Source organism: Pseudomonas sp. FH1 (assembly GCF_000510895.2).
GTDB classification, from domain to species: domain Bacteria; phylum Pseudomonadota; class Gammaproteobacteria; order Pseudomonadales; family Pseudomonadaceae; genus Aquipseudomonas; species Aquipseudomonas azotoformans_A.
The window spans coordinates 56,503-111,941 of record NZ_AOHM01000009.1 but is presented as its reverse complement, the minus strand read 5'-3'; the positions used below and the strand labels follow the sequence as shown (position 1 = coordinate 111,941).

Genomic DNA, 55,439 nt, shown 5'->3' with positions numbered 1-55,439 from the left:
GGCAAATTTAGCGCCGTCGAAGGGGATGCGCCCACGCAGCATGCCGCCCAGGTCTTCGCCGGTCTTGAGCATCTGTTTGAAGATCGCCTTGCGCTGGCCCAGCGGAGAATTGGGATCTACGCCGCCACAGGCGGACAGCGTCAGGCAGGCCAGCAATACAACGGTCAGTCTTTTAAAAGTCATGGTGGCTTCGAGGTCACGGGAAACGGCGGCCAGTATCCTCGCCCCGCCCGTAAAGACCAATAGCCCTATTAATAATAAGGGTTGCCCAATAGCGCTGTGGCGTGGGTAATCGCTTCAGGAATTGTTTGTATGCATATCACGTTTAAACCCTGGAGCCGCCGCCTGGCATGGGCTCTACCGATGATCGCGCTGCTGGCCGGCTGCGACGCGGGCAAAGAAACAGCCAAAGATGAAACTTCGAAGCCCCATGCTGTGGCCACCTATGTCAGCGCACCGTGGGAAGCCCTGCCGGTGGTGTCCGACAGCGACCTGCTGGCCGGCTTTGAATCCTGGCGCAGTGCTTGCCAGCGCCTCAAGGCCGACCCGATCTGGGGAGCTACTTGTGCAGCCGCCGCGACCGTGCCCACGAATGCTACGGCGGTGCGTGGCTTCCTCAAGGAGCGCCTGGATGTATTCGGCCTGCGCTCTGCCGACAACACGCCCAACGGCTTGATCACCGGCTATTACGAGCCGGTCTACCCCGGCAGCCTGACCAAAACCGCCAAAGCCAACGTGCCGGTATACGGCGTGCCGGACGACCTGATCATCGTCAACCTGGAAAGCATCTACCCCGAACTCAAGGGCAAGCGCCTGCGCGGTCGCCTGGAAGGTCGCGTGCTCAAGCCTTACGACGATGCCAGCGCCATCAACGGCCAGGGCTCCACGGCCAAACCGATTGCCTGGCTGACGGACCCGATGGACCTGCAGTTCCTGCAAATCCAGGGCTCGGGCCGCATCCAACTGGCTGGCGGGCGCCAACTGCGCGTCGGTTATGGCGACCAGAACGGCTATCCCTACCGCCCGATCGGCCGCTGGCTGGTTGAACAAGGCGAGTTGAAGAAAGAAGACGTGACCATGGGCGCCATCAGCGCCTGGGCCAAGGCGCACCCGCAGCGCATACCGGAACTGCTGGCGAGCAACCCGAGCTATGTGTTCTTCAGCGCGCGCCCCGACAGCAATGAAGGCCCGCGCGGCTCCTTGAATGTGCCATTGACCGCTGGCTACAGCGTGGCGGTGGATCGCAAAGTGATTCCGTTGGGCAGTTTGTTATGGCTGTCGACCACCAAGCCGGATGGTTCGCCGATCGCACGGCCCGTCGCTGCACAGGACACTGGCGGCGCAATCACGGGTGAAGTGCGCGCGGATCTGTTCTGGGGCACCGGCGATGCGGCGGGTGAACTGGCGGGCAATATGAAGCAGCAGGGGCAGATCTGGATGTTGTGGCCAAAGGGTGCGGCGTTGCCACAGGTGCCGGATGCACCTGCGGGGAGCTGAAGACGCTCTGCCCAACTCAATGTATTGGGGTGAGCGGGCTTACTGTAGTGAGCGGGCTTGCCCCGCGCTGGGTGGCGAAGCCGCCCCAAAACCATACGCCTCGGCGCGCCTGGAGCAATGTGGTGAGGCTGATAGAGGCTGCTGCGCAGCCCCGCGCGGGGCAAGCCCGCTCACCACAGCAAGCCCGCTCATCACACAAGCCAGCTCCCACAATGGCTATGCATCAACCGTCAGATCGAGACAAAGAAGAAGCTCGCAATCAACGCCATCCCCACGAACCACACAAGCGAACGCAGCATCGCCCAATCCGCCAGGTAGCAGATGATGTACAGCAGGCGGCTGGTGATAAACAGCACAGCCAGCACATTGATGGTCACCAATTCGGCCGTACCCGCCAGGTGCGCGATGATCACTGCCGCCGCGAAGGCCGGGGTGACTTCAAAACTGTTGAGCTGGGCACTGTGGGCACGCTTGGCAAACCCTTCAAGGGTGTCCAGGAAAGCGCGAGGGTCGTGGTTCTGCCGTGGGCCGAACTTGCCGCCGCTGAACTTGGCCACTCCTGTGCACAGGTAAGGTAGAAAAATTGCGATCAACACACACCAGAAAGCGACCGTCATCACACATTCCTTTTGTAGTTTTAAACAGCGATTAGAGTTTTAGCACTAAAAATACCAAACCGCACTCACCCGCTATGAGCCCTGGCTGGCCCAAAGGTTCTATGGCGTTTTATCCAATGCCTTGCAACATCGTGCCACTGGCGCGGTCCATCCACCCAACCCTGCACTGCCACCCAACCTCCAAGGACCCCGGATGCTTGAACTTGTCGCCGCCTTTATTTGCCTCACCACCCTGCTCACCTATGTGAATTTCCGTTTTATCGGCCTGCCGCCCACCATCGGTGTGATGGTCACGGCCCTGGTGTTTTCGCTGATCCTGCAAGGCTTGAGCGTGCTCGGCTACCCAGGCCTGGAAGAGCGTATCCAGCAATTGATCGGCCAGATCGACTTCGGCGATTTGCTGATGAACTGGATGCTGTCGTTCCTGCTGTTCGCCGGCGCCCTGCACGTGAACCTGAACGACCTGCGCAGCTACCGCTGGCCCATCGGCCTGCTGGCGACCTTCGGCGTATTGATCGCGACCGTGGTGATCGGCAGCTTGGCGTATTACATCTTCGCCCTGTTTGGCTGGCACGTGAGCTTCCTTTACTGCCTGCTATTTGGTGCGCTGATTTCACCCACCGACCCGATTGCGGTACTGGGCGTGCTGCGTACCGCCAATGCCTCGAAACCGCTGAAAACCACCATCGTGGGCGAGTCACTGTTCAACGACGGTACCGCTGTCGTGGTCTTCACCGTGCTGCTGGGCATCGCACAGCTGGGCGAAACCCCGACCGTCGGCGCCACCGCCCTGCTGTTCGCCCATGAAGCCATCGGCGGCGTGGTATTCGGCGGTCTGATCGGCTACTTGGTCTACCTGATGATCAAGAGCATCGAGCAGCACCAGATCGAAGTGATGCTGACCCTCGCCCTGGTGATCGGCGGCTCGGCGATGGCCACCGAGCTGCACGTCTCGGCACCGATTGCGATGGTGGTAGCCGGTCTGATCATCGGCAACCTGGGCCGCAAGCTGGCGATGAATGACATGACCCGTCGCTACCTCGATGGCTTCTGGGAGCTGCTCGACGACATGCTCAATGCGCTGCTGTTCGCCCTGATCGGCATGGAACTGCTGCTCTTGCCGTTCAACTGGTTGCACGTATTCGCCGCCAGCCTGCTGGCCGTGGCAATCCTGCTGTCGCGCCTGTTGACGGTGGCCCCGGCGATCCTGCTGCTACGGCGCTGGCGCACGGTGCCACGCGGCACCATCCGCATCCTCACTTGGGGCGGTTTGCGTGGTGGTGTATCGGTAGCGTTGGCCCTGGCACTGCCGCTGGGCCCGGAGCGTGACCTGCTGCTGAGCATCACGTACATCGTGGTGCTGTCGTCGATCCTGTTGCAGGGCTTGAGCATCGGCAAGCTGGTCAAGCGCGTGACCCGGGATGAGCCCCAGGCCGCACCTGACACTCACTGATCCTTGTCGATCCGCTGCGGATGCCTGGGGTCCGCAGCCTTCTTGCCTGGCAGGCTGCTTTCGCTGCGAATCTGCGCGTGGCTGATCAGCGCAAAGATAAAGCTGCCGCCAATGATATTGCCCGCCAGCGTCGGCCCGGCGAACACCAGCCAGAAGTCCTTCCACGCCAGTTCGCCGGCAAACACCAGGTATGACACCTCCGCCGAACCCACCACGATATGGGTAAAGTCCCCCAGCGCCATCAGGTAAGTGATCAGGATGATGATGAACATCTTGGCGCTTTCCATCGACGGGATCATCCACACCATGGTCGCGATCATCCAGCCGGAGATGATGCCTTTGGCGAACATCTGGCTGGCGTCGTTTTCCATGATCTTGCGCCCGATTTCGAGGAAGGCCTGGTCAGTCCGGGTATCGAAGATCGGCAAGTGCAACATCACATAAGCCACCAGCAGGGTGCCGCACAGGTTGCCGACCAGTACCACCGTCCATAATCGCAACAGTCGCCCGGCGTTGCCCAGGGTGGGCTTGCTCATCACCGGCAGCACCGCCGTCAGGGTGTTTTCGGTGAACAACTGCTGACGCGCGAGGATCACCGCCAGGAAGCCTGCGCAGTAACCGAAGCTGGCGATCACCTTGAAGGCTTCGCCATCCGGCAGGCGCGAGTTGAGCAACCCCATCGCCATCAGCGACAGTCCCATGGTCAACCCGGCGGCCAACGCCGACCACCACAAGGCGGCGACGCTGCGCTCCAACTCCTGGTCGCCCTGGGTACGGATGATTTCATGCAATACCGCCGCGCGGGGTGGCTGGTTTTTGTCGACGTCCTGCTGCTCTTCCTGCGACAGGTTGGGGGTTTTGCCTGATTCGTCGGTGGCCATGATCATCCGGAGTCCAAGGGGTGCCTGTAGCTACGACACGCCGCCGCGATGGCTGTTCAGTGGCCAGGCAACTAAACCTTTAGCTTCCAGGCCTTGGCCATCTCCACGGTGGTAGAACTGGAGGCCTTGTCCCAGGGCTTGTTGCGCGCCTTGTAACTGTCCACGAGGGTGTCGAGTACCCGGTTGAATTCGGTGGCCGTGGTGGACCATGCCAAGTCTTGGGCCGCACGGTGCAACAGTTCAACGTTAGACTCGGGCTGGCCGGGTCGGAACAGCGACGGGTAGATCACCTCACGCGTGAAGTTTTCAGCTTTCGTCGCAATATCACGCACGCTCATCTCAGCGACAGCACGGCCAATGACCTTGGACATCGGCAATGCACCGCCTGCGATCTGCTTGGCCGCCGCTTGCAACAACTGCTGAAAATTGGGCTGACGGGCGACATTGAGGCGCCGCCCCAACCAATCGATGTGCTCCGGACGCTGGGCAAGGACATCGAGATTGCGCAGAGCCGATAAGATTTTCGGCGTGAACACCAACGCGCCTTGCGCCTGGTTCGCCTCGGTAATCGCAGAATCCAGGACTTGCAACGCCTGTTTTGCGCTATCCCGAAACATCAGCACATCCGAGGCGGCGGGGTCTTTTTGCAGCGTCGGTTGCACGCTGGCGAGCATTGAATCATCCATGGCCAACACGGCGTCATCCAGCGATTGGAAAGCGTGGTGCTCAAGTGCGGTGGTGCGACGCTCCAAATGCGCGTCTACCGCCTGGCGCGCCTTCGCTTGCAGGTGTTGCTTCTGCTCATCCTGCATCGTGAAGTTGACCGTGCCCGTGAGCAGGCCTCGAAAATCGCCTTTTTCAGTCTTGAGGGGCAATGTCACGATCTGCTCGGCGAACGCTTCGAGCTTTTTGTCCTGGAAGGCACCAGCAGCCGAATGCGCAACGCCCGTGATGCGATCTGCCAAGTGGCTCAAAAAACTGCCACTGCGCGCTCGCTCACCAGAGGCATCTGACTCGAACTTGACGATCAACGCCTCGGACTTGGCCAGGGGGCTCTCGGGAAACGCCCGATCCACCACACCTGGCGCCGGGGTATTGAGCAGCAGGCCACCATCCTTGAATGCGGTGCTTTCAGCTGACGCCTGAAAGCCATGACCTTGTTCCACGGGGCTCTTGAACACCAGCGGCAACGCGCCGGAAATATGCGCCGCCCTGGCGATGTCCATCTGCGGCGTCAGGCTCGCATTGAACACCACCAGCTGTGGACGGTCGGCAAACATGCCGGTGCCGGTGATGTTGAGTTGCTTGATCGCAGGTACATCCCGACTCAGCACCTCAAGATCACCAAACGTAGGAGCGCCTCCGGCACTCAACCTGTCAGCAATGCGCATGATTTGCGCCGAGCGGGTTTCCCGAGGGGTTTGCGCGATATGACCCAGAATCGACTGGCGCGACTCATTGCGAATCAGTTCTTCAAGGGGAAGTGCCTCGGTCTGCAGGCGCGGCAGCAAGGTCATCAACAATTGCGAGGTACTGCCGACGGCGCCGGGCAAGCGCCCGACCAGCTTGCCCAGTGTCGTACTGGCATCCTGCATCCAGGCCGTCACGGCGTCTTGGCTATTGAGCAGGCTTGGCAAATCGATACCATCCGACAACTTGTCGAACGCTTCAGCCCCCATGCCACTGGCAATCAGTGCTGCTGAAATAGCACCGGCAGATGAGCCGGAAATCGATTGGATACCTTGCAGCTTCTGGGCGTCCTCAAGTGCCCGCACCACCCCCGAGAAAGCAATGCCCTTGGCGCCACCGCCACTGAGTACCAGGCTGGTAACAGGGGGGGCCGATAAAAACACGTCCACCCGTCCCTGCTGATCACGCATGAGTGTCACATTGCGCGTGCCCACCCCCTCCACCAGCGGCGTCTCCACCGCTTGCTGGGTCGGGGCATACGCCTCTTCAGTCACTGAGGGTTGAATCTTGGTGATCGAGTTAAACACTTTCATCCATGGGCTCTCTCTACAGGGTGTGGTCCTGAGTGATGAGAGCGCCTGGGAAAGATCCGTGCGGAATGATTTGGTAAAGCAAATCACAGCGCAGCAGGGTTACTCGGGAAGGCTATCGTCCTTGAACTGGTCCTTCACGTACCGGATCTCGGTGCGGCCGTGGGGCGCGGGCAGACCATCTTCGCCGAGGTTGACGAAGACCATTTTCTCTACCGTGAGGATACTTTTTCGGGTGATCTTGTTGCGCACTTCACAGGTCAAGGTGATGGAGGTGCGACCAAATTCGGTAGCGGTAATGCCCAGTTCGATGATGTCGCCCTGGCGCGAAGCGCTGACGAAGTTGATTTCGGAGATGTACTTGGTTACCACGCGCTGGTTGCCCAGTTGGACGATGGCGTAGATCGCCGCCTCTTCGTCGATCCAGCGCAGCAGGCTGCCGCCGAACAGGGTGCCGTTGGGGTTGAGGTCTTCGGGTTTTACCCATTTGCGGGTGTGGAAGTTCATGGTCACTCCAAAGCGTCTTGCCGAATGATGGGCAACATCATGGCAGAGCCTGGGCCCAAGCTCTACGCACCATTGCCTATCAACCCCATCAGCGATCTTCATATGGCCGACGGAAAGGCTTGGGAAGTCTGGCGCACACGGCTATAATCGGCGCCGTTTCAAAACGGTCATCTCTAGTTGATACCGTTCTCCCGCCACCTGTCCGAGGGGCGCTGCAGCAGGTTCAACCTGTCAGGCTCGGATGGGGCGTTGTCCGGCCTGGTTAGCCAGCTGGATACTAAACGCACAACGGCGCCCATTCGCACACTACGAATGGAGGCTCTTCATGAGCGCAGTAAACACGCCTGCAGATTTCAACGACTACAAAGTCGCCGACATGTCCCTCGCCGCCTGGGGCCGTCGCGAAACCTTTATCGCCGAATCCGAAATGCCTGCCCTGATGGGTCTGCGCCGCAAGTACGCCGCTGAGCAGCCGCTCAAAGGCGCGAAGATCCTCGGCTGCATCCACATGACCATCCAGACTGCCGTGCTGATCGAAACCCTGGTTGCCCTGGGTGCCGAAGTGCGTTGGTCCTCTTGCAACATCTTCTCGACTCAAGACCAGGCCGCTGCCGCTATCGCCGCTGCCGGTATCGCTGTATTCGCCTGGAAAGGCGAGACCGAAGAAGAGTACGAGTGGTGCCTGGAGCAAACCATCCTCAAGGATGGCGCGCCATGGGATGCCAACATGATCCTCGACGACGGCGGCGACCTGACCGAGCTGCTGCACAAGAAGTACCCGCAGATCCTGGACCGCGTCCACGGTGTGACCGAAGAAACCACCACCGGCGTGCACCGCCTGTTGGACATGCTGGCCAAGGGCGAGCTGAAAATCCCGGCCATCAACGTCAACGACTCGGTGACCAAGAGCAAGAACGACAACAAGTACGGCTGCCGTCACAGCCTGAACGATGCCATCAAGCGCGGTACCGACCACCTGCTGTCGGGCAAGCAAGCCCTGGTGATCGGCTACGGTGACGTGGGCAAGGGTTCGTCCCAGTCCCTGCGTCAGGAAGGCATGATCGTAAAAGTCTCCGAAGTTGACCCGATCTGCGCCATGCAAGCCTGCATGGACGGTTTCGAAGTGGTTTCGCCGTTCATCAACGGCCAGAACGACGGCACTGAAGCCAGCATCGACAAGGCCCTGCTGGGCAAGATCGACCTGATCGTGACCACCACCGGTAACGTGAATGTCTGCGACGCGAACATGCTCAAGGCCCTGAAGAAGCGCGCTGTTGTCTGCAACATCGGCCACTTCGACAACGAAATCGACACGGCTTTCATGCGTAAAAACTGGGCATGGGAAGAAGTGAAGCCACAGGTACACAAGGTTCACCGTACCGGTGCAGGCGATTTCGACCCGCAGAACGACGACTACCTGATCCTGCTGGCTGAAGGCCGCCTGGTTAACCTCGGCAACGCCACTGGCCACCCAAGCCGCATCATGGACGGCTCGTTCGCCAACCAGGTACTGGCGCAGATCTTCCTGTTCGGCCAGAAGTACGCCGACCTGTCGCCTGCCCAGAAAGCCGAGCGCCTGACCGTGGAAGTATTGCCGAAGAAACTCGACGAAGAAGTGGCCCTGGAAATGGTCCGCGGCTTTGGCGGCGTAGTGACTCAACTGACCAAGACCCAGGCCGACTACATCGGCGTGACCGTCGAAGGTCCGTTCAAGCCGCACGCTTATCGGTACTAAGCAGCTGCAAGCTTTCAGCTACAAGCGGCAAGTAAAAGCGCTTGTGGTACAGGGCTTGCTACCTCATTGCTCTTTGAGCAGCTGAGAGATGTGAGCTTCAAGCGACAAGATCAGGCGCACCGCCGCTCTTGCCGCTTGAAGCTTGCAACTTGCAGCTGGAGACCTCCCCCATGTCCCAAGACCGTCGCTACAGCTTCGAGTTCTTCCCGACCAAGACCGATGCTGGGCATGAAAAACTGATGGCGACTGCTACGCAGTTGGCCAGCTACAACCCCGACTTCTTTTCCTGCACTTACGGCGCCGGCGGCTCGACCCGTGACCGCACGATCAACACCGTGTTACAGCTGGAAAGCCAAGTCAAAGTTCCCGCCGCTCCGCACTTGTCGTGCGTGGGCGACAGCAAGGCCGACTTGCGCGGCCTGCTGACCCAATACAAGAGCGCTGGCATCAAGCGCATCGTCGCCCTGCGCGGCGACCTTCCGTCCGGCATGGGCATGGCCAGCGGTGAGCTGCGCCACGCCAATGACTTGGTGAGCTTTATCCGTGAAGAGACCGGCGATCACTTCCACATCGAAGTGGCGGCTTACCCGGAGATGCACCCCCAGGCACACAGTTTCGAAGACGATCTGCAGAACTTCGTGCGCAAGGCCAACGCCGGCGCCGACAGCGCGATCACCCAGTACTTCTTCAACGCCGACAGCTACTTCTACTTCGTCGAGCGTGTACGGGCCATGGGTGTGAACATCCCCATCGTACCGGGCATCATGCCGATCACCAACTACAGCAAGCTGGCGCGCTTCTCCGACGCCTGCGGTGCCGAGATCCCACGCTGGGTGCGCAAGCAATTGGAAGCCTATGGCGACGACGTCAAGAGCATCCAAGCGTTTGGCGAACAGGTCATCACAAATATGTGTGAAGATTTGTTGAACGGTGGTGCACCGGGGCTACATTTCTATACCCTTAACCAGGCCGAACCGAGCCTTGCGATCTGGAACAACCTCAAGCTGCCGCGCTGAGGTTGTTCAAGCAGTACCCAGGCCCTCGTTTATACGGGGGCTTTTTTGTTCACACACTCCCGGAATGGAAGCCAGCAGTAAATGAATACAGCGTCCCCGACCCCTCGCCCACAGCTGGTTTACCTGGTATTTGGCGCCGAGACCTACCATCAGGAAGCGGTATTCAGCATCGCCAGCGCACTCGCGCATCTGGGCGGTACGCAGAACATGCCGTTGGACATCCAGGTGTTCAGCGATAACCCAACGCCCTACGCGGGACTGCCGGTGCAGGTCCACACACTGGACGACGCCACGCGCCAACGCTGGAGCGAGCCCCACGGCTACCATTTCCGCACCAAACATGTGCTGTTGCGCCAAGTCCTCGAAACCTCGGAACGCGCGCTGCTGATCGACACGGACACGTTTTTCCACGACTCGCCCATGGCACTGTTCGAACGCGTCGCCCCCGGCACCTTGCTGTGCAATGCGTTCCACGCCAAGTACGGCGATAACCGCGAAAGCCCGCTGTACGGTTCCCTGGCGAAGGTATTGGCAGAAAAAGGCTTGGCCGATGACGACATGCCTCTGCTCAATTCCGGCGTCATGGGCCTGGCCCGAGAGGACGCGCACCTGCTGGATCACTCCATCAAACTGATGGACGAGCTGTTTTTACTGGCGGGCGGTGCCTATACCCTTGAGGAGTTCTGCCTGTCGGTAGTTGCCTACCGCACGGTCAACGTGCGCCAGTGCCCGGACCTGATCCACCACTATTGGAGCCGCAAGCAGCTGTTCCGCGCCAAGGTCAAGGCGTGGATCACCAAGCACGCCGCCGCCCCCATCAACGCCGAGGCGTTGGCCGACACACGCAAAGTCTCCGCCCACCTGCCGCGCCCACCGCGCCTGCAGCGCCAGATGTACAAGCTGATCACCCTGGCATTGCCCAAGCGCAAGCAGCAGTTCATCCGCGAGATTCTCTACGGCTGCTACGAACACGAAAACGAATTCGACCAGGCCTGTGGCCCGGTTTGGTGGGACAAAGCCCGGCAGAACCAGGAAGAACGCCAGAAATGCCCGGTGGATGCGCACCAATTGGAACACTGGTTCGCCAACCCCTTGGTACGCCTGATTCTCGGCGAGCGGCGCGCAGCCATCCATGACCACCTGATGAGCTCAGAGGCAAAATAGCATCGCCCGCAGATGCGTGTGCCAGAGCTTCTCTTTAAGGCAGGAGCGTCGTAACCTCAGGGCATGCCCATCATTTTGAAGCTTGTGACCGCTGCCCTTTTGACTTGCCTGAGCCTGGCCGCTTACGGCGAGAAACTGCGCATTGTCACCGAGCCCTGGGCGCCCTATGTGTATGAAGAACAGGGCACCATGCAGGGGCTGGACTACGAAACCACGGTGATCGTGTTCCAACGCCTGGGCGTGGATGTGCAATGGCAGTTCCTGCCCTGGAAGCGCTGCCTGGCCATGCTCGACCAGGGCCATGCCGACGGGGCGCTGGATATTTTCCACAGCCATGAGCGCGATGCCTTGCTGCTGTACCCCAGCGAACCGCTGTCGGAGGTGGAATTCGTGCTGTTCTACGCCAATGAGCGCCCCCATCCCGTTCAAAGCCTCGAAGAGGTGCGCGGCCTGACTGTCGGTACGTCGCCGGGATATCTGTACGGCGCGGCATTCAGCGATTCCCCCCTGTTCAACCGTGAGCCCGCCCCCAGCCATGAAGCCAACTTCGGCAAGTTGATGCTCGGGCGTATCGACCTGGTGATCACCGACCGCCGCGTAGGCCAGCATGTGATCAATACGCTGGGCCTGGAAGGCAAGGTCAGCCAGGCGCCGGTGGTGGTCAGCCGCCAGCAACAGTTCCTCGCGGTACGCCGTGGCGCGGGCATGGACCTGTTGGTGCAACGCTTTGCCGCCGAGCTCAAACGCTTCAAACAAGAGCCGGCCTATAGCGCCTTGAGCGCTAAATATGGTGGAATCCAAGCGATTACGGGCCCTGGACGCACCGTTGAGCAGCAGGAAAGCGGCGCGCCGTGATTGCTCTGTTATACTCCGGCCTTTCCGCCAGGCTCACGCCCGGCCGCTGAGGTCTTGAAAAAGGCACCCAACCCCGCTACAGCGCAGCTTCCAGCCCGCGCGAGCCGGTGGAGTGCCCGCCAGACGCAGCAGGACCGGACGGGATAACGCTCCCCTAAGCGTCATTCACGCCCGGCAAGATTATCCCTTTGGGCCAAGCCCTAACTAAAACAGGATTACTCATGTCCTTTGCTTCCCTCGGTCTCTCCGAGGCTTTAGTCCGCGCCATCGAGGCAGCGGGCTATACCGAGCCTACTCCGGTGCAACAGCGGGCCATTCCCGCCGTGTTGCAAGGTCGCGACCTGATGGTCGCGGCTCAGACAGGTACTGGTAAAACCGGCGGCTTCGCCCTCCCGATTCTGGAGCGGTTGTTTCCCAATGGTCACCCGGACAAATCCCAGCGTCACGGCCCGCGCCAACCGCGCGTACTGGTCCTGACCCCCACCCGCGAACTCGCCGCCCAAGTGCACGACAGCTTCAAGCTGTATGCCCGCGACTTGAAGTTCGTCAGCGCCTGCATCTTCGGCGGCGTCGGCATGAACCCACAGGTTCAGGCCATGTCCCGTGGTGTGGACGTACTGGTCGCCTGCCCGGGTCGCTTGCTCGACCTGTGCGGCCAAGGCAGCGTCGATTTGTCCCACGTGGAAATCCTCGTGCTGGACGAAGCCGACCGCATGCTCGACATGGGCTTTGTCCATGACGTGAAAAAGGTCCTCGCGCGCCTGCCGGCCAAACGCCAGAACCTGCTGTTCTCGGCCACGTTCTCCCAGGACATCACGGCCCTGGCTGGCAAGCTGCTGCACAACCCGGAGCGCATCGAAGTCACGCCGCCGAACACCACGGTCGAGCGTATCGAGCAACGTGTGTTCCGCCTGCCTGCCAGCCACAAGCGTGCGCTGCTGGCCCACCTGATCACCGCCGGCGCGTGGGAACAGGTGCTGGTCTTCACCCGCACTAAGCATGGCGCCAACCGCCTGGCCGAGTACCTGGACAAGCACGGCCTCACCGCCGTCGCCATTCATGGCAACAAGAGCCAGAACGCGCGCACCAAGGCCCTGGCTGACTTCAAGGCCGGCACCGTACGCATCCTGGTCGCCACCGATATCGCCGCCCGCGGCCTGGATATCGACCAGTTGCCACACGTGGTCAACTTCGAGCTGCCGAACGTCGATGAAGACTACGTGCACCGTATCGGCCGTACTGGCCGTGCCGGTCGCTCGGGTGAAGCCATCTCCCTGGTGGCGCCGGACGAAGAAAAACTGCTGAAAAGCATCGAACGCATGACCAAGCAGAAAATCGCCGACGGCGACCTGATGGGCTTCGATGCCAGCACCGTGGAGGCCGAGAAGCCTGAAGCGCGCGAGCGTCCAGACGTGCGTAATCCGCGCAACCCACGCGGTCCGAAGGGTGATGGCCCGAACGGCGGCGGTGGTGGCGGTGGTCGTCGCGACAAGGGCAAAGATAAAGGCAAGGAAAAATCTGCGACCAGCGGCCGTGGCGAACGCCCAGCCCGTGAGCAGAAACCCCGTGAAGGTACCCCGGCCCGCGAACAGCGCCAGCCGAGCCAACCGCCACGCGCCGCTGCCGACCGTGCGCCGGACGAATTCCTCGACGACGACGTGGATAACTTCGGTAACCGCGTCGACTACGTGCCACAGGCCAAACCGGCCCAAGGCCGTGGCCGTCGTCCAGGTGCCCCGGCACAGGGTGCAGGCGCAGGCGCTCCACGTGGCGGCCAGCCACAAGGCGGCCGTCAGAATGGCCCCCGCAACAGCAGCGGTGGCACCACGGGTACGCCACCTGCCAAGCGCAACGGCCCGCGCAACGGTGCCCCCCGTGACGGCCAGGCTCGCCGCGAAGACTCGCGCAGCAACAACCGTCGCCCAGCCCGTGACGACCAGCCTCGCTCGTCCGAGCCGGCCGTGCAGAACCCACGCGGTGGCCCTGCACCAAAGATCATCCACAAGGAGTCGAAAGCAGATCGCTTCCCGACACCCGAGCAGTTGGATCAGTTGCCAGGCCGTCCTCGTGGTGAAAAGCCAGCGTTGCTGACCCGCAACCGCTGAGTTTTGTAGCCCAATAAAAAATGCCCCGCATCTTTCGATGCGGGGCATTTTTTTGTGCAGGCAGAAATTACTTCTGCTTAACACCTTCCAGCGAGATGTCCAGGTCCACAGTCTGCGAGGACGGGCCTGGGCCTTTGATGCCGAAGTCGTTCAGGTTGACGGTGGTCTTGGCGTTGAAGCCGGCACGCTCGCCGCCCCACGGGTCTTTGCCCTCACCGTTGAAGGTGGCCTTGAAGGTCACCGGTTTGGTCACGCCGTGGAAGGTCAGGTCGCCGGTCACGTCAGCGGTTTTTTCGCCGGTGGACTTGACGGCAGTGGAGACAAACTTGGCGTCAGCGAACTTGGCAACGTCCAGGAAGTCTTTGCTGGCGATGTGCTTGTCACGTTCTGCGTGGTTGGACCACAGGCTGGCGGTTTTCACGTCGACCGCGATTTTGCTGGACTCAGGCTTGGCGGCGTCCCAGCTGAAGGTGCCATCCCAGTCCTTGAAAGTACCGTGGATGAAGCTGTAGCCCAGGTGGCTGATTTTCCAGTCGATGAAGGCGTGCTGGCCTTCCTTGTCGATCTTGTAGTCAGCAGCCATCACCTGACCTGCAGGCAGCAGGGCAGTACCGATTGCCAGAGCGGCGAGGGTCTTTTTCAACATGCGTTCTATTCCTTGTGAGTCGAGGTTGAACATCAGGCTTTGCGGCCCAGCATACGAAGCAGGGTCACATCACGGTCAATGAAGTGGTGTTTCAACGCAGCCACGCCGTGCAAGCCGGCGAAGACCACCAACACCCAAGCGAGGTACAGATGCACCAGGCCGGCGTTATCTGCCTGGTCCGGTAGTCCGGAAACCACGGCAGGAATCTCAAACAGGCCAAACACCGGGATACCGACACCGTCTGCGGTGGAAATCAGGTAACCAGCGATCATCACGGCAAACAACCCGAGATACAGGAACCCGTGGCCAAAGGCAGCGCCGATACGGGTCATGCGGCTGTAGCTGGCCAGCGGTGGCGGCGGCGGGCTCACCAGACGCCAGACAATACGCACCAGCATGATGGCGAACAGCGTGATGCCAATGCTCTTATGCAGGTCCGGCGCGTCTTTACGCCAGGCGCTGTAGTAGTCGAGACCGACCATCCACAGGCCCAGGGCGAACAAGCCAAACACCACCAGGGCCACGCCCCAGTGCAAAACCATGCTGACCCAGCCATAGCGGGCCGGTGAATTACGTAACTGCATGTACTTAATCCCGTAGTAGTGCGCCCAAGACTAGCGATTTACCTATCGAATTAAAGCGGAAAATTTCGCTTTGAAATATCGAGAAATACGATCAAGAGCCTATGCATAATAAATTAACAAGGGATTAAGGCTATTCCTAAGAAACGTGACAGACCGTCCTGCCTTTACCGTCAATTCACGTGTAATGCCTTGTGACATAGCCGTCCATTGCATAGGCTTGCGCGATTGTTTTACCTGCGCCCGCCGCAGGACCGCTTCGAGGAGATCACCGATGGGCTTGAACAACCAGTGGATGCAACGCGACCTGGCGGTGCTGTGGCATCCCTGCACCCAGATGAAAGACCACCAGCAACTGCCGCTGATCCCGATCAAGCGCGGTGAAGGCGTATGGCTGGAAGACTTCGAAGGCAAGCGCTACCTCGATGCCGTCAGTTCCTGGTGGGTCAACGTGTTTGGCCACGCCAACCCGCGCATCAACCAACGCATCAAGGACCAGGTCGACCAGCTGGAACATGTGATCCTCGCCGGCTTCAGCCACCAGCCGGTGATCGAGCTGTCCGAGCGCCTGGTGCAGATGACGCCCGAGGGCCTGACCCGCTGCTTCTATGCCGACAACGGCTCGTCCTGCATCGAAGTCGCGTTGAAGATGAGCTTCCACTATTGGCTCAACCGCGGCCTGCCGAACAAGAAGCGCTTCGTCACCCTGACCAACAGCTACCACGGCGAAACCATCGCTGCGATGTCGGTGGGCGACGTGCCGCTGTTCACCGAGACCTACAAGGCGTTGCTGCTCGACACGATCAAAGTGCCAAGCCCCGATTGCTACCTGCGCCCCGAAGGCGTGAGCTGGGAAGACCACTCGCGCACGATGGCCCAGGTAATGGAGCAGACCCTCGCCGAGCACCACGACACCGTTGCCGCCGTGATCATCGAACCGCTGATCCAGGGCGCCGGCGGCATGCGCATGTACCACCCGGTGTACCTCAAGTTGCTGCGCGAAGCCTGCGATCGCTACGGCGTGCATTTGATCCACGACGAAATCGCCGTAGGCTTCGGTCGCACCGGCAGCATGTTTGCCTGTGAGCAGGCCGGCATCCGCCCGGACTTCCTGTGCCTGTCCAAGGCCCTCACCGGTGGTTACCTGCCGTTGGCCGCCGTGGTCACCACCGATGACGTGTACGACGCGTTCTACGACGACTACCCGACCCTGCGCGCCTTCCTGCATTCCCACAGCTACACCGGCAACCCGCTGGCGTGCGCGGCAGCGTTGGCGACCCTGGATATCTTCGAAGAAGACAACGTCATCGAAAACAACAAGGCCCTGGCCCAGCGGATGGCTAGCGCCACCGCGCATCTGGTGGACCATCCACATGTGTCGGAAGTGCGCCAGACCGGCATGGTGCTGGCCATCGAGATGGTCCAGGACAAAGCCACCAAGACCGCCTACCCCTGGCAGGAACGCCGTGGCCTGAAGGTGTTCGAGCATGCCCTGGAACGCGGCGCGTTGTTGCGGCCACTGGGCAGCGTGGTGTATTTCCTGCCGCCCTATGTGATTACGCCGGAACAGATCGACTTCCTCGCCGAAGTGGCCAGCGAAGGCATCGACATCGCCACCCACAGCAGCGTCAGTGTTGCCGTGCCGAAAGATTTCCACCCAGGCTTCCGTGATCCGGGCTGATGGCCTGCACCCTTTTTTCAGAGAACCGAAATGAGACTGTCCCGTTTTTTCACCGACACCCCACTGAGCCTTGGCGATCACGAACTGCCGGAAGCCCAGGCGCACTACATCAGCCGTGTGCTGCGCATGGGCGAAGGTGACGCCGTGCAATTGTTCGACGGTTCCGGCCAGGAGTTCCGGGGCAGCCTGCTGGAAGTCGGCAAGAAACGCGTTAGCGTGCAACTCGTCGAAAGCTTTGCCGGCCAAGCTGAATCGCCGCTGCACATCCACCTGGGCCAGGGCTTGTCCCGGGGCGAGCGCATGGATTGGGCCATTCAGAAAGCCACCGAACTGGGCGTCAACGCCATCACGCCGATTTTCAGCGAGCGCTGCGAAGTGCGGCTCAAGGACGAACGCGCCGACAAACGCCTGCTGCACTGGCGCCAGGTGGCGATCAGCGCCTGCGAGCAATGCGGGCGCTCCACGGTGCCGGTGATTCACCCACCACTGCTGCTGGCGGACTGGTTGAAACAGACCGAAGCGGATTTGAAGCTGGTGCTGCACCCGGTGGCCGAGCCGATGGTCAGTCACGCCAAGCCTTCCAGCCTGGCCTTTCTGATCGGCCCTGAAGGTGGGCTGACCGACAATGAAGTCGACACCGCCCAAGCTGCCGGCTACCACGCCGCCCGCCTCGGCCCGCGTGTATTGCGTACCGAGACGGCGCCGGTGGTGGCGTTGGCGGTCGCCCAACAGTTGTGGGGCGACTTCTAACGCCTTCTTTTGCAACCCGATCAAATCAGCGCTGGCTCAAGGCCCTGCATATCAATGGAAGGGGCGCGCTGGCTGATCAGCTCGGCCAGCAGTTGGGCGCTACCGCAGGCCAATGTAAAACCCAGCGCGCCGTGGCCAAGGTTTAGCCACAGGTTGCTGCAGGTACTGCCGCCAATCAGCGGTACGCCGGTCGGCGTCGCCGGACGCATACCGGCCCACTCCACCGCATGGGTGTAATCGCCCGCCAGTGGAAAGGTCTCCATGGCCTGGCGTTTCATCAGCGCAAGGCGCTTGGGTTCAAGGCGGGCGTCGAAGCCAACGATATCCACCATCGCTGCGACCCGCAGTTGCTCACCAATACGCGCGTAGACGATCTTGCGGTCGTAGTCGGTGATACTCACATTCGGCGCCTGGTGTTGAGCACCAATCGGTACGCTGAGGCTGTAACCCTTGAGCGGGTACAGCGGCAACGGCACACCCAACTCGGCGCTACGATATCCGGCCGCCAGCAGCAGATGCTCAACGGGCATCACCTCATCCCCTAACTCGATGGCCTGCACTGTGCCCGCGGCATGGCGAATGCCGGTGACCTTGCGGCCCAGCAAAAACCGGCAACGTCCCGACGCTTCCAGCCGCGCCGCCAACTGCTGGCAGAAGGCATGACAATCAGCGACTTCTTCATTCGGCGTGTAGATCCCGCCGACAAAACCACCGTCCGCCAGCGCGGGTTCGAGGCGTGCGCAATCGGCGGCTGAGACCACTTGCTGTTGCAGGATATCGGTGACCTTGCTGCGCGCCTTTTCAAAGGAAGCGCCACTGCGAAAGGTCACCAGCTTGCCGTTGCGTCGCCAGTCAAAGCCGTCCAGGCGATCATCCTCGCGCCATTGCTGCAAGGTGTCTTGGCTCAGCGAAGCCAGGCGCAGCAGATGCGCGGCATTGCGCTTGTTTACCGAGCCCCGACAGGCACCGAGAAACGCCGCCATCCAGCGCCACTGCTGCGGGTCGAGGCGCGGGCGCAGCTTCAAGGGAGAGTCACCGCGCAACAGCCAACCGATGGCTTGCAGCGGCACACCCGCATCGGCCAGTGGCGCCACGTAGCGATAGGACAGTTGACCGCCGTTGGCGAAGCTGGTCTCGCTGCCCAGGGTCTCGCGCGCGTCGATCACCGTCACCTCATGACCGGCACGCACCAACGCATAGGCGCTGGCCAAGCCAATCACCCCACCCCCGATAATGCACACCATTTGCGCCGTCCGCCGTTGAATCCAGAGGTCTCAAGCCTAGGGGCAGGTGACAGGCCGCTGACAATGAATAAAGATGGCTCACCTATAAACAAAGGTTATGGACGTGCCATGCGCTTGCGTCATATCGAAATCTTCCAGGCCATCCGCCAGACCGGCTCCGTCAGCGCCGCCGCGCAGTTGTTGCATGTATCGCAACCGGCGGTGACCAAGGTGCTGCAACACGCTGAATTGCAGCTGGGCTTCCCGCTGTTCCTGCGAGTGCGCGGCAAATTGCAGCCCACCCCGGAAGCCCTGGCGCTGGAAAGCGAAGTGGAGAAAGTCACCGAAAGCCTGCAAGGCGTGCGACGCCTGGCCAAGAGTCTGCGCCGTGCACCAGGCCAGAGCGTACGCATCGGTGCGATCCCGGCGCTGGCCTTGTCACTGCTGCCGCCGGCGATTCTGCAATGGAAGCGCGACTACCCGGACATGGCCTGCGAACTGTCCAGCGACCATAGCCGCGAGCTGGTGCAGAAGCTGCTGATGCGTGAGATCGACCTGGCGCTGACGCTCAACTTCTCCGGCCATCCGGGGTTGACCACGCAGGTGCTGGCCAACGGCGTGCTGGTGGCGCTGGCGTCCAAAGGCTATTGGTCCGACGCCGAGCTGAGCCAGCCATTGCCCCTGGCGAATCTGGCAGGCACGCCGCTGATTGGCCTGTCCAGCGCCGACCCGCTGGCCGCGAAACTCGACAGCTACCTGGAAAACGTCGACCCACCGCCACGGGTGACAATCGCCGTGCAAACCTACTCCCTGGCCCGTGCCATGGTGGAGTCCGGCGCCGGCCTCACAGTCATCGACCCCTTTACGGCCCTGGGTGCCTCGACGGCCACCACGTGCATCCGCCCGCTCACGCCACCGCTGCCGATTACCCTGTACGCCCTCACCCGCGCCGATGAACCGCCGCCGCACATGCTGGCCAATCTGCTGCAGATCTTTGGCCAGCGTGCCCGTGAGCTTCTGGAGCGTTTATAGGACGTAATGCATGATCGCCACGAAGTGCAGCAAACTCCCGCCGATCACAAATAAATGCCAGATTCCATGGGAGTGGCGCAGGCGATCCTCCAAGGCAAAAAAGATGATGCCGACGGTGTATAAAACGCCGCCCGACGCCAGCCAGATAAACCCCGCCGTGCCCAATGCGGCAAGCAGCGGCTTGACCGCCACCAGCACAATCCAGCCCATCACCGCGTAAATCACGATCGACAGGATGCGCGCCTCGGAGCGCGGCTTGATCTCCTGCAGAATGCCGATCACCGCCAGCCCCCACACGATGCCAAACAGCGTCCAGCCCCACGGCCCTCTCAAGGTCACCAGGCAAAACGGCGTGTAGCTGCCGGCGATCAGCAGGTAGATCGAAAAGTGATCGACCTTCTGCATGATCTCTTTTCGCCGCCCCTTCACGCTGTGGTACACGGTCGAGGCGCTGTACAACACCATCAGGGTAAAGCCATAGATCGCCACGCTGACAATCTTCCAGGGGCTGCCGTCCAGGCTCGCCACCACCAACATCCACACCGCGCCGATACAGGCCGCAACCGCCCCAAGCAAATGGCTCCAGGCGTTGAATCGTTCCCCGTGATACATGTGTCACTCACCTCGAATAACCGTTATCACCTTGAGCATTCTGACGCCACCCACTCACTATCAGGTAACACCCTTTCTTCATTTGCACGAACACTACCGCCCATTGGATGATTCACAGCGGCGCCTACAGGGGGCGCATCCGCCCCAATCATTGGTGTTGACCATGCTCGAGTTTGAACCCGACGCGCCGCAACCCAGCCTATGGCAGCTGTTTTACAACTTTGCCATGGTCGGCCTGTTCGGCTTTGGCGGCGTGATGCCCTGGGCGCGGCAGATGATGGTCGACCGCAGGCGCTGGGTCAGCGAACAGGCGTTCAATGAGCTGCTGACCACCGGCCAGTTTTTCCCCGGTCCCAATATCGCCAACGTCGGCATCATCTACGGCCGTCGCCTGCATGGCCTGCCCGGTGCGGTTGTGACCGTGTGCGGGCTGTACCTGTTCCCTTCGCTGATCACCGTGCTTGCCGGATTCGCCTATACACAGTGGTGGAGCCATGAGGTGGTGCAGCAGATTTTCGGCGCGGTCATGCCGATTGCCACCGGCCTGATTCTGGGCACCACCCTGCGCCTGCTCAAGGCCATGCCCAGGACGGTCGCCAACTACGTCGCGTTCCTGATGACCTTTGTGTTGATGGCGATCCTGGTGCTGCCGCTGTGGATGGTGCTGTTGATCTGCATCCCCAGTTCGCTGGCGCTGGGCTTCATCGATACACGCAAGGGAGCCCACTGATGCAAGGCACGCTCCTGCACTTGATGATCCAATGCGCGCTATGGTCGTTGATGTCGATCGGCGGCAACATGGTTGCCATCGGCGATATCCATCGCTACTCAGTCAACGACATGAATTGGCTGACCGACGCACAGTTCGTCGCGTTCTTCGCCCTATCCCAGGCGTTGCCCGGCCCCAATGGCATGCTGTTGGTGTTTATCGGCCAGCAAGCCGCCGGCCTGCCCGGCGCCATCGTGGCCTTGCTGGCCAAGCTGGTGCCGTGCTCGGTGCTCACCTACCTCGGCGCCGGCTGGCTGGAGCGCCATACCGATACGCCGTGGGTGCAGCGGGTCAAGCGCAGCCTGCTGCCGATTTCCATCGGCCTGATCCTCGCCGCCAGCTACATCCTCATGAACAGCCTGGAAAGCAACGCCACCAGCCTGGTGCTGACCCTGGCCAGCGCCGCCGTGGTGTATTACACGCGGCTGAATGCGATCTGGCTGATCCTCCTCGGCGTGCTATTGGGCCTGTGCAGTGCATGGCTGGGAGCGGACTGGTTTTAGGGGCACAATCGACGGCATTCGAACCAGAGCCACGGCCATGCTGATCGACGAAGAATTCACCCTCAAAAAGCTCGAGATCTTCCTGGCGTTCATGCGCACCGGCAACCTGGCCCGCGCTGCCGCCGAGCTGCAAACCAGCAACGTCAGTGTGCACCGCGCCATCCACTCCCTGGAAAACGCCCTGCGCTGCCCGCTGTTCAAACACGAAGGGCGCAACCTCACGCCGCTGGAAAGCGCCTACGTCCTGGAAGAGCGCGCGCAGAAACTGGTGGCCGATGTGGTCGACAGCGTGCGCCTCACCCGTGAAGCCGCCGGGTTCTCCGCTGAACGCTTCAAGCTCGGCTCGCTGTATTCGCTGACGGTGAAGACCGTGCCGCAACTGATCATGGGCCTGAAGATCCGCCGCAGCGAACTCAACATCGACCTGATCCTGGGCTCCAACTTCGACCTGCTCTACAAGCTCAAGAACATGGAAGTGGACGCGATCCTCATCTCCCTCGACGAGCACGCCAACGACCCGGACTGCGAACAGATCGCGCTGTTCTCCGACGATATCTTCCTCGCCACCCCGGCGGATTCACCGTTCGACCGCGATCAACAGATCGACCTGGCGGATGTGCGCGACGCAACCTTCATCACCCTCACCCAAGGCTTCGCCACGCACCAGGATGGCAATCGCGTGTTCAAGCAGGCGGGGTTCGAGCCGAAGGTGGCGATGCAGGTCAATGACATCTTCACGCTGTTGAGCATGGTCAGTTCAGGCGTGGGTTATGCGCTGCTGCCGGGCAGGATTGCGGCGGTGTATGAGAACCGTGTGAAGTTGATACCGCTGCAACCCCGGTATCGGTTGCAGCAGCATATTGGCGTGGTGTTCCTGAAGGCCAAGGAGCGTGATCCAAACTTGTTGGCGTTGTTGGCGGAGTGTCGGATGTATGCCAATCGGCAGGTTTGACCCAACCTTGTAGGAGCCCGGCTTGCCGGCGATGGCGATTTCAAGGACGCCATCGCCGGCAAGCCGGGCTCCTACAAGGAACTAACCGACCAAGCCGCGCACGATGAAATAGAGCAACGAAGGCCCGAGCAAGCAACCCAACCCGGTATGGAACGTCGCCGTCAGCGCGCCATACGGCACCAGCCGCCGATCTGTCGCAGCCAAGCCAGCGGTCACGCCGCTCACCGTGCCGGCCAACCCACCAAACACCATCGCCGAACGTGGGTTATCCAAGCCCATCCAGCGCGCCGCCACAGGCGTACCCACCATCACCAGAATCGCCTTGATCAACCCGGTGGCAATCGACAGCGCCATCACATCCGACGTCGCGCCAATCGCCGCACCGGTCACCGGGCCGACGATATAGGTCACGGCACCCGCGCCAATGGTGGTCATGCTGATCGCATCGCGATAACCAAAGGCCCAGGCCATGCTCGCGCCGACGATAAACGGCAGGATCGTGCCCAGCAGCAACGCGATCACACCGATCATCCCGGCCTTGCGCGCCTCGGTGGCTTGCACTTCAAACGCGGTGGCGACGATGGCGAAGTCGCGCAGCATCGCGCCGCCCATCAGGCCGATGCCGGAGAACAGCGCCAGGTCCGCCAGACCTTTCTGGCCGCCGGTGATCGTGCCGCCGACCCAGGCCAGGACCAGGCCGATGACAATGGCAATCGCCGAGCCATGGATGCGCCCAAAGGTCAGCCGCTTGGACAGCACCACGGAAATCCACATCACCACGCCAACAAAGGCAAACGCGGTGATCAGGCCGTTATGCTCCAAACCTTTTTCGATGAGATCCCACATATCAGCGGCCTCCCGCAGGAACAATCAGTGGTTCCTCAGCGGGCAAGGGTTCGCCCTTGTGGGTACGGCTGATCAGCGCGATGGTGCAACCACACACCACCACAGAACCAATCGCCGCGAGTACCGCCACCGGCCCACCGTGCAGGGCGGTGACCACGTTTTGTTGCGCAGCCATCGCCACCACCACGGGGATGTACATCGCGCCCCAGAAGCCCACGCCAATTTCGCAATCCTTGGTCATGCCGCCGCGTTTTTGCATCCACAGGCGGGCGCAGATCAGCAGGATCATCGCGATCCCCACCCCGCCCACATTGGATTTGACGCCCAGCAACACGCCAAGCATGTCGCCCATGATCACGCCCGCGAGCGTGCAGATCGCCAGCAATGCCACACCGTAGATAATCATTGTTGTTGTCCTCAAAGTGCTCGATCGAAATTGTTGTTGTTGTGCTTCGAAAGCCTTGGGTGCTGCTTTATCGGTGGCGGCGCTCCTCCTCTTGCAGCAGGGCCTGCAAGGTGTCCAGGCGCGCGCCTTCGCAGGCGATCACCGTGCCTTGTTCGAATACGCGGCGTGACAGACCAGTGAGCACGGCGCCGGGCGGCAGTTCGATCTGCAGGCGCACGCCACGCTCGTAGGCGCTTTGCACAGTGCCGCGCCAGTCGACGATGCGACACATGTTGAAGGCCAGGTCATCGCGCAATTGTTCGGGGTTGTGGATCGGCCGCGCACGGGTGCTGCTCAGGTAGGTGATGCGCGGTGCCTTGAGCGGCACGAAGGCTTGCGCCAAAGCCTGGGCTGGCTGCTCCAGCAACGCGCAATGGGACGGCACGCTGACGGCCAGACGCTTGGCAATGCCGTTGCCTTTGATGCGACTGGCGACAAGCTTCATGGCTTTGTCGCTGCCGGCGATCACCGTCTGGTTGTCGGCGTTGATATTGGCCAGGTACACCGGGGTTTCGGGGCTGTAGATTTCGGCCAGCAACGATTCGACGGTGGATAACTCCGGCCCGATGATCGCGGTCATGCCGTAGCCCTGTGGATAAGCGTTTTGCATCAACTCGCCGCGCAGGCTGACCAGTTTGAGCGCGTCGGCGAAATCCAGCGCACCGGCAATCACCGCTGCCGGGTAAGCACCGATGGACAGCCCTGCGACGTAATCCGGCGTGTGCTGCAGCAAGCGGGCGTGGGCCACGCCGGCGATCAGCAGGCAAAGCTGCACGGCGCGGGTACTCGCCAGGGCGTGCGCCGAATCCAAGGCGCGAACGTCTTCACCCAAGGCTTCGCTGGCGTGTTCCAACACATCGGCCGGCAACGCCTGGAGCATGCCCGGACGTTGGGCGCCCTGGCCGGGGAAGACCAAAAGGCTGCTCATGCTACGGCCTGCCAAGGGTCGAGGACGAGGTGCGCACCGTTGACCGTTTTCAACAGCACCCGCCGCGATGGACCGGCCCATTCGCGCAGGGCGATAGCGCCGAAAGGTGTTTGCAGTTGCATATCCACGGCGCACGCGGCCTTGTCCAAGGTTGCCAGCAAGTCACGTGCGTCGTTGCGATCCAGCGGCTCGGGCGTGCGCAGCATCAGGTCCAGATCGCTCTGGGCATGCAGCGCTTCAATGCCCGTGGCCAGCTCAAAACCCGCGCTGCCCGTGACGCCCCAATTCAACAGCGCCAGCAGTGGCCGCAGTTGATCGAGTGCGTGCAAAGCCGGTAAGTCCCGCGTCGAGGTAACCTCACGCAGCGCTTGCGGCGTGACTCGCCGCTGCACCGCGGCAATCGGCATCTCGGCGGCAAACCGCTGCTCGCGCAAACGCCCGCGCACGCCCACCGCAATCCAGCCCGGCGCAACGATTGCGCGACGCACCACCACCGTGCCTACCGCCTCCACCGCCCACGCCGGAGCCTCGGCAGGCAGATGCGCCGGGGTCATGCCCCAGAGCAAGTCGTGGGCGTTCACCATTGCTCCCGCAGCAGTTGGCGTACGTGGCTGGAAGCGGCGCGATTGGTCGCACCGAGGCGGCCGCTCAAGTCGGTGCTGCGAATATCCTTGATCGCACTCACCAGGCAATCGCTGACCCGCGCCACATCCTCCGGCGTGGGCTGTTCAATCTGGCTGACCGACAAGGTTTCCCACAGCAACCCCAGGCTGGCGTAACTGTCGATGTCGTAGGCCATGGGCGGCACGCTGGCGGCCAGGGCTTCCAACTCTTCAACGCTGCGCAGCGTCACGCGCGCGGCCGAGGCCTTGCCCATGGCGTGCACCATCACACCGGGATCGCGCAGGGCAATCAGGCGGTTGGCTTGATACCCATGGGCGAGAAACGCGCCGGACATCGCCTTGCCCACCAGCAGCGCGATCACCGGGTGCCCGGCCAGTCGAGCACGGGCGTAGCTGTCGGCGGCGGCGGCCAACGCCTGGTGGATACCGAGGGCTTCTTCGCGACGGCCATAGGCTTGGCTCGGTACATCGACGATGGCGATGATCGGGCGCTTGTCACCACGGGCGATGGCTTCATCGACGGCCTTCGCCAGGCCCCAGCCTTCCAGCAGGCCGACTTCGCCATTGCGTGCGCGGGGGAAGCGGTTTTGCGCGTCGGTGACCACAGCGATATAGCGCACAGGCTGCTCACCCAGCACACCATCGGCGACTTTCAGCGAGTTGGGCAAACCCTCAACGGCTGTCGCTCCGGCGCTCAATGCGTTGAACCACTGCAAACCTCTCATGAGCGATCTCCTTGAAACAGCGCGCGTACCGTCGCCGGGTCGATTTGCGGCGTGGCGTCCAGTTCGGCCAAGCGCGCCAGGTAATAGTCGGCCTGGCGGCTGCGTTGTTGGGTGGGCAGGCCTTGTTGTAGTAATGCGCTGACGGTCTGTTGAATCTCGGCCACATCGTCAGCGACATAGCGATCGGCCAAAGCGCTGTTGAAGCGTTGCTCACCGCCGGTCAGGCTCCAGATGAAAGGCCGATCGCGGGAGTCGTACTCCTCAAGCCCCGCTTCCTGTTCGATGACTTGCGGGCCATTCAAACCCAGGCGTGCTTCGCGGGTGACAACAAGGTAACTGCACAACCCAGCGGCGATGGACATGCCGCCAAAGCAACCGACACTGCCCGCCACCACGCCGATCACTGGCTGGTACTGGCGCAGATCGACAATCGCCGCGTGAATATCCGCGATGGCCGCCAGGCCCAGGTTGGCTTCCTGCAAGCGCACACCACCGGTTTCCAGCAACAAAACGGCGCGGGTCGCAATGCCCTTGCGATTGTCTTCGGCTGCCAGCTCTAGGGCGCCGGCGATTTTTGCACCGCCGACTTCACCGAGGCTGCCGCCCTGGAAGTTGCCTTCGATGGCGGCAATGACGACAGGTTTTCCATCAATGCTGCCCTTGGCGATCACCACCCCATCATCGGCCTGGGGCACCACGCCTTGGCGACTGAGCCACGGCGACATGACGCGCTGGAACGGGTCGATCAATTCACGGTAGGAACCGACGTCCAGCAACGCCTTGGCCCGCTGCCGCGCGCCCAATTCAACGAAGCTGTGTTTGGCGAGTAAGTCAGTCATGGCCGATCTCCTCGAAACCCTGCTCCAGGCGCAAACGCACCACGCCGGGGGTGGCGCCGAAATCGTGGATATCAATGTTCAAGGCCGGTGGCGTCTGTTCCTGGAAGATGCGTTCGAACAGATGTTGCCAGCGTTTTTCGGCGCCATTCACCGAGGTCTGCACCTGGATGGTCAGCGTGCCCGGCGTACCCGGTTCCAACAGCACTTCCAGGTCGCCCGAGCCAACGCAACCCACCAGCGCACGGCCTTTTGGCGGCTGCCCGGCGGGGAATTCAAAGGACAAGGTTTCCATCACAACGCTCCGTCGAGGCGGTCGATAAACAGGCAGGCGGCCAACAGGTCGGCGGCGCCGCCGGGGGAGGCATTCAGGGCCAGCAGTTGAAGGTCTAACTCATGCAATTGGCGACGCCCGGCCAGCGTTGCGCTGCCACCTGCATCGAGCACCGCTTGAGCACCCTGCTGCATCGCTAGCAGGCCTTCGGGACCGGCACGGTAAAGCACGCAGGTATCGGCCAGTTCGGTCATGATCGCCAGCAAGGCATCCAGGCGGGCGTTCTGTTCGCCCGCATTGTGCTGGCGGCTTTTATGCAGTTGCGGCAGGCCACGTTGCACCACCGAGGGAAAGCCCAGCTGGGCTTCTTCACGGGCACCGCGCGCGCCGTAGCGTTGCGCGACCTGGGCGCCATGGCTCATGGGTTGCGGCGCGTATCGGTCGTTGAGCAGGGCTAATCTGGCGGCGTTCAGGGTGATAGAGCGCGATTCCAGCGCTGCCGCTGCGGTGAGCAAACCGAGGGCCCAGATTGCGCCACGATGGGTGTTCACGCCGTGGGTGGTGACGAGCATCGCTTGCTCACCTTCACGACCAATGCGCCCAAGGGCTTCGCGCAGGGGCAAGCCGACTTCACCGAACTCAATCGCGGCTTCGGCCATTTCCTTGAACATCGGCCACAGCGACAACGCCGAGGCGTGCATCAGGCCCAAGTGCAAATCGCTATGGGCGCCGTTGCCGCGCCGGTCGACCAACGCAGGTTTTGGCGACAGATCCGCTTCATCGATAAGCGCATCGACGGCCATATCCGCCAGGCGTTCAGCGAGGGTCAGTTCATGCAGTTTGAGTGCGCGCATTTACCAGCTCCTGAATTTGGCGGGCGGGTTGTAGAGGCCACCGGACCACTCCACCAGGTCGGCGACGCTCTTGGCGGCCAACAGCTCGCGGGTAGCGTCGGTGCGACGAATCCCCAAGTCTTCGGGCAAGGCAATCAAGCCTTCGCGGCGCATGCGTGCGGTGTCCTTGGGGTTATGCCGCAGGCCGATGGCGGTCACCCCGGCGACGGCGGCGATCATCGCCTGGCGCTCCTCAAGGGAACGCGCCTTGTACAGGTAGGCAATGCCTTCTTCGGTGAGCAGGTGGGTGACGTCGTCGCCGTAGATCATGATCGGTGCCAGGGGCATGCCGCTTTTGCGCGCCACTTCCACCGCATCGAGGGTGTCGACGAAGGTCGGTTTGCCGCCTTCCTGGAAAGTCTCGACCATTTGCACGACGAGTTTTTTGCCGCGCTCCAGCAGCGCTTCCGGCGCATCGCCGTGACGCATATCGAGCCAGGCTGGTGTGCCATGGCGACGACCACGGGGGTCGTGGCCCATATTCGGCGCGCCACCAAAACCGGCAAGGCGGCCACGGGTCACGGTGGAGGAATGGCCGTCGCCGTCGACTTGCAGGGTGGCGCCGATAAACAGGTCCACCGCGTATTGGCCAGCGAGTTGGCAGAACATCCGGTTGGAGCGCATCGAGCCGTCGCGACCGGTGAAGAACACATCCGGCCGGGCGGCGATGTAGTTTTCCATGCCCAGTTCGGTGCCGAAGCAATGCACGCTTTCGACCCAACCGCTTTCGATGGCGGGGATCAGGGTGGGGTGCGGGTTGAGCGTCCAGTTGCGGCAGATCTTGCCCTTGAGGCCGAGGGATTCGCCGTAGGTGGGCAGGATTAATTCAATGGCGGCGGTATTGAAGCCGATGCCATGGTTCAGCGACTGCACATTGTGTTTTTCGTAGATGCCACGGATCGCCATCATCGCCATCAACACGTGCACCGGCTTGATATGGCGCGGGTCGCGGGTGAACAGCGGTTCGATGTAGAACGGCTTGTCGGCCACCACCACAAAATCCACCCAGCTCGCCGGGATGTCGACGCGGGGTAAGTCCGTAACATCGTCCACCAACTGGTTGACCTGCACGATCACGATGCCATCGCTGAACGCGGCGGGCTCGATCAACGCCGGGGTGTCTTCGGTGCTGGCGCCGGTGTAGATATTGCCGGCGCGGTCGGCCATAAAGCCGGCGGAAAGCACCACGTTGGGGATCAAGTCCACCACCAGCCTTGCGTAGAGTTCGATATAGGTATGGATCGCGCCGATTTCCAGCAGGCCGTCTTCGAGCAACTGACTGATACGCAGGGATTGGGTGCCGGCGAAGGAGAAATCCAGCTTGCGGGCGATGCCTTTTTCAAACAGGTCCAGGTGCTCGGAACGGCCGACGCTGGGCATGATCATGTGTAAATCGTGGAGCTTGGCGGGGTCGGTTTTAGCGAGGGAGCGCGAGAGGAAATCGGCCTGTTTCTGGTTGTTGCCTTCCAATACCACGCGGTCGCCGGGGAGGATCAGCGCCTCAAGCGCTTCGACGATCTTGTCGCATGGCAGTACCGCGCCGTCTGCAAACTGTTTGACCAGCCCGAGCCGCCGCTGCTTCTCGTCGCGCCGCCGCGTCCAGCGCGAGTCGGGGGTGATTGTTGTAGTCATGGTCGCTCCACGGGTTTGCTGTCGTGGGCTGTACCTTAGGAGTGATTGAGGCGGCCATCAATCAAGCTGGGCGGTGGATCGTTACGGTTGGGGTAATAGAACATCAGCAAATGCTGGTTTTGACCGAATGAAGATCAAAGTGTGGGAGCGGGCTTGCTCGCGAATGCGGTGTATCAGATGCAGATGTATTGGCTGACACCCTGCATTCGCGAGCAAGCCCGCTCCCACATGTGTTGGGTAGTGTTCTTTAAGGAGCGGTCCCAAGCAGGGAACGATCAGTCCCTGTTTGGGACCGTTTCAAGAGGCTGGCGATGGGCTGACTTGCTCCAACGCTCTATCAACCAACAACTGACCCAACTCTACCATTTGCTGAATCCCGAGCATGATCGCGCGCTGGGAGGTGTCCAGGTCGAAGGCGAGATTGCAGGTCAGTGCGTTGAGCGAAGACAGGGTTTCGCTGGCGTTGACCAGCAGGGTTTCGGTGTTTTCGTGCGGGTTTACGGTGAAGAGCGGCGGATTGGGGGTAGGTTTGACCATGATTTACAGCTCCGATATGTGATGGAGACTGCCCTCTTCCGCTTGCACGCGAATAAAGGTGGCAGCTGTGCGCAGGTGTGCAAGACCGGGCATATCGGACCCCGGCAGACCCCGAAGGGTCTCCCACGCACAGCCGCCATAACAAATACAGCAGGCATAAAAAACGCCCGTTGGATGGCTATGGGCGTTGGTGCGCCGATATGTAACCGGACTTGCACGTCCGTGTCACCGTTTTTTGCGATGACAGGACAAAGACTAGGCGCGCTGACGGCACGCGACAAGTTCATGCAAGGCCCAAAATCTTGCAGGAAAAATCCGAGGGCCTGCCGGCTTACAACTTCATGTCTACGCTCACAGCCCCCACCCCTTCTAGCGGGTAGCTGCGGTATTCATAAACCTCCCCACGAACAGTGACGTGGATGAGCCCAGCCACCCGGCTCACTTGGACTGCAGGCTCTTTGGTTTTCATAAAGGGATGTGCCGAAACCAGCGCTGTCAGTATCTCCCGATCACTGCCTAATTCCTTATGAACGTAGTACCTGTAGGAGAACCCCACTGTCGCACCGCCCTGGCCGTCGCGTGCTCCATAAATCGAGCTGCCGTTGCCCAAGGAATGCTTCAACACGACTTCATCCAGATCCGGCATTCCTGGGGATAGGAACCAACTGGCACCGATATAAATCAGGCAAACCACGAGTAGGCCATTACGCAGTTGAGACTTTAACGGAACGGTCATTTTCGGCTCCTTTTTGGTAGTGAGAAGCGCGGAACCTAGCCACCCCGCTTAGGCCTGAAAACCCACCAAATCCAAATGCAGAAGTCGCCTACAGCAATTACATCCAATCCTGACAAAGCTTTCAGGTTGTTGCTCGGAACCCGTTTCTCTAGCATTTTTTTTCCGAACCCCGCCACGGGCGAACGTCATGAATCCAAACACTAAGCCTGATATGACCCTGCACACCCCCCCTCACCCAGGTGAAATCCTGCTTGAAGATGTAATCCCTGCCCTGGACATTACCATCACCGAAATGGCCCGGCGCCTGGGATTCGCCCGTGAGACGTTTTCGAGGATTTTGCATGGGCGTGCGCCTGTCAGTCCTGACTTGGCGGTCCGGCTTGAGCGGGCAGGTGTGAGCACTGGGCAGTTATGGCTGTCGATGCAAAGCGCCTATGACTTGTGGCAGGCCGAGCATCGGGAGCAGCCGGTGATTGAGCGGTTTGCGCGGATTGAATAACGAGCACGATCTAGCGGGCACAGAAGATCAAATGTGGGAGCCGGCTTGCCTGCGATGGCGGTGGGTCAGCTAGCTTATGTGTGAGTGACACTCCGCTATCGCAGGCAAGCCCGCTCCCACAGTAGGTCCCGCTGAATTGGAGAATAGTGCTCAGGCCAGGCCGGATTCGACCAGCAGGGCTTCCAACCCCATCAAATCCGGCACCTTCGCCACATGCTCCCCCACCTGCACCGCCGCCAGCTCCAGCGGGCACAGCGGCACGTCGACATAACTCAACTCACTGTCGAGCTTGTACGACCGGGGAATCCCCTGGATCACCAACGCAATAAACTTCAACGTCGGCCGCCCACCCAACGCGTTCAGCACCACGATCCGCGAGCGTTCGCCGGTCACGCTGGCTTCGCCGCACACCGCTTCAAAGCTGATCAGCGGGATTTGCCGATCGCGCCAGGTTACTTGGCGCAAATACCACGGCGGTGCATCACTGGCCGGTTCGCCGCGCTGGAAGTCGATCAGTTCGGCGATGGCGACGTTGGGCAGCACCAGGTGGCGGTCGGCCAGGGGTAGCAGCAGGCCGGTGAGTTGGCTGGCGCGGTGGTCAAGCATGGGACTTGCTCCAGTAGGCGATGCTTTCGAGCAGCACCGATTCCTGGTACGGCTTGCCGAGGTAGTCATTCACGCCGATGGCCATGGCGCGGTCGCGGTGTTTCTGGCCGGTGCGCGAGGTGATCATGATGATCGGCAGGCGCATCAGTCGAGGGTCGTTGCGCACTTGGGTGGCGACTTCGAAGCCGTCCATGCGCGGCATTTCGATGTCGAGCAGCATCAGGTCCGGGGTGTGTTCTTCCAGCACGGCGAGGGCGTCGATGCCGTCTTTGGCGGTGAGCACGTTCATGCCGTTGCGTTCCAGCAGGCGGCTGGTGACTTTGCGCACGGTGACCGAGTCGTCCACCACCAGCACCAGCAACGGACGCTTTTTCAGCGGGTCGTTGAGGATCAGCGGCGCATCCACCGACTGGGCCGGCAAGGCCGGTTGGCGCGAACGGATATGCGCCAGCAAGTCGATGATTAACACCACGCGGCCGTCGCCCAGAATCGTCGCGCCCGACAGGCCCTGCACGCCGGCAAACTGCGGCCCCAGGCCCTTGACCACGATCTCTCGCGTGCCGGCCATGGCGTCCACATGGATCGCCACGCGCCGCTCATTGCATTGCACCAGCAGTACCGGCACCGGTTGATATTGGCCCAACAGTTTCGGGCGGCTGACGGTGTGCAACAGGTCGCCCAGGTAGAACAGCTCGTAACGCTGGCCGGCGTATTCATAACGCGGCGGATCCTGCTGGTAATGCCCGGCCAACTCATGGGGCAACACACGCACCAGGCCTTCGATGGTGTTGAGCGGGATCGCATATTGATCGTCCGCACATTGCACCATCAGCGCACGGTTGACGGACACGGTGAACGGCAAGCGAATACGAAAGTGCACGCCCATACCCGGCGTCGAGTCGATGAACATCGAGCCGCCCAACTGACGCACTTCTTCATGCACCACATCCATGCCCACACCACGCCCGGAAATCTGCGTGATCTTTTCCGCCGTGGAGAAGCCCGGTTGCAGGATGAACTGCAACACGTCGCGGTCGCTGATCTCTTGATTCGGATCGAGCAAACCGCGCTTGATTGCCTTGCGCCGCACCGCCTCCAGCGGCACACCCGCGCCGTCGTCGCGCATGTCGAAGACGATGTCGCCACCTTCGTGGGTCAAGTCCAGGGTGATGCGGCCTTTCTCCGGCTTACCGGCCAACAGCCGCGCATCGCGGGACTCCAGCCCATGGTCGACGGCGTTGCGCAGCATGTGTTCCAGCGGCGCGGCCATGCGTTCCAGCACGTTGCGGTCCATCTCGCCTTCGGCGTTGCCGACGATGAACTCCACGTCCTTGCCCAACTCGCCCGCCACCTGGCGCACGATGCGCTTGAGGCGCGGCAGCATGCGTTCGAACGGCACCATGCGCGTGCGCATCAGGCCTTCCTGCAACTCGGTGTTGATACGCGCCTGTTGCTGTAACAGGTCGTGGGCGTCTTCATTGCGGCGCTCAAGGGTGTCCTTGAGGTCGAGCAAGTCAGAGGCAGATTCGGACAACGCGCGCGACAGTTGCTGCAACTGCGAATGGCGGTCCATTTCCAGCGGGTCGAAGTCTTCATAGCCCAGGCGCTCGGCCTCGGCTTGCTGGCGGCTGAGGATGCGGCCCTGGGTCTCGGTGTCGAGGCGACGCAGTTGGTCGCGCATGCGTTCGATGGTGGTTTCCACTTCGGTCAGGGCGATGCGTGCGTCGTTGACTTGCTGTTCGATACGGCCACGGAAGATCGAGGTTTCACCGGCCAGGTTGACCAGGTCGTCGAGCAGCTCGGCAGAGATCTTCACCATGTCGGCCATCGGATCGACGACGGCCTCCACCTTGCCCGCCGGCAACGCCAATGGCGTCACCGGCTCATCGCTCGGGTGCACCAGGCTTTTGATGCGCTCGATGAGCTTGTCCACCGAGCCGACCGGCAAGCCGTCCGCCACCGCGTCGATCATCTGCGCCAGGCGGTCGTGGCAGCCTTGCAGCAATGCGAACAACGCCGGGGATGGCGCGAGCAAACCGGCGGACAGGCCTTCGTAGAGAAATTCCAGTTCATGGGCCAGGTCGCCGATGGGCGCGATCTCGACCATGCGCGCGCCACCCTTGAGGGTGTGCAGGTCGCGCAGCAGGGTCTCCACTTCCTGGCGATTGCCGGGCTCGGCCTGCCAGCGCGACAGTGCAGCACTGGAGCTGTCGAGGATGTCGGCGGCCTCTTCGAGGAAGATATCCAACAGCTCAGGGTCGGCACCAGACGCAGGCGGCGCGGCGGCCGGTGCCGCTGGCGCGCTGCCTTGGCGCAGTGCACGCACCCTGGCGATCAGCTCGGCGCTGTCGCTCAAAGGTTGGTGATGGTGCAGTTCTTCAAGCTGCAAGGCCAGGCGTTCATGGCTCGCCATCAGCACCTGGGACAATTCGGCAGAGTAGCTGTAGCGGCGGTCCACCAGCCCTTCGTACAGGCATTCCAACTCGTGGGCCAGGTCGCCAATCGGCTCGATTTCCGCCATGCGCGCGCCGCCCTTGAGGGTGTGCAGATCGCGTTGCAACGATGACAACGGCGCGGCGTTGTCAGGCTCCAGCAACCAGCGCTTGAGCGACTGCCCGGCGCTGTCGAGGATGTCCACGGCTTCTTCGAGGAAAATCTCGACGATCTCGTCGTCCATCGTCGTTTGCTGATCCAACTGCTGTGTGGCGGCGCCCAGTTCGGCAATGCTCAGCGCGCGGCTGCCATCGCTTTTGATCAGGCCGGTGGCGGACGGGTCGAGGGCTTCGTCCAATAACTCGCGCAAGGCTTGGACACGGGCCGGCGCCGGGCTGATTTCCTGGCCGGCGGCCAGTTGGTCGAGCATGCTGATCAGCGCTTCATGGGCCTGTTCGGCCTCATGGAAAAACCGCTCGCTGACCGCCAGGCTGCTTTCCTCAACGGCGCCGTACAGGTCGAGCAAGGCTTCGCAGAGTGCGTCGATGGCATGCAGGTCTGCGACGTGCGCGCCCTCCCCCAGCGTGGTCAATTCGTCCAGCAGCGCGGTGAGTTCCTGGCGTTCGCCGGGGTGTTGCTGCCAGCGACGTAGCAGGCTTTCGGCGTCGAGCAGAATGTCCATGCCCTGGGCCAGGAAGTTGGCGATCAACTGTGGATCGCGCTTGAAGCGCACGTCGAGCAGTGCTTCAAGCTGCTGATCCAGCAGGCTTTGGGTGCGGTTGATCAGGTCCTCTGCGCCGTTGATCGGCGCCAGGGGATCGTTGTCCAGATCGCGCAGTCCCCGCTGGAACAGGCCTTCGGCTTCCAGCAGCAACTCCACTTCGTCCAGGTCCAGCGGCAGGCGGTGGGCCTTGTATTCGCGGGTCAGGTGGTCGAGCGGGCGTGCCAGCTCGGCAATCGGCAACACGCCAGCCATGTAGGCGCTGCCCTTGAGGGTGTGCAGGGCGCGTTGCAGCTCATCGCTGACTTGCAGCGGCACATGCTCGGCGGCCTGTTGCAGGAAGTGGTTGAGGCTGTCCAGATGGCTTTGGGCTTCGTTGCGGAAAATCTCCAGCAGCATCGGGTCATGAGGCTCGGCGGTCAGCGCGGGTGTACCGCTGGCCAAGGCGTGGGCACGGGCGGCCAGGGCGTCGACTTCATCGCGTTGACGCTGGTCGTCGATGGCAAAGTCAGCGATCAACTCCGGCAGCAAGGCCACCGCTTCGTCCAGCACCTGCTGCACGTCGGGGCCAAGGTTCACGCTGCGCTCCAGCACACGGTTCAGCAGGTTTTCCACCGCCCAGGCCAGCTCGGCCAAGACCAGGGCGCGCACCATGCGGCCGCTGCCTTTGAGGGTGTGGAAGGCGCGGCGCATTTCGGCCTGGGCGGTTTTGTCCGCGCTGTTGGGCAGGTAACGGTGCAGCACCTCGAGGACTTCGTCGGTCTCCTCAAGGAAGACTTCGCGCAGTTCATCGTCGATGGGTTCTTCATCGGCCGGCGGCGGCAACAGGCTGCCGGGGCGTTGCAGGGCCGGCGGGTTCAGCCGCGACGTGGGGCTGGCGAGTGCGTCGAACTGGGATTGGCTCGGCGTAACCTCGGCCGAGAGCGCGCCATCCGGTGCAACCAGGGCCTGGCGCCAGGGTTTTTCGGCGGGCAGGTAACCCAATGCGGCCAAGCCTTGGGTGGCCAGTTCCAGCACACGCTCACCCGCCGCATCCGGATCCTGGAGCATGCGCTCCAGGTAATACTCCAGGCTGCTGATCACGTCGGCGAAATGCGCCAGTTGCCTCTCGGAGGGCGGTGCATCGTTGCCCATCAGCTGCTCGTCGACGTAATCGGTGCAGCCACGCATCAGGCTGGCCGCGCGGGGCAACGGGATCATCGCCAGGGCGCCGCGCACCTGGCTGAGCAGCTCCGGCAGGGACTCCAGGCGCTGGCGGTCCCAATCAGCTTCGATGCAGTCGATCACCAGTTCCTTGGCTTGCTTGAGGCACTGGCAGGATTCACGGATCACCAACTGGTGGATCTGGGTCAGGTCGGTGGTGGGAAGGCGGCTTTCTTCGCGGCTTTCCGGCTCGACGGTGCCGACCATGCCCGCCAACGTGGCTTCGACGTAGAGCAAGGCGCCGGCGACATCCATCAGCACGGCGTCGTTGGGTGCTCGATGGCCCTGGGCCAGGCTCAGCACCACGGCGAGTTGGTCGATGATGACTTTACGTGGCTGGCCGAAGCCCAGCACCGCCAGGGTGTCGGCGATTTGCCGCAGCGGCGCGAGCAGCGCATCAAGGTCGCTGGTGTGCTGGCGGTCGCTGCGTACGAACAAGTCGAGGCGTTCTTTGACCCGCACCAACTCTTCACACAAGGCGCCCAGCACCGAGCCCATGGCGTTGCGATCGGGCCCGGCCAGGCGTGCATCGACCACCGCGCTGTCAGGCAAGGCTTCATCCAGGCCGTAGCGCTCCTTCAGGCTTTGCATGCGCGGCGTTGGCCGGGTGACCTTGGCGACATAGAACAATAGGCTCTTGAGCAGCTCATCCGGCGCCGGCTGGTTGATGCCGCCAATGCCTTGGGCCAGCAGGCGCTTGAGTTGTTTGTCGCTGGCCTTGAGCAGGCTGCGCAGTGCCGGACTGTTGGCGATCACGCCAGTGAGCATGCCTTCGACCAGTGCCGAGGTGACTTGCCACAGCGGCAACAGCGGCGCGCCTTGGCACAGTGCTTCGAGGCGTGCGAACACCCGCGCCATGTCTTCCAGGTTGCTGGGGCCATGGTCTTCACGCAGCAGCCCCGCCAGCGCCTGCTGTAAAAGCTGGTGCCACTGGCGCAGTTGCTCTTTCAGGTCGGGTACCGCGCGTTGGGCCAGGGCCTCATCCGGCAGTGACGCGATGGTCAGCAGTTGCGGGCTGAACAGGCTGGTTTCCGACAACAGGCTTTCGCCGTGCGCGCTGCGCAGGTCATTGAGCAGTGGCAACACCACCAACGGCAGGTCGCGGCGGGCGCTGTGCACGCGGTCCAGGTACAACGGCAATTGAGTCAGGGCCTGTTGCAACAGGCGGATGCTTTCGTCGCGCTGGCTGACGCTCCCGGCTTGCAGGGCCAGCGCCAGTTCTTCGATTTCCTCAGCCAGCAGCGCCGCGCCGTAGAACTCGACCATCTGCAACGCGCCATGCACTTGGTGGACACACGCCAGGCACTCGCTGATCGCTTCGGCGTCTGTAGTCTCGACATAAGCGTCGAGCGCCGAGCGAGCCTGTTTCAGGGTTTCGGCAATGTCGCCCTTGACCCATTCGAGGGCCACGTAGTCGTGCCGATCAACCATAACTGCTCCGCGTTGAAATCATGAATGGCTGTGGGGCTGTTCATCCACCGGACGCGCCGGCGGCAAGGTGAAGCCCGACACCGACCGCCGCAACTGGCTGGCCATTTTCGCCAGGTTGCCGATGCTTTCGGCGGTGGCCGTGGAGCCCGACGAGGTCTGGGTGGTGATCTGTTGGATCACGTTCATGGTCAGGGAGATCTGCCCGGCCGATGAGGTCTGTTGCTGCGCCGCGTTGGAGATGCTCTGGATCAGCGCCGCCAGGGTCTTGGATACACCTTCGATCTCTTCCAGCGCCACCCCGGCGTCCTGGGCCAGCCGCGCGCCGCGCACCACTTCGGTGGTGGTCTGTTCCATGGAAATGACCGCTTCGTTGGTGTCGGCCTGGATCGCCCGCACCAACGTTTCAATCTGCCGGGTCGCCGCCGATGAGCGCTCGGCCAGGCGCTGCACTTCGTCAGCCACCACCGCAAAACCGCGCCCCGCATCGCCGGCCATGCTTGCCTGAATTGCCGCGTTGAGGGCGAGGATATTGGTCTGGTCGGCAATGTCGTCGATCAGGCTGACGATGTCGCCAATTTCCTGGGACGACTCGCCCAGGCGCTTGATGCGCTTGGCGGTGTCCTGGATCTGCTCGCGGATGTTGTCCATGCCGTGGATGGTGTTGTGCACCACCTCGTTGCCCTTGTTGGCGATTTCCACCGAGCGCTCTGCCACCGCCGAGGACTCGGCAGCGTTGGCCGAGACCTGGTCGATGGACTGGGCCATCTGGTTGATCGCGGTGGACGCCTCGGCGATCTGCTGGGCTTGATGCTCCGAGGCCTGGGCCAAGTGCATGGCGGTGGCCTGGGTGTCCTGCACGGCACCGGCGACTTGCCCGGCGGTAAGGTTGATGGTGGCGACCAGGTCGCGCAACTGGTCGACGGAATAGTTGATGGAGTCAGCGATGGTGCCGGTGAAGTCTTCAGTCACCGAGGCAGCCACCGTGAGGTCACCGTCGGCCAGATCTTCGATTTCATCCAGCAGGCGCATGATCGCGTTCTGGTTGCGCTCGTTCTTCTCGGCGGTTTCGTGCAGCTGGCGGTTGGTCTCGCGCACCATCACCAGGCCGATCAGGATGATCGAGGTCAGGGCGAGCAGGCCCAGGACATAGCCGCCGATGGTGTCGAAACTGCGCCCGCTGGCGAGGTTTTCGAACCCGGTGGCCAGGTGCGAGGCTTCATCGAGCAGGGTTTGCGAGAGGTTGAAGATATTGCTCGCCGAGGCTCGCACCTGGAACAGCTGCGGCGAGGTCTCGAGGATCTCATCCACGGAGCCGGAAACGAACTCGAACAGCTCGGCGATTTCCGCCAACCGCGCGCGGGCGTCGCGGTCCTCGACCTGGGTGATACGCAAACCGGGGTTGCCCTGGAGCATGCCGTTAAGCACTTGGCCGAAACGGTTGGCGTCACGACCAAAGGCGTCGGCGGCCTGCACGGCGGTTTCGTCGCCGGCCAGCACGGTGTTCACCGCGCCAAGGATACGTTCGGCCAGCAGTGATTGGCGTTGGGCCAACGCCACCTGGCTGGCCGGAGCGCCGCGTTGCAGGAGGATATCGACGACCTTTTCCGATTCCATCTGCAGTTGCGGCACAGTTTCGGCCAGGGTCGCGGCCACCTGATGCAACGACAGCACGGTCTGCTCGCTGGCGAGGATTGCGTCGGTGTTTTTCAGCAGTGCTTCCCAGTCGGTCTGCACCGCGCGCATTTCGGCACGCACTGCGCTGGGCGCGGCGGGCAGGCCGGTTTGCGGGTCACCTTTTTTCAGGAAGCCCCAGCGCTGGGCGAAGTCGTTACGCGCATCGCCCAGCAGCTTGAACGCCGCAGCCTTACCTGCAGCGGCTTCGGTGGCGTTCTTGGCGATACGCTGGGACAGCACGCGCAACTCACCGGCATGGCCGATGTACTGTTTGTCGTAGGTGGATTGGGTGTTGAGGTACGCAAAGTTGGCGAACAGCAACATGATGAACACGATCAGTGCGATGAACAGCACGATGATCTGCGAGCGGCTGCGCGAGCCGGCCTGGGGTTTGAGTGCGGTAGCGGTGGTCATGCGGCAACATCCATGAAGCCAGGGGCTTGGGCCAGAGCGAAGGGGCTGAACACCTGCCACGACGGGTCGCCGTCGAACCGGCCTTGAATAAACGCTGCGTCGGGCGCGGTGTTCGCCCGCCAGGCGTCTTGTGCGAAATGCTGCATCCCCACCACCTCGTCGACCAGCAGCCCGACAAACACGTCGTTGAACTCCACCACCAGCACCCGCCGTTGCTTGCGCGCCTTGGACAGCTCAAGGCCGAGGAACCCACCCAAATCCATCACCGGCAACAGACGCCCACGCAGGTTGGCCACGCCCTTGACCCAGGCCTTGACCCCGGGCATCAAAGTGCAACGCGGTTCGTGCAGGACTTCGGCGACTTCGCCCATGGGCGCCACATACCAGTGCTGGCCCAAGCGAAAGCCGATTCCGCTCCAGCGTTGCAGGCGGGTTTCCTGGGACGGCAGGTCAGCGGCCAGCAGGCGGCAGCGGCGGTCGATGTCCAGCAGCAGCTCGAAGGCGGTTTGCGACTCGGTCATGATGGCGAACCGTCAGCCGGCCAGCACCTTGTTCAGGGTGGCGATCAGGGTTTCTTCATCCACCGGCTTGGTCAGGTAATCCTTGGCGCCCTGGCGCGCGCCCCAGATCTTGTCGGTTTCCTGGTCCTTGGTGGTGATGATGATGATCGGGATGCCGTTGGTTTCCGGCTCCTTGGACAGCTGGCGGGTGGCCTGGAAGCCGTTGAGGCCCGGCATCACGATGTCCATCAGCACGGCGTCGGGCAATTCCTGGCGGGCCAGGGCCACGCCGTCCGCGCCGTTTTCGGCCTTGAGGACCTGGTGACCATGCTTTTCCAGCATGCCGGTCAGTTTGTACATTTCGGTCGGCGAATCGTCGACGATCAGAACACGTGCCATGGTTTTCCCCACTACATAGGTGGACGCCGGCCCTTGTGAGGCGGCGTCAGTGTGCTTGTTCTACTGCGGCGAACCCCGGCACGTAGGCCTTGATCGCGCCCAGCAGTTCTTCCTTGCTGAAAGGCTTGGTCAAAAACTGATCGACCCCCACGATGCGCCCCTTGGCCTTGTCGAACAGGCCGTCCTTGGACGACAACATGATCACCGGGATCGACTTGAACGCCGGGTTGTTCTTCACCAGCGCGCAGGTCTGATATCCATCCAGGCGCGGCATCATGATGTCGACAAAAATAATATGCGGGTGATGATCAACAATCCGGGCCAGGGCATCGAAACCGTCGATGGCCGTGATGACATCGCACCCCACGTTCTTCAACAAGGTCTCAGCGGTGCGGCGGATCGTCTTCGAATCATCGATCACCATCACTCTCAAGGCGTTGGAATGCTGTTCCATATCTGCTCTGCCATCGCCACAGCGAATCGGTTTTCGGTGTGTACTGCCTGATGTTGCACAGGATGAGCGCCGCGGGCCTTGGAATTCAAGGGCTGCTGCGCCGTGGCAGTCTTTTTAGCACAGTCTCCGGGCGCAATCTATCGAGCAACCGGCCAGGTGGTTTTTCCTTGACCCACAACAGCCGCAGCGCCACTCTGACGCCACTTTTATGCGCCCTTATTTGCTAGAGGAAATCCCCCATGAGCGTTCGCGTCGGCATTGTCATGGACCCTATCGCCAGCATTTCCTATAAAAAGGACAGCTCGCTGGCTATGCTCTTGGCCGCCCAGGCCCGCGGCTGGACCCTGTTCTATATGGAGCAGCGCGATCTTTACCAGGGCGACGGCGAGGCCCGTGCACGCATGCGCCCGCTGCAGGTGTTTGCCAACCCGGAAAAGTGGTTCGAACTGCAAGATGAAATCGACAGCCCGCTGAGCGATCTGGACGTGATCCTGATGCGCAAGGACCCGCCGTTCGACATGGAGTTCGTCTACTCCACTTACCTGCTGGAGCAGGCCGAGCGCGCCGGCGTGCTGATCGTCAACAAGCCGCAAAGCCTGCGCGACTGCAATGAAAAGCTGTTCGCCACCCTGTTCCCACAGTGCACGCCGCCGACCGTGGTCAGCCGCCGCGCCGATGTGCTGCGTGAATTCGCCGCCAAGCACGGTGATGTGATCCTCAAGCCGCTGGACGGCATGGGCGGCACCTCGATCTTCCGTCACCGCGCAGGCGACCCGAACCTGTCGGTGATCCTGGAAACCCTGACTGCCCTGGGCACCCAGCAGATCATGGGCCAGGCCTACCTGCCGGCCATCAAGGACGGTGACAAGCGGATCCTGATGATCGACGGCGAACCAGTGGATTACTGCCTGGCGCGCATCCCGGCGGCGGGCGAGACCCGTGGCAACCTGGCGGCCGGTGGTCGGGGTGAAGCACGCCCGCTGTCGGACAAGGACCGTTGGATTGCAGCCCAGGTCGGCCCGACGCTGCGTGAAAAGGGCTTGCTGTTTGTCGGCCTGGACGTGATCGGCGAGAACCTGACTGAAATCAACGTCACCAGCCCGACCTGCATCCGCGAGATCGATAATGCATTTGGCACCAACATCGGCGAAATGTTGATGGCCGCCATTGAGCGCAAGCTGCAGGCCAAGTGATATAGAACAGCCGGACACGCACCAACATTGCGCTATCATGCCCCACCTGTGAAACGCGCGATGTTGGTTTTTTTGTCATGACACTCCCGTCCGAGCTGCCCCCCGAACTCTCCCACAGCGGCGTGCGCCCGGCTGATCGGCTCGGATTTACCCTGTTCCTGGCCGCGTTGATTCACCTGGCCCTGATCCTCGGCGTGGGGTTCACCCTGGTCGAGCCCAAGCAGATCAGCAAAACCCTGGAAATCACCCTCGCCACGTTCAAAAGCGAGAAAAAGCCGGAAAAAGCCGACTTTCTCGCCCAGGACAACCAACTAGGCAGCGGCACCCTCGACAAGAAAGCCGTACCCAAGACCACCGAAGTGGCGCCGTTCCAGGACAACAAGGTGAATAAAGTCACCCCGCCGCCGGTGCCCAAGCCGGAGGTCAAGCAGGCCGCGCCCAAGGCGACGGTGACCACCGTCGCACCCAAGCCGCAAAAAGCCCCGACCCAGCGCGAAAAGACCAAGAGCGAACCCACGCCCGAGCCCGTAAAGCCGGCGCCGACTTTCGACAGCTCGACCCTGTCCGACGAAATCTCCAGCCTCGAAGCCGAACTGGCCAACGAACAGCAGCTGTACGCCAAGCGCCCGCGCATCTACCGGCTCAACGCCGCCTCGACCATGCGCGACAAAGGTGCCTGGTACAAAGACGAGTGGCGCAAGAAGGTCGAGCGCATCGGCAACCTCAACTACCCGGAAGAAGCTCGGCGCCAGCAGATTTACGGCAATTTGCGTCTATTGGTTTCAATCAACCGCGACGGCACGTTATATGAAGTGCAGGTACTGGAGTCGTCCGGCCAGCCGTTGCTGGACCAGGCCGCCCAGCGCATCGTGCGCCTGGCCGCGCCTTTCGCGCCGTTCAGCGGTGATTTGAACGACGTCGATCGCCTGGAAATCATCCGCACCTGGAAGTTCGCCAAGGGCGATCGGTTGTCGAGCAATTGATGACAATTGCCCCCTGTGGCACATCACCAGCTTGTCAGTTCGCCCCTCCACCGCCACACTATCGAACATGAAAAACGTCAGCCCGACCTACCTCAAGCATCAATTCCTGATCGCCATGCCCCATATGGCCGACCCGAACTTTGCGCAGACCTTGACTTACATCGTCGAGCACACGGCCAATGGTGCGATGGGGCTGGTGGTCAACCGCCCGCAGGAGCTGAACCTGGCGGATATCCTTGAACAGCTGCGCCCGGAAGTCGACCCGCCTGCCCGTTGCCAGGGCGTGCCGATCTACATCGGCGGGCCGGTACAGACCGATCGCGGGTTTGTGCTGCACCCGACGGGGCCGAAGTTCCAGGCCACCGTCGATCTGGACGGTGTGTCACTGTCCACCTCCCAGGACGTGTTGTTCGCCATCGCGGACGGCGTGGGCCCTGAGCAGAGTGTGATCACCCTCGGTTACGCAGGCTGGGAAGCCGGCCAATTGGAGGCTGAACTCGCCAGCAACGCTTGGCTGACGTGCCCCTTCGATGCCGACATCCTGTTCAACACGCCCAGCGAACTGCGCCTGGAAGCGGCTGCCGCCAAGCTGCGGGTTAACCTCAGCCTGTTGACCAGCCAGGCGGGGCACGCCTGATGGCTTTGCGACTGATCCTGGGTTTTGACTACGGCACCAAACAGATCGGCGTCGCCGTCGGCCAGGTCATCACCGGCCAGGCCCGCGAGCTGTGCACCTTGAAAGCCCAGAACGGCGTGCCGGACTGGAACCAGGTCGAAGCCCTCATTAAAGAGTGGAAGCCCGATGCGGTCGTGGTCGGTCTGCCGTTGAACATGGACGGCACCCCCAGCGACATGTGCCTGCGCGCCGAAAAATTCGCCCGCCGCCTCAATGGCCGCTACAACCTGCCCTTTTATACCCACGATGAACGTCTCACCACCTTTGAAGCCAAGGGTGAGCGCCGTGACCGTGGCGGGCAGAAGGGCAGCTACCGCGACAACCCCGTGGACGCCATCGCCGCCGCCCTGTTGTTGCAGGGATGGTTGGATGAAAACACTGCTTTATTTGAATCCTGACTGACGCGGCTTGCCGCGTCTTTTTACGTTTGAGCCCGGACCTTGCCTGCGCCAAGGTCCTGAAGGAGCCTGCATGAGCCTGCCGAACCCCGCCGAACTGATCAGCCAGATGGCCACAAGCCTCACGGCCCATCTGCAACACCGCAACATCAGCGAGCCGCGCTTCATCGGCATTCGCACCGGTGGTGTGTGGGTGGCCCAGGCATTGCTGGAAGCACTGGGCAGCGACTCGCCCCTCGGCACCCTCGACGTGTCCTTCTATCGTGACGACTTCAGCCAGAACGGCCTGCACCCGCAAGTGCGCCCGTCGGCCCTGCCGTTCGAGATCGAAGGCCAACACCTGGTGCTGATCGACGACGTGCTGATGAGTGGCCGCACCATCCGCGCCGCCATGAACGAGCTGTTCGACTACGGCCGCCCGGCCAGCGTGACCCTGGTGTGCCTACTCGACCTGGATGCCGGCGAACTGCCGATCAGCCCGGATGTGGTCGGCGCCACACTGTCGCTTTCAGCCCACCAGCGGGTAAAATTGTCCGGTCCCACGCCGCTCGAACTCGAACTGCAAGACCTCGCCCTTTAAACCGCCTTGTAAAGAGTCCCCGCGATGACGCCTCTCGATGCCAAGCGCCCGCTGCAGCTCAATGCTCAGGGCCAGTTGCAACACTTCTTGTCCCTCGACGGTTTGCCCCGCGAACTGCTCACCGAAATCCTCGACACCGCCGACTCGTTCCTCGAAGTCGGTGGCCGCGCGGTGAAGAAGGTCCCGCTGCTGCGCGGCAAGACCATCTGCAATGTGTTCTTCGAGAACTCCACGCGCACCCGTACCACCTTTGAACTGGCGGCCCAGCGGCTGTCGGCCGACGTTATCACGCTGAACGTGTCCACCTCGTCGGCAAGCAAGGGAGAGACCCTGCTCGACACCCTGCGCAACCTGGAAGCCATGGCCGCCGACATGTTCGTGGTGCGCCACGGCGACTCCGGCGCCGCGCACTTCATCGCCGAACACGTGTGCCCGCAGGTGGCGATCATCAACGGCGGCGACGGCCGCCACGCCCACCCGACCCAAGGCATGCTCGACATGCTCACCATCCGTCGGCACAAGGGCAGCTTTGAAAACCTCTCGGTGGCCATTGTCGGCGACATCCTGCACTCGCGGGTTGCACGCTCCAACATGCTGGCCCTGAAAGCCCTGGGTTGCCCGGATATCCGTGTGATCGCCCCGAAAACCCTGCTGCCGATCGGCATCGAGCAGTACGGCGTGAAGGTCTACACCGACATGGCAGCAGGCCTCAAGGACGTGGATGTAGTGATCATGTTGCGCCTGCAACGCGAGCGCATGGCCGGTGGCCTGCTGCCGAGCGAAGGCGAGTTCTACCGCCTGTTCGGCCTGACCACTGCGCGCCTGGCCGGCGCCAAGCCGGATGCCATCGTCATGCACCCGGGCCCGATCAACCGTGGGGTAGAGATTGAGTCGGCGGTGGCCGACGGCCCTCAGTCGGTGATCCTCAACCAGGTCACCTACGGCATCGCCGTCCGCATGGCCGTGCTGTCCATGGCCATGAGCGGGCAAACCGCGCAACGTCAATTCGAGCAGGAGAACGCCCAGTGAAGCTCAGCATTCTTGGCGCTCGCGTTATCGATCCGGCCAGTGGCCTGGATCAAGTCACCGATTTGCATCTGGAAGCCGGCAAGCTTATCGCCATCGGCGCTGCTCCGGCGGGTTTCAGCGCGACTGAAACCCTCGACGCCAAAGGCTTGGTGGCCGCGCCGGGCCTGGTCGACCTGAACGTCGCCCTGCGCGAGCCAGGCTACAGCCGCAAAGGCAACATCATCAGCGAAACCCGCGCCGCCGCTGCCGGTGGCGTGACCAGCCTGTGCTGCCCGCCGCACACCAAGCCGATCCTCGACACGTCGGCCGTGACCGAACTGATCCTCGACCGCGCCCGTGAAGCCGGCAATTGCAAGGTGTTCCCGATCGGCGCCTTGAGCAAAGGCCTGGAGGGCGAACAACTCGCCGAACTGATCGCCCTGCGCGACGCCGGTTGCGTAGCTTTCGGCAATGGCCTGGAAAGTTTTCGCAGCACCCGCACGCTGTTACGCGCCCTGGAATACGCAGCCACCTTCGACCTGACGGTGATTTTCCATTCTCAGGACCGCGACCTGGCCGAAGGCGGCCTGGCCCATGAAGGCGCCGTGGCCAGCTTCCTCGGCCTGCCGGGCATTCCGGAAACCGCCGAGACCGTGGCCCTGGCCCGTGACCTGCTGCTGGTGGAACAAAGCGGCGTGCGCGCGCACTTCAGCCAGTTGACCAGCGCTCGCGGCGTCGCCCTGATCGCCCAGGCCCAGGCCCGTGGTTTGCCGGTAACGGCGGATGTGGCGCTGTATCAGCTGATTCTGACGGATGAAGCGCTGATCGACTTCTCCAGCCTGTACCACGTGCAGCCGCCGCTGCGCACCCTGGCCGACCGCGAAGGTTTGCGCGCGGCCGTCAAGTCCGGCGTGGTCTCGGCAATTTCCAGCCATCACCAGCCCCATGAGCGGGATGCCAAGCTGGCGCCGTTTGGCGCGACAGAGCCGGGCATCAGCAGTGTCGAACTGTTGCTGCCGTTGGCGATGACGTTGGTGGAAGATGGATTGCTGGACTTGCCGACACTGCTGGCACGCCTGAGCGCCGGCCCGGCCGAGGCATTGCGCCTGCCGGCGGGTAAGTTGGCGGTGGGATCGGCGGCAGATCTGGTGCTGTTTGATCCGGCCAGCTCCACGGTTGCCGGGGAGCAGTGGTTGTCGAAAGGCGAAAACTGCCCGTTTATTGGGCATAGCCTGCCGGCGACGGTGCGTTACACCCTGGTTGACGGACGCATCAGCTACCAGGCTTGACGCTACCAACCGGTAGGAGCGAGCAAGCTCGCTCCTACCGGTTATTTACCGCCCGGAATTGCGTTCGGCATTGCGGATCGAAATCTGCGTATTCAACGTCCAGAAGTCATACAGCACCCCCACCAGGAACAAGCCGCCGGTCAGCAGGTAGATCAAGCCGGTGATCCATTTGCCCTGGTACATGCGGTGCACGCCGAATACCCCCAGAAACGCCAACAGGATCCAGGCCACGTTGTATTCGATGGGCCCGGCGGTAAAACGCAGGTCCGCTTCACGGTCCATGGCCGGAATCAGGAAAAAGTCGATCAACCAGCCAATACCCAACAGACCGAGGGTGAAAAACCAGATCGTGCCGGTGACGGGTTTGCCGTAATAGAAGCGATGCGCCCCGGTAAAACCGAAAATCCACAGCAGGTAACCGATCACCTTACTGTGGGTGTCTTGCTGCGGGCCAATCTGCTGATAGGTGTTCATCGCGTACCTCTTTTGCCTCGATAGATAAATTTTTTCATTTTCTTTGTGACTTTTTTACAGGCGCCCGACGTACGGCAAATGGTATCTTCCCTGCCCTGAAAGCCTTATGCCACCTGACTTGTGTAGGACAATTGCGGCGAATCGTCGCGTTTTTCCTGATTTTGACGTCAAGGTTCAGTCGACAAACGGCCTGAGAACGGCACAAAAAGCTGTTATAAAGTTGCGCGCAAACCCATAAGAGCCACGCCTAATGCGACCATTTTTCAAGACATGGCTAACCATTTGCCTATTAATGCCACTGGCCGCCCACGCCACCAATCGTGAGCAACGACTTCCTAACGTTAACGGTTTCACCCCTAAAGTCCACAGCACGCCAAGCACCGCCAAGTCGGTAAAGCTGACCGTCAACCGCCCGACTCAACTGAGCAAGGCCCATAACGGCAAAGCAGTCCCAGGCTTGGTTGGCGTCAACACCAAGCAGAGCAGCACCGTCCTCAGCCGCGCCGTGAACGTGCTCGGTACTCCTTATCGTTGGGGCGGCAGCAGCCCAAGTAAAGGGTTCGACTGCAGTGGCTTGGTGAAATATGCGTTCAACGACGTAGCCGCCGTGGATTTGCCGCGCACGTCCAACGCCATGGCCGCTGGCCACGGGCAGAAGGTTGATCGCAAGGACCTGAAACCCGGCGACCTGCTGTTCTTCAAACTGAAGAGCCGCCAGGTGAACCATGTTGCCATCTACCTGGGCAACGACCGCTTCATCCACGCACCGCGTCGTGGCAAGTCGGTGAGTATCGACACCCTGAAGAAGCCGTTCTGGGACAAGAATTACGTGATTGCCAAGCGGGTGCTTCCGAAAGAGCAGAACAATCTGCGGGTAGTACAACGCTGATTCCTGGCTAAACGCCTTACAAAATGTGGGAGCGGGCTTGCTCGCGAAGGCGGTGGTTCAGTCGATATGTAAGTTGACTGACACACCGCTTTCGCGAGCAAGCCCGCTCCCACATTGGTTCCTCATAAATCTGCTGGCACCCTCGCCTTCTCCCTCGCATCCTCCCGGCTGATCACCCCCGCCCCAACCAGCGCCTTCAAACTCATATCCAGCGTCTTCATCCCCAACGCCCCACCGGTCTGAATCGCTGAAACCATCTGCGCCACCTTGTCCTCCCGGATCAAATTCCGAATGGCCGGCGTGCCCAGCATGATTTCATGAGCCGCCACGCGTCCGCCGCCGACTTTCTTCACCAGCACCTGAGACACCACCGCCTGCAACGACTCCGACAGCATCGAGCGGACCATGGCCTTTTCCCCGGCCGGGAACACGTCCACCAGCCGGTCTACGGTCTTTGCCGCTGAACTGGTGTGCAGGGTGCCAAACACCAGGTGCCCGGTCTCAGCCGCCGTCAGCGCGAGGCGGATGGTTTCCAGGTCGCGCAGTTCGCCCACCAGGATCACGTCCGGGTCTTCGCGCAGTGCCGAGCGCAAGGCAATGGAAAAACCATGGGTGTCGCGATGCACCTGACGCTGGTTGATCAACGCCATTTTCGGCGTGTGGATAAATTCGATGGGGTCTTCAAGGGTGAGGATGTGCTGACGCCGATGCTGATTGAGAAAATCGATCATCGCCGCCAGAGTCGTAGACTTGCCCGAGCCGGTCGGGCCGGTGACCAGCACCAGACCATGTGGCAATTGGGCGATACGCTGGAACACTTCGCCAAGACCGAGGCTTTCCAGGCTTTGGACCTCAGAAGGGATGGTGCGAAACACCGCACTCATGCCGCGATCCTGCCGGAATACATTGGCCCGGAACCGCGCCACGCCGGGCAGTTCGAAGGCAAAGTCTGTTTCAAGAGATGTTTCGAAATCCTTTTGTTGGTGCTGAGTGAGCAAAGGGCTCAATAAGTCCGCTACTTGCGTAGGTGAAAGCACCGGCCCCTCCAGCGGCCAGACCTCGCCATCCAGCCGCAGCATCGGCGCCAGGCCGGCAGACACATGCAGGTCGGAGGCACCACGGCGCACGCTGGCCGTGAGTAATTCAGTGATATCCATAGGGCTTTCCATTTCCAGTAGAATGCCGCGGACTCCATATCCACGGGCGCATCTTGAATGTCGACGATAGCAGACAACATCGGCCAGGTTAGCCAGCGCATCCGCGCCGCTGCCGACGCCGTGCAACGTGACGCAAGCAGCATCCACCTGCTGGCCGTGAGCAAGACCAAACCCGCGCAAGCCGTACGCGAAGCCTATGCCGCCGGCATGCGCGACTTTGGCGAGAACTACTTGCAGGAAGCCCTGGGCAAACAGGCCGAATTAACCGACCTGCCCTTGAGTTGGCACTTCATCGGCCCCATTCAATCGAACAAGACGCGCGCTATCGCCGAGAACTTCGCTTGGGTGCATTCCGTGGACCGCCTCAAAATCGCTCAACGCTTGTCCGAACAACGCCCGGCCGACCTGCCACCGCTGAATATCTGCATCCAGGTCAATGTCAGTGGCGAAGCTAGCAAGTCCGGCTGTACACCCGCCGACCTGCCGGCCCTGGCCCATGCGATCAACGCCCTGCCGCGCCTGAAACTGCGTGGCCTGATGGCGATTCCGGAGCCGACTGAAGATCGGACCGCGCAAGACGCAGCGTTCGCCGCGGTACGCGACCTGCAAAACAGCCTGAACCTGCCGCTGGACACACTTTCCATGGGCATGAGCCACGACCTAGAGTCGGCCATTGCCCAAGGCGCCACCTGGGTGCGGATCGGTACCGCCCTGTTTGGTGCCCGCGACTACGGCCAGCCATGAAATGGCTGACTTCCCTCTGAGTAAGGACCTGTCATGAGCAACACGCGTATTGCCTTTATCGGCGCCGGTAACATGGCGGCCAGCCTGATCGGTGGCCTGCGGGCCAAGGGCCTGGACGCCACGCAGATCCGCGCCAGCGACCCAGGCGCCGACACCCGTGCCCGCGTCAGCGCCGAGCACGGCATTGAAACCTTTGCCGACAACGCCGAGGCCATCCAGGGCGTCGATGTCATCGTGCTGGCCGTTAAGCCGCAGGCCATGAAAGCCGTGTGCGAAAGCCTGCGTCCGAGCCTGCAGCCGCAGCAACTGGTGGTGTCCATCGCTGCCGGCATCACCTGCGCCAGCATGAACACCTGGCTCGGTGCCCAGCCGATCGTGCGCTGCATGCCCAATACGCCAGCACTGGTCAGCCAAGGTGTGAGCGGGCTGTATGCCACCGCGCAAGTGAGCGCCGAACAACGTGACCAGGCGCAGGAGCTGCTGTCCGCCGTGGGCCTCGCCCTGTGGCTGGAGCAGGAGCAGCAACTGGACGCGGTCACCGCCGTATCCGGCAGCGGCCCGGCGTATTTCTTCCTGCTGATCGAGGCCATGACTGCCGCTGGCGTGAAACTGGGCCTGTCCAAGGACGTGGCCGAGCAACTGGCCGAGCAGACTGCCCTGGGTGCCGCGCATATGGCGGTGGCCAGCGATGTGGACGCCGCCGAGTTGCGCCGTCGCGTGACCTCGCCAGGCGGCACCACACAGGCGGCCATCGAGTCGTTCCAGGCCGGGGGCTTTGAAGCCCTGGTGGAAAAAGCATTGGGTGCCGCTGCGCACCGCTCGGCGGAACTCGCCGAACAACTGGGCAAATAAGGAGCCAACATGATTGGTTTGAACACCGCAGCCGTCTATGTGCTGCAAACCCTCGGCAGTCTGTACCTGCTGATCGTCCTGATGCGCTTCGTGCTGCAGCTGGTGCGTGCGAACTTCTACAACCCGCTCTGCCAGTTCATCGTCAAGGCCACCCAGCCGCTGCTCAAGCCGTTGCGTCGGATCATTCCGAGCCTGTTTGGCCTGGACATGTCGTCGCTGGTGCTGGCAATCCTGGTACAGCTGGCCTTGATGGCGCTGACCCTGCTGCTGACCTATGGCACCACCGGCAACTTCGTGCAACTGCTGGTCTGGGCCATCATCGGCGTGACCGCGCTGTTCCTGAAGATCTTCTTCTTCGCCCTGATCATCAGCGTGATCCTGTCCTGGGTCGCCCCCGGCAGCCACAACCCTGGCGCCGAACTGGTGAACCAGATCTGCGAGCCGGCCCTGGCGCCGTTCCGCCGCCTGCTGCCGAACCTGGGCGGCCTTGATATTTCGCCGATCCTGGCGTTCATGGTGCTCAAGTTGCTCGACATGCTGGTGATCAACAACCTGGCAGCCATGACCGGCATGCCAGAGATTCTGCGCCTGCTGATCTGATGTTCCCTGGCGAGGGAGGCCGCTCCCTCGCCATTGCTTGCCGCTAGGTGCAGCGGTCTTTAGACTTACGCCTCATTTAAACGAGAGCAGGGTCGATGCCAGCTGCCTTTCCCCCCGATTCTGTTGGACTGGTCGTGCCCCAAGTGGCGCACTTCAGCGAACCGCTGGCCCTGGCCTGCGGGCGTTCGCTGCCTGCCTATGACCTGATCTATGAAACCTACGGCCAGCTGAACGCCACGGCGAGCAACGCCGTGCTGATCTGCCACGCCTTGTCCGGCCATCATCACGCCGCCGGTTTCCACTCGGTCGACGAGCGCAAGCCCGGCTGGTGGGACAGTTGCATCGGCCCCGGCAAGCCCATCGACACCGACAAATTCTTTGTGGTCAGCCTGAACAACCTCGGCGGCTGCAACGGTTCCACCGGCCCTAGCAGTATCAACCCGGAAACCGGCAAGCCGTTCGGCGCCGATTTCCCGGTACTGACCGTGGAAGACTGGGTGCACAGCCAGGCCCGCCTCGCCGACTTGCTCGGCATCCACCAATGGGCCGCCGTGATCGGTGGCAGCCTGGGTGGCATGCAGGCGCTGCAATGGACCATCACTTACCCGGACCGCGTTCGCCATTGCCTGGCCATCGCCTCGGCGCCCAAGTTGTCGGCGCAGAACATCGCCTTCAACGAAGTGGCGCGCCAGGCCATCCTGACTGACCCAGAGTTCCACGGCGGATCGTTCCAGGAAGCCGGGGTGATCCCCAAGCGCGGCCTGATGCTGGCGCGGATGGTGGGGCATATCACCTACCTGTCCGATGACTCCATGGGCGAGAAATTCGGCCGTGGCCTCAAGAGTGAGAAGCTCAACTACGACTTCCACAGCGTCGAGTTCCAGGTGGAAAGCTACCTGCGTTATCAGGGTGAGGAGTTCTCCGGGCGTTTCGACGCCAACACCTACCTGCTGATGACCAAGGCATTGGACTATTTCGACCCGGCCGCCAACCACGACGACGACCTGGCGAAAACCTTCGAAGGCGCCACGGCCAAGTTTTGCGTGATGTCGTTCACCACCGACTGGCGCTTCTCGCCGGCCCGCTCCCGTGAGCTGGTGGATGCGCTGATGGCCGCGCGCAAAGACGTCTGCTACCTGGAAATCGATGCGCCGCAAGGCCACGACGCCTTCCTGATTCCGATCCCGCGTTACTTGCAGGCGTTCGGCAATTACATGAACCGGATTACTGTGTGAGAACGCCATGAGAGCCGACCTGGAAATCATCCAAGAATGGATCCCCGCCGGCAGCCGTGTGCTCGACCTGGGCTGCGGCGATGGCGAACTGCTGAGCTGGCTGCGCGACAACAAGCAAGTCACCGGCTACGGCCTGGAAAACGACCCGGACAACATCGCCCAGTGCGTGGCCAAGGGCATCAACGTGATCGAGCAGGACCTGGACAAGGGCCTGGGCAACTTTGCCAGCAACAGCTTCGACATCGTGGTGATGACCCAGGCCCTGCAAGCCGTGCACTACCCGGACCGCATCCTCGACGAAATGCTGCGCGTCGGTCGCCAGTGCATCATCACCTTCCCGAATTTCGGCCACTGGCGCTGCCGCTGGTACCTGGCCACCAAGGGCCGCATGCCGGTGTCGGACTTCCTGCCGTACACCTGGTACAACACGCCGAACATCCACTTCTGCACCTTCGAAGACTTCGAAGCGCTGTGTGGCGAGCGTGAAGCCAAGGTGATCAACCGCCTTGCCGTCGATCAACAGCACCGCCACGGCTGGGCGAGTAAACTATGGCCCAACCTGTTGGGCGAAATTGGTATTTACCGGGTCAGCAGTCCTGGCCTGACCGACCACAAGATTGCCGTCTAATCATCTTCAAGAGGGACGCTCATGAGTCGTTTGGCTATTTTTCTATTGACCGCCTGCCTGGGCGCCAGCGCCGTGGCCGCAGACGCAATAGACGCTAACCGCAAGAAAGACTTCGGTGACATCACCGTGCACTACAACACCTTCACCTCCAGCTTCCTGCAACCGGAAACGGCCCAGGCCGTCGGTGTGGTGCGCAGCAAGGAGAAGGGCCTGATCAACGTGACCGTGATCAAGGGCGTGACCCCGGTGGCCGCGCAAGTCACCGGCACCATCAAGGACTTGGGCGGCAAGAGCGAGATCCTGACCTTCAAGCAGATCAACGAGAAAGGCGGCGTCAACTATCTCGCGCCCTACTCCGTGACCCAGCGGGAATACAAGACGTTTACCATCAACGTTGAAACCGGTGGCAAAGCCCATAGCTTCCAATTCAACCAAGAACTGTTCCCGGCCGAATGATGAAACTCACCCAACTCGTACTGGCCAGCCATAACGCCGGCAAACTCAAAGAACTGCAGGCGATGCTCGGCGACTCCGTGCACCTGCGCTCCATTGGCGAGTTCAGCCAGGTGGAGCCGGAAGAGACCGGTTTGTCGTTCGTCGAGAACGCCATCCTCAAGGCACGCAACGCCGCACGCATCTCCGGCCTGCCGGCGCTGGCGGACGACTCGGGCCTGGCGGTGGACTTCCTCGGCGGTGCCCCTGGCATCTATTCGGCACGTTATGCCGACGGCAAGGGCGACGCGGCCAACAACGCCAAGCTGCTGGACGCGCTCAAGGACGTGCCGGATGAAGAGCGCGGCGCGCAGTTCGTCTGCGTGCTGGCCCTGGTACGCCACGCCGATGACCCGCTGCCGATCCTGTGCGAAGGCCTGTGGCACGGCCGCATCCTGCATGCCGCCAGTGGCGAACACGGTTTTGGCTATGACCCGCTGTTCTGGGTGCCCGAACGCAATGTTTCCAGTGCCGAATTGAGCCCGATCGACAAGAACCAGATCAGCCACCGCGCTCGCGCAATGGATTTGCTGCGCCAACGCCTGAGCCTGAAATGACCCAGAACACCTCTGCGCAGCCGCTGATCCACGGCGGTGCGCAAACACCTCGGGCGGCCTTGCCGGTACTGCCGCCCCTGGCGCTGTATATCCACATCCCGTGGTGCGTGCGCAAATGCCCCTATTGCGACTTCAACTCCCACACCGCCAGCAAGGTGCTGCCGGAAGAGGAGTATGTGGACGCCTTGCTGGCAGATCTCGACCAGGATCTGCACGCTGTGTACGGTCGCGAGCTGAGTTCGATCTTCTTTGGCGGCGGTACGCCAAGCCTGTTCAGCGCCACCGCATTGGGCCGC

58 protein-coding genes and 1 riboswitch (2 of these 59 only partly in view) are annotated in these 55,439 nt (G+C 61.8%); of the genes, 30 read left to right on the top strand and 28 right to left on the bottom strand.

The window, feature by feature from the left end:
• Positions 1–183, bottom strand: partial view of a cytochrome c gene (locus H096_RS05020; RefSeq protein WP_033897110.1) — the 5' portion only. Its footprint begins 267 nt before the window's first position; only the first 183 of its 450 coding nucleotides appear in the window; the start codon lies at positions 181–183; its stop codon lies off the left edge, out of view.
• A 129-nt stretch (positions 184–312) separates the two neighbouring features.
• Here H096_RS05020 and H096_RS05015 point away from each other — a divergent pair, with 129 nt between their 5' ends.
• On the top strand, positions 313–1,497 hold the full coding sequence (locus tag H096_RS05015) for a murein transglycosylase A (protein ID WP_033897108.1): 1,185 nt from the start codon (positions 313–315) through the stop codon (positions 1,495–1,497).
• A gap of 230 nt (positions 1,498–1,727) precedes the next feature.
• On the opposite strand, the gene H096_RS05010 is transcribed toward H096_RS05015, so the two are convergent.
• On the bottom strand, positions 1,728–2,114 hold the full coding sequence (locus tag H096_RS05010) for an MAPEG family protein (protein WP_010207167.1): 387 nt from the start codon (positions 2,112–2,114) through the stop codon (positions 1,728–1,730).
• Between the two features lie 193 nt (positions 2,115–2,307).
• Between H096_RS05010 and H096_RS05005 the strand changes: the two genes are divergently transcribed.
• On the top strand, positions 2,308–3,567 hold the full coding sequence (locus H096_RS05005) for a sodium:proton antiporter (RefSeq protein ID WP_033897106.1): 1,260 nt from the start codon (positions 2,308–2,310) through the stop codon (positions 3,565–3,567).
• Here H096_RS05005 and H096_RS05000 read toward each other — a convergent pair.
• The 3 genes from H096_RS05000 to H096_RS04990 form a co-directional block, all read right to left on the bottom strand.
• The gene (locus H096_RS05000; protein ID WP_033897122.1) at positions 3,561–4,448 is read right to left on the bottom strand and encodes a formate/nitrite transporter family protein; all 888 of its coding nucleotides are present in this window, start codon (positions 4,446–4,448) and stop codon (positions 3,561–3,563) included. The two genes, H096_RS05005 and H096_RS05000, sit on opposite strands and share 7 nt — an antisense overlap.
• A gap of 71 nt (positions 4,449–4,519) precedes the next feature.
• On the bottom strand, positions 4,520–6,451 hold the full coding sequence (locus tag H096_RS04995) for a patatin-like phospholipase family protein (protein WP_033897104.1): 1,932 nt from the start codon (positions 6,449–6,451) through the stop codon (positions 4,520–4,522).
• Between the two features lie 99 nt (positions 6,452–6,550).
• On the bottom strand, positions 6,551–6,955 hold the full coding sequence (locus H096_RS04990) for a hotdog domain-containing protein (RefSeq protein WP_010207175.1): 405 nt from the start codon (positions 6,953–6,955) through the stop codon (positions 6,551–6,553).
• A 198-nt stretch (positions 6,956–7,153) separates the two neighbouring features.
• Positions 7,154–7,259: riboswitch (S-adenosyl-L-homocysteine riboswitch) on the top strand.
• A gap of 21 nt (positions 7,260–7,280) precedes the next feature.
• On the opposite strand from H096_RS04990, the gene ahcY reads away from it, so the two are divergent.
• The 5 genes from ahcY (at position 7,281) to H096_RS04965 (ending at position 13,830) form a co-directional block, all read left to right on the top strand.
• Entirely contained in the window at positions 7,281–8,690 is a 1,410-nt protein-coding gene (gene ahcY / locus H096_RS04985) for an adenosylhomocysteinase (protein WP_016977735.1), read from the top strand.
• A 170-nt stretch (positions 8,691–8,860) separates the two neighbouring features.
• Positions 8,861–9,706, top strand: coding sequence for a methylenetetrahydrofolate reductase [NAD(P)H] (gene metF / locus H096_RS04980; RefSeq protein WP_033897103.1), 846 nt, complete (start codon positions 8,861–8,863; stop codon positions 9,704–9,706).
• A gap of 81 nt (positions 9,707–9,787) precedes the next feature.
• Positions 9,788–10,870 (top strand): hypothetical protein, encoded by a 1,083-nt coding sequence (locus tag H096_RS04975; protein WP_033897102.1) that lies wholly within the window; start codon positions 9,788–9,790, stop codon positions 10,868–10,870.
• A 63-nt stretch (positions 10,871–10,933) separates the two neighbouring features.
• The gene (locus tag H096_RS04970; RefSeq protein ID WP_033897101.1) at positions 10,934–11,725 is read left to right on the top strand and encodes a transporter substrate-binding domain-containing protein; all 792 of its coding nucleotides are present in this window, start codon (positions 10,934–10,936) and stop codon (positions 11,723–11,725) included.
• 221 nt (positions 11,726–11,946) lie between these two features.
• Positions 11,947–13,830: a DEAD/DEAH box helicase gene (locus H096_RS04965; protein ID WP_033897100.1), complete on the top strand. Its 1,884-nt coding sequence runs from the start codon at positions 11,947–11,949 to the stop codon at positions 13,828–13,830.
• A 67-nt stretch (positions 13,831–13,897) separates the two neighbouring features.
• Here H096_RS04965 and H096_RS04960 read toward each other — a convergent pair whose 3' ends face one another.
• Both H096_RS04960 and H096_RS04955 read right to left on the bottom strand, forming a co-directional pair.
• Entirely contained in the window at positions 13,898–14,476 is a 579-nt protein-coding gene (locus H096_RS04960; protein ID WP_033897098.1) for a YceI family protein, read from the bottom strand.
• Positions 14,477–14,508: 32 nt separating this feature from the next.
• Positions 14,509–15,060, bottom strand: a complete 552-nt coding sequence (locus H096_RS04955; protein ID WP_033897097.1) for a cytochrome b — start codon at positions 15,058–15,060, stop codon at positions 14,509–14,511.
• A 271-nt stretch (positions 15,061–15,331) separates the two neighbouring features.
• Between H096_RS04955 and H096_RS04950 the strand changes: the two genes are divergently transcribed.
• Together H096_RS04950 and H096_RS04945 are read left to right on the top strand one after the other, a co-directional pair.
• The gene (locus H096_RS04950) at positions 15,332–16,738 is read left to right on the top strand and encodes an adenosylmethionine--8-amino-7-oxononanoate transaminase (RefSeq protein WP_033897095.1); all 1,407 of its coding nucleotides are present in this window, start codon (positions 15,332–15,334) and stop codon (positions 16,736–16,738) included.
• A 30-nt stretch (positions 16,739–16,768) separates the two neighbouring features.
• Positions 16,769–17,488 (top strand): 16S rRNA (uracil(1498)-N(3))-methyltransferase, encoded by a 720-nt coding sequence (locus tag H096_RS04945; RefSeq protein WP_033897093.1) that lies wholly within the window; start codon positions 16,769–16,771, stop codon positions 17,486–17,488.
• A 20-nt stretch (positions 17,489–17,508) separates the two neighbouring features.
• Here H096_RS04945 and H096_RS04940 read toward each other — a convergent pair whose 3' ends face one another.
• Positions 17,509–18,732: a D-amino acid dehydrogenase gene (locus tag H096_RS04940; RefSeq protein ID WP_033897092.1), complete on the bottom strand. Its 1,224-nt coding sequence runs from the start codon at positions 18,730–18,732 to the stop codon at positions 17,509–17,511.
• Positions 18,733–18,840: 108 nt separating this feature from the next.
• Here H096_RS04940 and H096_RS04935 point away from each other — a divergent pair, with 108 nt between their 5' ends.
• Positions 18,841–19,743 (top strand): LysR substrate-binding domain-containing protein, encoded by a 903-nt coding sequence (locus H096_RS04935; protein ID WP_033897091.1) that lies wholly within the window; start codon positions 18,841–18,843, stop codon positions 19,741–19,743.
• On the opposite strand, the gene H096_RS04930 is transcribed toward H096_RS04935, so the two are convergent.
• A complete protein-coding gene (locus H096_RS04930) occupies positions 19,738–20,355 on the bottom strand; it encodes a hemolysin III family protein (protein WP_016976069.1) in 618 nt (205 codons plus the stop codon). The two genes, H096_RS04935 and H096_RS04930, sit on opposite strands and share 6 nt — an antisense overlap.
• A 163-nt stretch (positions 20,356–20,518) precedes the next feature.
• Here H096_RS04930 and H096_RS04925 point away from each other — a divergent pair, with 163 nt between their 5' ends.
• Genes H096_RS04925 through H096_RS04915 form a run of 3 tightly spaced genes read left to right on the top strand, consistent with a single transcriptional unit; the run spans position 20,519 to position 22,579 of the window.
• The gene (locus H096_RS04925) at positions 20,519–21,085 is read left to right on the top strand and encodes a chromate transporter (protein ID WP_033897087.1); all 567 of its coding nucleotides are present in this window, start codon (positions 20,519–20,521) and stop codon (positions 21,083–21,085) included.
• Entirely contained in the window at positions 21,085–21,627 is a 543-nt protein-coding gene (locus tag H096_RS04920; protein WP_033897086.1) for a chromate transporter, read from the top strand. The genes H096_RS04925 and H096_RS04920 overlap by 1 nt, the downstream gene beginning before the upstream one ends.
• A gap of 37 nt (positions 21,628–21,664) precedes the next feature.
• On the top strand, positions 21,665–22,579 hold the full coding sequence (locus H096_RS04915; RefSeq protein ID WP_033897085.1) for a LysR substrate-binding domain-containing protein: 915 nt from the start codon (positions 21,665–21,667) through the stop codon (positions 22,577–22,579).
• 81 nt (positions 22,580–22,660) lie between these two features.
• On the opposite strand, the gene madM is transcribed toward H096_RS04915, so the two are convergent.
• The 11 genes from madM to H096_RS04860 all read right to left on the bottom strand — a co-directional run bounded on the left by madM (position 22,661) and on the right by H096_RS04860 (position 31,054).
• Positions 22,661–23,425 carry a malonate transporter subunit MadM gene (gene madM, locus H096_RS04910; RefSeq protein ID WP_010207194.1) on the bottom strand — a complete coding sequence of 255 codons (765 nt, stop codon included), beginning with the start codon at positions 23,423–23,425 and terminating at the stop codon, positions 22,661–22,663.
• A gap of 1 nt (position 23,426) precedes the next feature.
• Positions 23,427–23,831 carry a malonate transporter subunit MadL gene (gene madL, locus H096_RS04905; RefSeq protein ID WP_033897084.1) on the bottom strand — a complete coding sequence of 135 codons (405 nt, stop codon included), beginning with the start codon at positions 23,829–23,831 and terminating at the stop codon, positions 23,427–23,429.
• A 67-nt stretch (positions 23,832–23,898) separates the two neighbouring features.
• Positions 23,899–24,798, bottom strand: coding sequence for a malonate decarboxylase subunit epsilon (mdcH, locus tag H096_RS04900; protein ID WP_033897083.1), 900 nt, complete (start codon positions 24,796–24,798; stop codon positions 23,899–23,901).
• Entirely contained in the window at positions 24,795–25,382 is a 588-nt protein-coding gene (locus H096_RS04895; RefSeq protein WP_033897082.1) for a malonate decarboxylase holo-ACP synthase, read from the bottom strand. The genes mdcH and H096_RS04895 overlap by 4 nt, the downstream gene beginning before the upstream one ends.
• Complete coding sequence (gene mdcE / locus H096_RS04890) at positions 25,376–26,146, bottom strand: biotin-independent malonate decarboxylase subunit gamma (protein WP_033897080.1); 771 nt, start codon at positions 26,144–26,146, stop codon at positions 25,376–25,378. The genes H096_RS04895 and mdcE overlap by 7 nt, the downstream gene beginning before the upstream one ends.
• Positions 26,143–26,985: a biotin-independent malonate decarboxylase subunit beta gene (locus tag H096_RS04885; protein WP_033897079.1), complete on the bottom strand. Its 843-nt coding sequence runs from the start codon at positions 26,983–26,985 to the stop codon at positions 26,143–26,145. Before H096_RS04885 ends, mdcE begins: the two co-directional genes overlap by 4 nt.
• Positions 26,978–27,277 (bottom strand): malonate decarboxylase subunit delta, encoded by a 300-nt coding sequence (locus H096_RS04880; protein WP_033897078.1) that lies wholly within the window; start codon positions 27,275–27,277, stop codon positions 26,978–26,980. Before H096_RS04880 ends, H096_RS04885 begins: the two co-directional genes overlap by 8 nt.
• Positions 27,277–28,110, bottom strand: coding sequence for a triphosphoribosyl-dephospho-CoA synthase (locus tag H096_RS04875; protein WP_033897077.1), 834 nt, complete (start codon positions 28,108–28,110; stop codon positions 27,277–27,279). Before H096_RS04875 ends, H096_RS04880 begins: the two co-directional genes overlap by 1 nt.
• The gene (mdcA, locus tag H096_RS04870) at positions 28,111–29,781 is read right to left on the bottom strand and encodes a malonate decarboxylase subunit alpha (protein ID WP_033897076.1); all 1,671 of its coding nucleotides are present in this window, start codon (positions 29,779–29,781) and stop codon (positions 28,111–28,113) included.
• Between the two features lie 297 nt (positions 29,782–30,078).
• Positions 30,079–30,318, bottom strand: a complete 240-nt coding sequence (locus tag H096_RS04865; RefSeq protein WP_033897075.1) for a DUF6124 family protein — start codon at positions 30,316–30,318, stop codon at positions 30,079–30,081.
• A 331-nt stretch (positions 30,319–30,649) separates the two neighbouring features.
• A complete protein-coding gene (locus H096_RS04860) occupies positions 30,650–31,054 on the bottom strand; it encodes a hypothetical protein (RefSeq protein WP_033897074.1) in 405 nt (134 codons plus the stop codon).
• 211 nt (positions 31,055–31,265) lie between these two features.
• Here H096_RS04860 and H096_RS04855 point away from each other — a divergent pair, with 211 nt between their 5' ends.
• Positions 31,266–31,553 carry a HigA family addiction module antitoxin gene (locus H096_RS04855; protein WP_033897073.1) on the top strand — a complete coding sequence of 96 codons (288 nt, stop codon included), beginning with the start codon at positions 31,266–31,268 and terminating at the stop codon, positions 31,551–31,553.
• A gap of 150 nt (positions 31,554–31,703) precedes the next feature.
• Here H096_RS04855 and H096_RS04850 read toward each other — a convergent pair whose 3' ends face one another.
• From H096_RS04850 to pilG, 6 genes are read right to left on the bottom strand one after another with little or no spacing between them, the layout of a single operon-like run.
• Complete coding sequence (locus H096_RS04850; protein WP_033897072.1) at positions 31,704–32,159, bottom strand: chemotaxis protein CheW; 456 nt, start codon at positions 32,157–32,159, stop codon at positions 31,704–31,706.
• Complete coding sequence (locus H096_RS04845; protein WP_033897070.1) at positions 32,152–37,947, bottom strand: Hpt domain-containing protein; 5,796 nt, start codon at positions 37,945–37,947, stop codon at positions 32,152–32,154. Before H096_RS04845 ends, H096_RS04850 begins: the two co-directional genes overlap by 8 nt.
• Positions 37,948–37,965: 18 nt before the next feature.
• The gene (locus tag H096_RS04840; RefSeq protein WP_033897069.1) at positions 37,966–40,035 is read right to left on the bottom strand and encodes a methyl-accepting chemotaxis protein; all 2,070 of its coding nucleotides are present in this window, start codon (positions 40,033–40,035) and stop codon (positions 37,966–37,968) included.
• On the bottom strand, positions 40,032–40,556 hold the full coding sequence (locus H096_RS04835; RefSeq protein ID WP_033897068.1) for a chemotaxis protein CheW: 525 nt from the start codon (positions 40,554–40,556) through the stop codon (positions 40,032–40,034). The genes H096_RS04840 and H096_RS04835 overlap by 4 nt, the downstream gene beginning before the upstream one ends.
• A gap of 12 nt (positions 40,557–40,568) precedes the next feature.
• Positions 40,569–40,934, bottom strand: coding sequence for a twitching motility response regulator PilH (pilH, locus tag H096_RS04830; protein ID WP_016976047.1), 366 nt, complete (start codon positions 40,932–40,934; stop codon positions 40,569–40,571).
• Between the two features lie 46 nt (positions 40,935–40,980).
• A complete protein-coding gene (pilG, locus tag H096_RS04825) occupies positions 40,981–41,388 on the bottom strand; it encodes a twitching motility response regulator PilG (protein ID WP_010564379.1) in 408 nt (135 codons plus the stop codon).
• Positions 41,389–41,627: 239 nt separating this feature from the next.
• On the opposite strand from pilG, the gene gshB reads away from it, so the two are divergent.
• The 7 genes from gshB to H096_RS04790 all read left to right on the top strand — a co-directional run bounded on the left by gshB (position 41,628) and on the right by H096_RS04790 (position 47,515).
• Positions 41,628–42,581, top strand: coding sequence for a glutathione synthase (gene gshB, locus H096_RS04820; protein ID WP_028618297.1), 954 nt, complete (start codon positions 41,628–41,630; stop codon positions 42,579–42,581).
• Positions 42,582–42,658: 77 nt separating this feature from the next.
• Positions 42,659–43,564 carry an energy transducer TonB gene (locus H096_RS04815; protein WP_033897067.1) on the top strand — a complete coding sequence of 302 codons (906 nt, stop codon included), beginning with the start codon at positions 42,659–42,661 and terminating at the stop codon, positions 43,562–43,564.
• A gap of 67 nt (positions 43,565–43,631) precedes the next feature.
• A complete protein-coding gene (locus H096_RS04810) occupies positions 43,632–44,201 on the top strand; it encodes a YqgE/AlgH family protein (RefSeq protein ID WP_033897066.1) in 570 nt (189 codons plus the stop codon).
• Positions 44,201–44,638, top strand: a complete 438-nt coding sequence (gene ruvX / locus H096_RS04805; RefSeq protein WP_003195067.1) for a Holliday junction resolvase RuvX — start codon at positions 44,201–44,203, stop codon at positions 44,636–44,638. The genes H096_RS04810 and ruvX overlap by 1 nt, the downstream gene beginning before the upstream one ends.
• Positions 44,639–44,711: 73 nt before the next feature.
• Entirely contained in the window at positions 44,712–45,218 is a 507-nt protein-coding gene (gene pyrR / locus H096_RS04800) for a bifunctional pyr operon transcriptional regulator/uracil phosphoribosyltransferase PyrR (RefSeq protein ID WP_033897063.1), read from the top strand.
• A 24-nt stretch (positions 45,219–45,242) separates the two neighbouring features.
• Positions 45,243–46,247 (top strand): aspartate carbamoyltransferase catalytic subunit, encoded by a 1,005-nt coding sequence (locus H096_RS04795; protein ID WP_016976042.1) that lies wholly within the window; start codon positions 45,243–45,245, stop codon positions 46,245–46,247.
• Positions 46,244–47,515: a dihydroorotase gene (locus tag H096_RS04790; RefSeq protein ID WP_033897062.1), complete on the top strand. Its 1,272-nt coding sequence runs from the start codon at positions 46,244–46,246 to the stop codon at positions 47,513–47,515. Before H096_RS04795 ends, H096_RS04790 begins: the two co-directional genes overlap by 4 nt.
• 45 nt (positions 47,516–47,560) lie before the next feature.
• Here H096_RS04790 and H096_RS04785 read toward each other — a convergent pair whose 3' ends face one another.
• Positions 47,561–47,971 (bottom strand): TM2 domain-containing protein, encoded by a 411-nt coding sequence (locus H096_RS04785; RefSeq protein WP_167351275.1) that lies wholly within the window; start codon positions 47,969–47,971, stop codon positions 47,561–47,563.
• A gap of 268 nt (positions 47,972–48,239) precedes the next feature.
• On the opposite strand from H096_RS04785, the gene H096_RS04780 reads away from it, so the two are divergent.
• Entirely contained in the window at positions 48,240–48,878 is a 639-nt protein-coding gene (locus H096_RS04780; RefSeq protein WP_033897060.1) for a C40 family peptidase, read from the top strand.
• Positions 48,879–49,000: 122 nt separating this feature from the next.
• Here H096_RS04780 and H096_RS04775 read toward each other — a convergent pair whose 3' ends face one another.
• Entirely contained in the window at positions 49,001–50,035 is a 1,035-nt protein-coding gene (locus H096_RS04775) for a type IV pilus twitching motility protein PilT (protein ID WP_033897059.1), read from the bottom strand.
• A gap of 57 nt (positions 50,036–50,092) precedes the next feature.
• On the opposite strand from H096_RS04775, the gene H096_RS04770 reads away from it, so the two are divergent.
• The 8 genes from H096_RS04770 to hemW form a co-directional block, all read left to right on the top strand.
• Entirely contained in the window at positions 50,093–50,779 is a 687-nt protein-coding gene (locus tag H096_RS04770) for a YggS family pyridoxal phosphate-dependent enzyme (protein WP_033897058.1), read from the top strand.
• Between the two features lie 33 nt (positions 50,780–50,812).
• Positions 50,813–51,631: a pyrroline-5-carboxylate reductase gene (gene proC, locus H096_RS04765; RefSeq protein ID WP_033897056.1), complete on the top strand. Its 819-nt coding sequence runs from the start codon at positions 50,813–50,815 to the stop codon at positions 51,629–51,631.
• A 9-nt stretch (positions 51,632–51,640) separates the two neighbouring features.
• Positions 51,641–52,231: a YggT family protein gene (locus tag H096_RS04760; protein ID WP_033897055.1), complete on the top strand. Its 591-nt coding sequence runs from the start codon at positions 51,641–51,643 to the stop codon at positions 52,229–52,231.
• Between the two features lie 95 nt (positions 52,232–52,326).
• Complete coding sequence (locus H096_RS04755; RefSeq protein WP_033897054.1) at positions 52,327–53,466, top strand: homoserine O-acetyltransferase; 1,140 nt, start codon at positions 52,327–52,329, stop codon at positions 53,464–53,466.
• Between the two features lie 7 nt (positions 53,467–53,473).
• Positions 53,474–54,094: a methionine biosynthesis protein MetW gene (gene metW, locus H096_RS04750; protein WP_010207236.1), complete on the top strand. Its 621-nt coding sequence runs from the start codon at positions 53,474–53,476 to the stop codon at positions 54,092–54,094.
• Positions 54,095–54,115: 21 nt separating this feature from the next.
• On the top strand, positions 54,116–54,550 hold the full coding sequence (locus tag H096_RS04745) for a DUF4426 domain-containing protein (protein ID WP_016976033.1): 435 nt from the start codon (positions 54,116–54,118) through the stop codon (positions 54,548–54,550).
• The gene (gene rdgB, locus H096_RS04740) at positions 54,547–55,143 is read left to right on the top strand and encodes an RdgB/HAM1 family non-canonical purine NTP pyrophosphatase (protein WP_033897053.1); all 597 of its coding nucleotides are present in this window, start codon (positions 54,547–54,549) and stop codon (positions 55,141–55,143) included. The genes H096_RS04745 and rdgB overlap by 4 nt, the downstream gene beginning before the upstream one ends.
• Positions 55,140–55,439, top strand: the 5' end (the start) of a protein-coding gene (gene hemW, locus H096_RS04735; protein WP_033897052.1) for a radical SAM family heme chaperone HemW. 903 nt of this gene lie beyond the right edge of the window; 300 of the gene's 1,203 nt are visible here — the first part of the coding sequence; it begins with the start codon at positions 55,140–55,142; its stop codon lies beyond the right edge, outside the window. Before rdgB ends, hemW begins: the two co-directional genes overlap by 4 nt.

Bases quoted from the DNA above. Each gene is read 5' to 3' on its own strand.
- H096_RS05015 (WP_033897108.1), top strand. From the start codon at position 313: ATGCATATCACGTTTAAACCCTGGAGCCGCCGCCTGGCATGGGCTCTA.
- H096_RS05010 (WP_010207167.1), bottom strand. From the start codon at position 2,114: ATGACGGTCGCTTTCTGGTGTGTGTTGATCGCAATTTTTCTACCTTAC.
- H096_RS05005 (WP_033897106.1), top strand. From the start codon at position 2,308: ATGCTTGAACTTGTCGCCGCCTTTATTTGCCTCACCACCCTGCTCACC.
- H096_RS05000 (WP_033897122.1), bottom strand. From the start codon at position 4,448: ATGGCCACCGACGAATCAGGCAAAACCCCCAACCTGTCGCAGGAAGAG.
- H096_RS04995 (WP_033897104.1), bottom strand. From the start codon at position 6,451: ATGAAAGTGTTTAACTCGATCACCAAGATTCAACCCTCAGTGACTGAA.
- H096_RS04990 (WP_010207175.1), bottom strand. From the start codon at position 6,955: ATGAACTTCCACACCCGCAAATGGGTAAAACCCGAAGACCTCAACCCC.
- ahcY (WP_016977735.1), top strand. From the start codon at position 7,281: ATGAGCGCAGTAAACACGCCTGCAGATTTCAACGACTACAAAGTCGCC.
- metF (WP_033897103.1), top strand. From the start codon at position 8,861: ATGTCCCAAGACCGTCGCTACAGCTTCGAGTTCTTCCCGACCAAGACC.
- H096_RS04975 (WP_033897102.1), top strand. From the start codon at position 9,788: ATGAATACAGCGTCCCCGACCCCTCGCCCACAGCTGGTTTACCTGGTA.
- H096_RS04970 (WP_033897101.1), top strand. From the start codon at position 10,934: ATGCCCATCATTTTGAAGCTTGTGACCGCTGCCCTTTTGACTTGCCTG.
- H096_RS04965 (WP_033897100.1), top strand. From the start codon at position 11,947: ATGTCCTTTGCTTCCCTCGGTCTCTCCGAGGCTTTAGTCCGCGCCATC.
- H096_RS04960 (WP_033897098.1), bottom strand. From the start codon at position 14,476: ATGTTGAAAAAGACCCTCGCCGCTCTGGCAATCGGTACTGCCCTGCTG.
- H096_RS04955 (WP_033897097.1), bottom strand. From the start codon at position 15,060: ATGCAGTTACGTAATTCACCGGCCCGCTATGGCTGGGTCAGCATGGTT.
- H096_RS04950 (WP_033897095.1), top strand. From the start codon at position 15,332: ATGGGCTTGAACAACCAGTGGATGCAACGCGACCTGGCGGTGCTGTGG.
- H096_RS04945 (WP_033897093.1), top strand. From the start codon at position 16,769: ATGAGACTGTCCCGTTTTTTCACCGACACCCCACTGAGCCTTGGCGAT.
- H096_RS04940 (WP_033897092.1), bottom strand. From the start codon at position 18,732: ATGGTGTGCATTATCGGGGGTGGGGTGATTGGCTTGGCCAGCGCCTAT.
- H096_RS04935 (WP_033897091.1), top strand. From the start codon at position 18,841: ATGCGCTTGCGTCATATCGAAATCTTCCAGGCCATCCGCCAGACCGGC.
- H096_RS04930 (WP_016976069.1), bottom strand. From the start codon at position 20,355: ATGTATCACGGGGAACGATTCAACGCCTGGAGCCATTTGCTTGGGGCG.
- H096_RS04925 (WP_033897087.1), top strand. From the start codon at position 20,519: ATGCTCGAGTTTGAACCCGACGCGCCGCAACCCAGCCTATGGCAGCTG.
- H096_RS04920 (WP_033897086.1), top strand. From the start codon at position 21,085: ATGCAAGGCACGCTCCTGCACTTGATGATCCAATGCGCGCTATGGTCG.
- H096_RS04915 (WP_033897085.1), top strand. From the start codon at position 21,665: ATGCTGATCGACGAAGAATTCACCCTCAAAAAGCTCGAGATCTTCCTG.
- madM (WP_010207194.1), bottom strand. From the start codon at position 23,425: ATGTGGGATCTCATCGAAAAAGGTTTGGAGCATAACGGCCTGATCACC.
- madL (WP_033897084.1), bottom strand. From the start codon at position 23,831: ATGATTATCTACGGTGTGGCATTGCTGGCGATCTGCACGCTCGCGGGC.
- mdcH (WP_033897083.1), bottom strand. From the start codon at position 24,798: ATGAGCAGCCTTTTGGTCTTCCCCGGCCAGGGCGCCCAACGTCCGGGC.
- H096_RS04895 (WP_033897082.1), bottom strand. From the start codon at position 25,382: ATGGTGAACGCCCACGACTTGCTCTGGGGCATGACCCCGGCGCATCTG.
- mdcE (WP_033897080.1), bottom strand. From the start codon at position 26,146: ATGAGAGGTTTGCAGTGGTTCAACGCATTGAGCGCCGGAGCGACAGCC.
- H096_RS04885 (WP_033897079.1), bottom strand. From the start codon at position 26,985: ATGACTGACTTACTCGCCAAACACAGCTTCGTTGAATTGGGCGCGCGG.
- H096_RS04880 (WP_033897078.1), bottom strand. From the start codon at position 27,277: ATGGAAACCTTGTCCTTTGAATTCCCCGCCGGGCAGCCGCCAAAAGGC.
- H096_RS04875 (WP_033897077.1), bottom strand. From the start codon at position 28,110: ATGCGCGCACTCAAACTGCATGAACTGACCCTCGCTGAACGCCTGGCG.
- mdcA (WP_033897076.1), bottom strand. From the start codon at position 29,781: ATGACTACAACAATCACCCCCGACTCGCGCTGGACGCGGCGGCGCGAC.
- H096_RS04865 (WP_033897075.1), bottom strand. From the start codon at position 30,318: ATGGTCAAACCTACCCCCAATCCGCCGCTCTTCACCGTAAACCCGCAC.
- H096_RS04860 (WP_033897074.1), bottom strand. From the start codon at position 31,054: ATGACCGTTCCGTTAAAGTCTCAACTGCGTAATGGCCTACTCGTGGTT.
- H096_RS04855 (WP_033897073.1), top strand. From the start codon at position 31,266: ATGACCCTGCACACCCCCCCTCACCCAGGTGAAATCCTGCTTGAAGAT.
- H096_RS04850 (WP_033897072.1), bottom strand. From the start codon at position 32,159: ATGCTTGACCACCGCGCCAGCCAACTCACCGGCCTGCTGCTACCCCTG.
- H096_RS04845 (WP_033897070.1), bottom strand. From the start codon at position 37,947: ATGGTTGATCGGCACGACTACGTGGCCCTCGAATGGGTCAAGGGCGAC.
- H096_RS04840 (WP_033897069.1), bottom strand. From the start codon at position 40,035: ATGACCACCGCTACCGCACTCAAACCCCAGGCCGGCTCGCGCAGCCGC.
- H096_RS04835 (WP_033897068.1), bottom strand. From the start codon at position 40,556: ATGACCGAGTCGCAAACCGCCTTCGAGCTGCTGCTGGACATCGACCGC.
- pilH (WP_016976047.1), bottom strand. From the start codon at position 40,934: ATGGCACGTGTTCTGATCGTCGACGATTCGCCGACCGAAATGTACAAA.
- pilG (WP_010564379.1), bottom strand. From the start codon at position 41,388: ATGGAACAGCATTCCAACGCCTTGAGAGTGATGGTGATCGATGATTCG.
- gshB (WP_028618297.1), top strand. From the start codon at position 41,628: ATGAGCGTTCGCGTCGGCATTGTCATGGACCCTATCGCCAGCATTTCC.
- H096_RS04815 (WP_033897067.1), top strand. From the start codon at position 42,659: ATGACACTCCCGTCCGAGCTGCCCCCCGAACTCTCCCACAGCGGCGTG.
- H096_RS04810 (WP_033897066.1), top strand. From the start codon at position 43,632: ATGAAAAACGTCAGCCCGACCTACCTCAAGCATCAATTCCTGATCGCC.
- ruvX (WP_003195067.1), top strand. From the start codon at position 44,201: ATGGCTTTGCGACTGATCCTGGGTTTTGACTACGGCACCAAACAGATC.
- pyrR (WP_033897063.1), top strand. From the start codon at position 44,712: ATGAGCCTGCCGAACCCCGCCGAACTGATCAGCCAGATGGCCACAAGC.
- H096_RS04795 (WP_016976042.1), top strand. From the start codon at position 45,243: ATGACGCCTCTCGATGCCAAGCGCCCGCTGCAGCTCAATGCTCAGGGC.
- H096_RS04780 (WP_033897060.1), top strand. From the start codon at position 48,240: ATGCGACCATTTTTCAAGACATGGCTAACCATTTGCCTATTAATGCCA.
- H096_RS04775 (WP_033897059.1), bottom strand. From the start codon at position 50,035: ATGGATATCACTGAATTACTCACGGCCAGCGTGCGCCGTGGTGCCTCC.
- H096_RS04770 (WP_033897058.1), top strand. From the start codon at position 50,093: ATGTCGACGATAGCAGACAACATCGGCCAGGTTAGCCAGCGCATCCGC.
- proC (WP_033897056.1), top strand. From the start codon at position 50,813: ATGAGCAACACGCGTATTGCCTTTATCGGCGCCGGTAACATGGCGGCC.
- H096_RS04760 (WP_033897055.1), top strand. From the start codon at position 51,641: ATGATTGGTTTGAACACCGCAGCCGTCTATGTGCTGCAAACCCTCGGC.
- H096_RS04755 (WP_033897054.1), top strand. From the start codon at position 52,327: ATGCCAGCTGCCTTTCCCCCCGATTCTGTTGGACTGGTCGTGCCCCAA.
- metW (WP_010207236.1), top strand. From the start codon at position 53,474: ATGAGAGCCGACCTGGAAATCATCCAAGAATGGATCCCCGCCGGCAGC.
- H096_RS04745 (WP_016976033.1), top strand. From the start codon at position 54,116: ATGAGTCGTTTGGCTATTTTTCTATTGACCGCCTGCCTGGGCGCCAGC.
- rdgB (WP_033897053.1), top strand. From the start codon at position 54,547: ATGATGAAACTCACCCAACTCGTACTGGCCAGCCATAACGCCGGCAAA.